We start from the raw sequence: 56,152 nt of genomic DNA, 5'->3' as shown, positions 1-56,152 counted from the left end.
GTGATAACAACCCAACAACTCGCCATCTTTGCAGTGAATTAATCTGCCGCTCATGGCATGCGATCGGTTGATACCCAATAGATTTATTGTAAGACACCCTATTCAAGCTTTATGAATCGGGGCAAAAAAGATCCCACAGAAAAGCAGCGGGCTACCCTTGTTCAGTGCTTCAGACGAGCGTTAGCCGGCCCGAGAATCCTGAGTAGCGCCCATATGCGTATAACATCGGGTAGATGGTGTGGAGACAAGACGGGAAATAACAGAAGAATAGGCGCCAGAACGGCACTGCTGTTGAGAGCCAACAACCGGTAGACAACGGATCATTAATCCAACCACCTCCACGCACGTCGCTCGTAATGAACGACTAAGCCTCTATAGTGTAAGAACGTGAACGTTCAGTGAAGCGGCGGCACCACCTATCGGGTGCCTACGGTGGTTATGATGCTGCGAGCCGGAATTTAACCAAAATCACATTGTGCATCAAATGAACCGCGCGCGCAGTTTATACCGAACACACGGGGAAAATGCAAAATGAAAATTCGCCAGAAACTGTTTCAAACGATGAAAATGGTGTTAGCAACCCAATGTAAAAGAGCTAGGGTAAAAAATTACTGGCAATCTGGCCAAGGGCTGACCTAAAATAGACGTCCAGATGTTAATACATCTATACTGGTTAACTGCTTAACGGCTTTGCCTGAGGGGCGTTGCAGGATGCATCTCGCCATCAGCGGAAGACCCTTCGCTTTGATGCTCGGATCTCCAGCGCTGTGCAGTAATTTCTAACCCGTCTTATGCAAGGTAAAGAACACAATGGCTAAACACCTCTTCACGTCCGAATCTGTCTCTGAAGGACATCCGGATAAGATTGCCGACCAGATCTCTGATGCCGTTCTCGACGCCATTTTAGAGCAAGATCCTAAAGCACGCGTAGCCTGTGAAACCTACGTGAAAACCGGCATGGTCTTGGTTGGCGGTGAGATCACCACCAGCGCCTGGGTTGATATCGAAGAGATCACCCGCAAAACCGTGCGTGAAATTGGTTACGTCCATTCCGATATGGGGTTTGACGCCAACTCTTGTGCGGTGTTGAGCGCTATCGGTAAGCAATCCCCAGATATCAATCAGGGCGTTGACCGTTCCGATCCGCTGGAACAGGGTGCTGGCGATCAGGGCCTGATGTTTGGCTATGCCACCAACGAAACCGACGTGTTGATGCCTGCACCGATCACTTATGCCCACCGGTTGGTTCAGCGCCAGGCTGAAGTGCGTAAGAATGGCACGCTGCCTTGGCTGCGCCCGGATGCCAAAAGCCAGGTCACCTTCCAATATGACGAAGGTAAAATCGTGGGTATCGATGCGGTGGTGCTTTCCACCCAGCATTGCGAAGATATCGCCCAGAAAGATCTGCAAGAAGCGGTGATGGAAGAGATCATCAAGCCGGTTCTGCCCGCAGAATGGCTCAGTGCCAGCACTAAATACCACATCAACCCAACCGGCCGTTTTGTTATTGGTGGCCCAATGGGCGACTGTGGGCTGACCGGGCGTAAAATCATCGTGGATACCTACGGTGGCATGGCGCGTCACGGCGGCGGCGCGTTCTCCGGTAAAGATCCATCCAAAGTTGACCGCTCAGCCGCTTACGCGGCGCGTTATGTAGCCAAAAACATCGTTGCTGCTGGCTTGGCCGATCGCTGTGAGATCCAGGTTTCCTACGCTATCGGCGTGGCAGAACCGACCTCCATCATGGTGGAAACCTTCGGTACTGAGAAAGTCGCTACCGAGCAGTTGACCCTGCTGGTGCGTGAGTTCTTCGACTTGCGCCCATATGGCCTGATCCAGATGATGGATCTGCTGCAACCGATCTACCGCGAAACCGCGGCTTACGGTCACTTTGGCCGCGAACATTTCCCATGGGAAGCGACCGACAAAGCAGCGCAGTTGCGTGAAGCGGCTGGCCTGAAGTAAGTTTGTTTTTCAGTCGTAACAACGGCGGGCCAGTGGCTCGCCGTTGTTGTTTTCGTGGATGTGGTCATATTGTAAGTATCCCACCCAAGCGGACCCTGCGCTTTTAGATATCTGATCTAACGTGCCGTAACGTTCGCGATGTCTCACTTAGCCGACCATCAGAGATGATCTGGCTACCCTTTGTTAAAAATCACATCCAGATTGAGTGTAGTCCCCCCTGAGTTTAGTCTTACCGCTCAATAGTGTTTTCTGGTTAAAATACAATCAGTGGAGGCTCGTCATGAAGAAAGCGCGTTTCAGTGCAACCCAGATCTTGCGGGTACTGAAAGAAGTTGAAGGGGGCGGCATGTAAAGGATGTGTGCCGCGAAAACGGTGTGTCGGAAGCCAGCTATTACAACTGGAAATCCAAATATGGCGGTATGGAATCCTCTGATATCAAACGTATGAAAGAGCGGGAAGAGGAAAATCGCTGGCTAAAGCAGATGTATGTATCTCTGAGCTTAAACCATGAAATCCTTAAGGATGTTGTAGCAAAAAACGTTAGCGGTGCCTGAAAAGCGTGAGCTGGTGCGTTACATCATGAAGGAACATCAGACCAGTGAACGACGCGGGTGCCGAATTATGGGGGATGAGTCGAAGCCTGTTGCATTACTGCCCGAACACGGCACGGGATATGCCTGTGATCGAGGCATTACAAAAATTGGCACATCAGTATCCGGCTTATGGCTTCGGCCTGATGTTCAATAAGTTACGCCAAGCAGGACGGCCATGGAATGCAAAACTGATTTACCGGGTCTATCGCCTGTTAAAACTCAACCTCCGGCGCAAAGGGAAAAAACGCTTACCTAACCGGTATCCACAGCCTTTGGCTATTCCACTTAAAATGAATCACTGCTGGTCGGTTGATTTTATGAGTGATGCGTTGCTGGACGGGCGGCAGTTTAGATTATTTAACGTCGCCGATGATTTTAATCGAGAAGCGCTGGCCATAGAAGCTGACTTGAATATACCGGCTCACCGTGTTGTTCGCATACTGGAACGACTCAGTGCAGAAAGAGGTTATCCCGCTTTTATACGAAGTGATAACGGACCAGAACTCACGGCAGCAGCCTTAGGCGAATGGGCAGAACGCCACGGCGTGATACTTGATTTTATTCAGCCTGGCAAACCGATGCAGAATGGATTTATCGAGCGATTTAACAAAATTTTGCGAACAGAGATACGTGATATGTATCTGTTTCGAACGTTTTCAGAAGTGCGAGAGTTAACAGAAAGCTGGCGAACAGAATATAACGAGGAACGCCCGCATAGAATGTGCCGCCAGTTATCTATGCGAGGCAAAAACTGAACGGAGATCCTCATTGGCGATGGTACTAAAAACTAGGGGGGGCTACAATATCACTGGTGTACAAAGGAAGGAAGAAAGCGCAAAATAGTGAAAGTATTTCAGGTGGGTTAGCCGTCAACACGTTATTACTAGATAGGGTAATCTAACGAATTTAACATGGAGCATTGAGAGGCTTAGCGGAGGAAACATGTTAGAGATATTCGATATCAACTACACGTCATTATCAGATAAAAAATCAGAAGAACTGTTTACACTCAGAAAAGAGACTTTCAAAGATCGTCTTAACTGGGCAGTGAACTGTATTGATGGGATGGAGTTTGATGAGTATGATAATCATAACACTAATTATTTGTTTGGTGTAAAAGATAATATTGTCATTTGCAGTCTGCGATTCATTGAAATGCAATACCCCAACATGATCACAGGAACATTCTCACCTTATTTCGGGAGGTTTACCCTTCCAGAAGGAAACTATATTGAGTCCAGCCGATTCTTTATCGATAAAATCCGGGCAAGAAAGGTGGGATGTAGCCAATATCCCATCAGCACGCTTTTCTTTTTAGCCATGGTCAATTATGCAAGAAAATTCAACTACGATGGGATATTGACGATCGTCAGTCACCCAATGTTGACCATCCTGGAACGCTCCGGCTGGGGAGTGTCGGTGATTGAGCAAGGCATTTCAGAAAAAAATGAAAAAGTGTATCTACTGCATTTACCCGTTGATACCAAAAACCAAAATGCGTTAATCGAACGAGTTCAACACGCTGTAAATATTGAAAAAAGTAGATTGGCGTCATGGCCACTGGTTTGTTCACTTATGACGGAGAAACTGGCTTGATAAGTTGTAATTCTATGCCAAGGCGTATCGCATGTTTGGCGTTCAATACCCCCAATTTTTTTACGGCATTCCCAATATGAAATTTTATCGTTGGTACTTTGATGTCCAGAATAAGCGCGATTTCCGAATAGGTTTTCCCCATACTGGCCCAATACAGAATTTCATTTTCCCGGTCTGACAGAATATCTTTGTCATTCGATAAATTATGATGTGTTTTTTTAATCATCTCCCTGTACAGGGAGATGATTTTCTCATGCACGGTAATCAACAATGCTTGTAAACTGTCTTTTTTCTCTTCTATTTTTTCCTCTATCTCCATGATTTTTATTTCATCCATCATGATAGATAACATGGCAAGATTATTGTTATGATCATGCAAAACAAAGGTATATCCATTAATAATATTGTACTTTTTTGATAAGTTGAAAATATTTGAAAAGTTATGGAGGGAGTTGATCGAGAGGTTTTCATCCCATGAGAATGAAGAAACTCTATTGAGCGCGTTGAGCACAACAGGGTCTATATGTTGATAGTTGTTTGCTTTATACATCTCGACCCATTCACTAGGGTAATTGGAGATAATTAACATCTCGGTGGGATTTTTCTTGTTTAGTATCATGTACGAATATTTAAAATCACCAAAGGGGGCTAACTTTCGATTCAAATAGGTTTTTATAGCACCGTTGATGTTCTCATTATCAGAAAACAAGATTGACATACCATTACCTCTAAATGAAATAGTCACTTCCCTGTAATAATTAAAGTATAGTACAAAACTAGACCTAAGTCTAACTATCATAATGACATAAAAAACCTATACTTGAATCACTAACTTACTGATAACGAAATAGCAAAAAAAAACCTGACCGTTTGTGAGTCAGGCTGCCGAATAGGCCAACACCAGGGAATCTTTAAAAAAGATCATATAACTATACTATCAGCAGGGGCAAGGTTTCTCTGCTGAGTTTTTTTGCGAATGCCTCTCTTTCTCTTCAATACAGCAGTCATAGATGAGCAAAAAAACCACCACTTCGTTACACGGAAAATGACCTGCTCCCCGTTGATTAGTACACCCCGATATTAGTAATGTCTTCATAAACCACATGAGGACATCCCCATGAAGAAGCGTTTTTCCGACCAACAGATCATCAGTATTCTCCGCGCAGCGGAAGCTGGGGTACCGCCGCATCTGGCAGCTGCTGCGCCGCGAAGGGCTTCATGTTAATCACAAGCGAGTATACCGGCTCTACCATCTCAGTGGACTGGGCGTAAAACGCAGACGACGTCGTAAAGGGCTGGCAACAGAACGTCTGCCGCTGCTCCGCCCGGCGGCGCCTAATCTGACCTGGTCGATGGATTTTGTCATGGACGCGCTGGCCACCGGTCGCAGGATCAAGTGCCTGATATGTGTGGATGACTTCACGAAGGAGTGCCTGACGGTCACTGTTGCCTTCGGGATTTCAGGTGTGCAGGTCACGCGTATTCTGGACAGCATTGCGCTGTTTCGCGGCTATCCGGCTACGATAAGAACTGATCAGGGCCCGGAATTTACCTGCCGCGCGCTCGATCAATGGGCCTTTGAGCATGGCGTGGAGCAGCGGCTTATTCAGCCCGGAAAGCTGACACAGAACGGATTTATTGAGAGTTTTAACGGGCGCTTTCGCGATGAATGCCTGAATGAACACTGGTTCAGAGACGTCAGCCATGCCAGGAAAACCATCAGTGAATGGCGTCAGGATTATAACGAGTGCCGCCCGCACTCCACGCTGAATTATCAGACGCCGTCTGAATTTGCGGCGGGCTGGAGAAAGGGTAATTCTGAGAATGAAGGATCCGACATTACTAAGTGAGCGTTGTATCTAATCCTGGGTGCAGGTCACTCAAGTTGATTTAAAATCAAGTGAATATGTAGCTAACCGGCTTAAAGACAATATTTCACGTGCGCTGAAAAAAAGGAGAATCGTGAAGAATTACAAAAAAATGTTACAGAGGTATTCGATAAATTAACATATTTGATTGGTACTGTATTCGAAGAAAATAAATTATCCATTCTGCTAAAGAGTGAAGCGAAAACAACTGAATATAGCTTTGAAACAGATGCCTACGGTGTAAATAAAGAAAATATAGCCTGTAAAGTAAATGTGTTTGAGGTGAAAGCCAAAAAAACAGAGATAATGTTTGCGCCAGTGAAGAAAGATTTTAATAGAATGCCGAACACATTTATCAGCTTTAAACTGTACCCTAACTTTCCCGAACAGGATGAATTGAATTCAGTTGCCCGATTTATCCCACCAACCGAATTAACCCCGACGCCAAAAACCAATATAGCTGAAACTTATTTCCTGAGCTACATCGTGGATGATTGCTGGACACTGACCGTGTATCATACCCCTAAACCCAACCAGCCCCAGGAAAAGCTTTTAGAAGAGAAGCTGAAAGTAAACGGTATCCTGAGAATATTCTACAACATTTTTTATGCTGATTTGGGTACCTGACCACAGGGTTACACGTTAGGAAAATCCTTCGGGGTTGCCCTTTTAACAAGGATATTTAATAATGAAATGGCATAAAAAAATTGCATTAAAATTAAATAAAAGCACTATTCATCATGAAAAGCAAAATAACACCATTGTTGATGAAATAGAGATAATAAAACAATGTAATATTGATGAGGGATATGTTTTTTAACTGCATGCTACGTGATATAAAAACAGGATACTTGTATCTAACAAGATATGATGGAGAAAGTATTAAATTAGCAGATATTTTTGTTTTTGACAATTACAGAAACATAGGTGTTGGAAGTAAATTATTGGAGGAAGCAATAAAGTCTGCATCTTTATTAGAAATAAAGTTTATTTATGGCGTTATATGTGGTGAAGAAAAAACTACAAGGTTTTTATCAGTCATTTGGTTTTGAAGTGTCAGGAAAAAATATAAAAATTGAACTAAAAAATAATTTATAAAAGCTAATTTTATATTAAATGTGGCTTTTTTAATAGATTAAACGTGAAAAGCAATGCGTTTTCCAGAAGGTAATTCAACATCAAGGCTTAGTTTCCCGCTCATTGCCTCAACGTAGCGTTTGAGTGTAGCAACTTTAATCTCGTTTCCACGCTGCTACTTGGTGTGTCTATGAATCTAACCTGACGCTTTGTTCAAAAAGTGTACTTAGCGTACATTCCCATACGGTTGGGCTTTAGACCCCATGTATTGCATCCCGTTGCAGATCGAGGTTCTGGTCATCGGTTGAGATACGGGCATACCCGATTGGCACATTTTTCTCCAAGAATTGTTAATATACTTAATAAAAAATTCTCATTCATATCGCTATCATCAGCAGCAGGAGCTAAGTAAAGAAAACGAACGTTTTGTTTACTTAGCTCACCGATGGTTAGGCAACTGGCTGTGTTTATCCGGGGTCGGTTTGGATATCGAAAATTATTGTACGTTAAGGTTTTTTTTTGAGCGCTAAAGCGCGAAAGAAGCGCAACCTGAGCGGATTCAGGTCGGCCCTCAAACCCCTTGGTAGAGATGCTGGATTCTTTAGTTCTTTAAATTACATAAAAATAACTAATGATTTACGATTTGTTAACATTATGGTTATTTGATGTTTCTGGTATACATAATATGTAGTGTAATGGGCTGAGGAAACTAAAATGGCTGCAAAAAACTGGTTATCCGATCGTATCAATTTAAGCAGACCCCATCAGGAAGAAATATGGGCTCAGGGAATAAATGATTTAACGATTGCATCTCGGACTGATGGAAGAGGAATTGTTTGCAGCGCTGGGCGGGAATATATCGATTTTATGTCTTGCTCTTATCTCGGGCTTGAACAGCATCCGGCACTAGGTCAGGCCATTAAAGCGTCGGTTGATAAATTTGGTGTTCAGTATGCAGCCGCAAGAACACGGGCAAAATGCGATATTTTTGATGAGCTCGAAGAAAAGCTGAACACGATTTTTCTGGACTCCTATACAGTGATTTTCAATTCTGTGGGGGCCGCGCATCTGGCAGTCCTCCCGATCCTAGGCTCAGGAGAGTTGCCGGGTTACAGCATCAGCCCAAAAGGCGTACAGTGGATCGTGGATAAAACGACACACGCCTCGGTGCAAATATTACAGGGGATCCTGGAACAGTTTGGCCGTTACGACAGGGTAAGCTTCATTGACCCGGATAAATTGTATACAGCATTAGACCTTTGCTGGCAGAACGGCAAAACGCCCGTACTAATCTCAGACTCCCTGGGTTCAATGGGGGGCAGTAATGACGTACGTTCTCTCACGCAATTAGCGGCAGAGTATCAAGGGTATTACTATGTCGATGATGCGCATGGTACCTCGATCATCGGGAAAAATGGGTGCGGGTACACGCTGCACCAGACAGGGGAATTCAGTGACAATCTTATCCTGCTCTCCTCGCTCTCAAAAGCGTTCGGCTCTCATGGTGGTTCTGCCTCTTTCAGTCACCCACAGGCCGCCTCATTCATCAAAAAATATGCGCTGAATTATATTTTTAGCGGCCCTCCCTCCTTACCCGGTATTGCTGCATGCGCGGCCTCTGCGGATATTCATCTTTCAGGCGAAATCACTGCACTGCAAGCGAAGCTTAAGGACAATATTCACTTCTTTGACAACGCAGTACATAATGTTGAAGTCAAAGATAAAGCTAGCCCCATCCGTACGATCCACATCGGCAGCGAAACCGAAGCTGTTAAAACCTCAGGGCGACTCCGCAGCCATGGTTTTCTGGCCACCGCGGCCATGTATCCAACAGTCCCTAAATCGGCAAGCATTATCCGGGTAGCCCTTTCTGCCGCGCATTCCATCGACGATCTTGAGCGATTCGCCGCATCAGCAAATGTCATTACAGGGGAGACGGCATGCTGACAGAGCTGATCACCGCCTACCGCTATTCGGCGGCCTTGCATGCGTTCGTGAAGCTCGGGGTACCCATCTGGCTGGGGCGCATGGGACCAATGAGCTTGAATGACCTGTCTGCAGCCAGCCAGGTGGAGGCCCATCGTCTGTCACGCCTGCTGGATGTGATGGCAGAGCGCCGTGTTGTGCGTATTGAGGATGCGCGCTATGTCCTGGCAGATGAGGCCGGTGCCTTGGCGGACGCAAACAGCCTTGAAACTCTGTGGATCTTGTGCGAACTGGGCGAGGAATACTGGAGTATGTGGTCGGAATACCCCTCATCCCTGCGTTCTGACGCCCCGGTATCCGCTTTTGAAACCCGTCATCGAGAGCCCTTCTTTTCATACCTCCGCACCCGGCCAGAACTGAAAGGCACCTTCGACGGACTGATGGCAAAAATTACCGAGGAACTTTCCACTGAGCTCGTCAACCACATTGTGTGTGATGCGCAGGCAGAAGCCGTGGATGTGGGCGGAGGGCAGGGTGTGCTGATGAAAAAACTTCATCAGCGCTACCGTCTTAAATCCGCCACTGTGCTCGATGTTTACCCTGAGAACAGCTGGAAAGAGGCCGGCATCGACTTTGTGGATGGTGATTTCTTTACCGAGATCGTCGGGGGCAAGAACATCTATATCCTGAAAAATATTCTTCACGACTGGGATGATGCCAGCGCCTTAAAAATTCTGCAAAACTGCCATCGTGCCATGACGCCAGAATCAAAGCTATTTGTCATCGAAATCATCAAGCAGCCTGAGAGCAGCAAAGGCAAGACGCTGGACTTGCTCATGGATGCACTCTTTCTGGGGAAGGAGCGGTTTTATGATGAATATCAGGTGCTGGCGCAGGCGGCGGGCTTCGTCATTGACAGAACATTCTCCACCTCGCTGTCACAGTCCGTCATGGTATGGCGAAAGGATAACGCATGAATTTATACTGGATCGTCGCAAAGGAAGAATACAGCAATGTGACCGGGATTGAGCAGGCTTATGCAGAGTACACCCGTGAACTCGGGAAACGGGGTATCGCCTTCAGCTTTATCGCGCTGGAAAACTGCATCGTCTCCTCTCACCCGGACAGGGGACTAGTGCTACTTTACAAAGACCAGCCGCTGAATGAATCTGTTGCGGCATTTATAATCTCCCCCGCCAACCTGAATGCCCAGGCCCACGCCATCTCCTCGACGCTGCGCCATTTCCTTCGTATCAAAGGTGCATGCCTGCTGAACGACGGGATTGCAGGTATTGAAACGCTGGAGTGGGACAAAATCGGCCAGATGACTCTAGCAGCGAAAGCCGGCGCGCCAGTGCTCCCCTTTAGCATGCTCGGGTATCACCGGCAGGTAACTCCTACCATCGAGCACTTTGTTGCCCGCTACCCCGGCGAGTATATTTTTAAACCCTCCTGCACCGGTATGGGTTTTGGCGTGATCAAGTCAGAGAGCTGTCAGCATGCGGTCAGCATCGGAAATTTGATTTCGACATCGCCTGTCGAATATTTCATGATGCCCTTTCTGGCTGACGCGTGTGATGTCCGGTTTTTCTTTATCGCGCAGAAACTGGCATTCATTAAATTCCGCAAACCTCGCGGGAAAGGCTATATCGGAAATGTCGCCCTGGGCGGAGAGCAGACCATCCTGCCGGAACAGACGTTCCTGGCGGACTATGGCCGTGCACCATTTTTCCAGGAAATGCTGCAATTGTCCCGGGACATAATGGCGCAGGCAGGCTGTGCGGTATTGTCAGTTGACTGGCTAATGAATAACGACGGTTTTTATTTTAACGAAATGGCAACGGCCGAAACAGGCCTGACGAAGCTCCCCGAAGGCATCAGGGCATTTGTGTTCGATCAGTTGGCAAGGATAATTCACGATAATCATGCATGCGAATAAAACGACCTGTTTCATTTATCTGACGGTATTTCTCGCGGAGTTTTCATTCTTCTTTGCCCTCCCACTGCTGGGGAAATCACCAGATCTCAGTGCCTCCAGTGTGGCGGCCTGTCTCGCCGGGGCGGTCCTGCTGGAAAGTCTGCTTATGCTGACCTCTACTGGCTATCTTGAGCGCTTTTCCAGAAGGAGGTTAATTTCTGTTTCCCTGCTGCTGAGAAGCTCTGCCTTTTTGACGATTTATCTGACATTGTCATTACCCGGCTGGCTGCTATTCTTTTTGCTTATTGCGGTATCAAAGTCGGTATCCAAACCCTTTTTGCGGGAGGTGCTAGTCGCAACCCTGAGCGGGCCGCAGCTAAAAAAAGCACTCAATACGTTCTCGCTGTGCCAGAACTCAGCGGTATTCGTGGCACCGATGCTGGCGGTGGCGGCGATGAAATTTGCATTTATCGGGACCGTTTTGCTGGTACTGCTTCTCTCCGGTGTCGTGATGGCCCTGATTGCGCTGCGAGTCATTTATACTCTTCCTGCCAGCCATAAATCGTCCACCGGTTGGCCACTAGCGGATATGCGGGTAGGGTTTCAGGGTGTCATGGCCAGTGCAGACATACAGCGCATCCTGCTTTCATCGTTCTTCTGTTTTCTCATTATGGGGGTTTTCATAACCGCTACGACGCTGCTGGATAAGATCAATCCCGACTTTGGTGCATACTCCGGGGTATTTTTCTCTATCGTCGGTGTGACCATCTGCCTGTGGCAGGGGGGCGTGGCGAAACTGACCTCCTTCAGCGACAGGTACAGTTCGCAAGTTATTATGGTGGGCGGGGTACTGTCATCAGCCTATTTGCTGGGTTCAGTGTACATCGCTGTTGCGGCGTTGATTGCCTACAGCATTTATGAGTCCGTGATCATTCCGGAGCTTTACTTTCAGGCCACACATATTGCGTCTGGTGTCTCTGCCAGCGTGCTGTTCAGTTACATTCTGATTGTGTCGAATGCAGGTGAAGCACTCGGCTCCTGGCTCACCGGATTTGCGATCACGCATCTGGCTGACCATGTCCCGCTGTTTATCTTTATCACGGTTCTGAGCTCCGCGATGATTTCGTTCATTTGCCTAAAAACAACCAACAGAAAGGAGGCTCCGTGTCAGCCATAGTCTTCGCCACCGGTGGAACCACCGCTGATGCTAGAACCGTTGAGCATCCATGGGAAAATTATCAGTTTGTAACGTCGGCGGCGGCGCAGGCGCTGCGCCCCCTGTTTAGGGATTTACATGTCCAGGCGGTCGCGAACTGCCTGACGGCGGGCAATCTGTGGGGCGGTTTTCTGTTTGCCCATGAAATTTGCCGTCATCTCGAGGTGAAATATTATCCTTTCGCCTCGGTTGTTGAGCATGACGCACTTTGTGACGCCGTATATGTAGGTACCATTGACACGATAATATGCCTGCCAAGCTTTGCTGAACGTTTATTGATCCCGGAGCGTAAAGCGCACCTGGCCTCCGTTAGGAACATTTTTTATCTCGGGGAAATGTTCCCCGACTCACTTGTCGAAAAGGCGCAGAAGCTGCTTCCGGACGTGTGCATCAAACCCCTGGCGTACACGTCGCAGGAAACCGGTCCGATCGGTTTTCAGTGCGCGCACCTGAGTGGTACCCGCTACCATATTTATGAGCATGTCGACCTGGTTTGTTCCCCGCTTAGCGGTGAGTTCAGTGTAACGGTCAGATATCCCGGACAGAGCCATCTGCTGGATCATACAATGGGAGACGTGGGCGTCCTCGAGCGCAATGTCCTTTGTCCGTGTGGCCATACAGGCGATGTCCTGCATCTTCAGGGGCGGATCCCCACATCAAGAAACATCCTTGGCACTTCGGTTTCAATCCACGAGTTCGCCCGTGTGTTGTCTGAGGGCTCTGACTCCATTTCCGATACTGATCTGCAACTGGTTGAGGTCGATTACGAAGAGCGAGGCCTAGGGCTTGTTCTGATGGTGTGCCAAAGAAGCCGGCTCTCAGCAGACACAATTGGCGATCGGCTTAAATCATCACCACTGATCAGAGAATTGATCAGCGACGCCCTGTATTTTCATGTTTTCATTGCAGAAAAGCGAACGTTTCTGAAATCCGAGTCAACCCATAAAATCAAACCCTTCATGAGGACGAAGTGCCGGCCTGCTGAAGAAAACACATCCTGCCTGAAGATAAAATAACTAATTTATGTGTTTGATGCTCAGTTGTCATTTCCCGCACTCGCATCGAACGATCTGGGCTTTTCTCACCAAATTATCGTCGTCACAGCACAGTCCGTTATGACGGTAATTTGGCATAATCAATTTCTGTAGCAAAAAACCTTTACAACGAGGTCATTTTTTATGCAAAGATTTTTCCTGTCATTATGCTAGTTAGCTCACTTTTCTTTTTCCTCTTCTCGCTTTTCTTGGGATCTACTTGGAAAAGGGAAAGCCAACCACGCTAAGACTATTTTTTCGCCATTTTTAATGTCCGCTATTTGATCACTTTTGTTGCCCGCTTTCCGCCATTTCATCTTCATTGATTGGAGTTGCGTTTTTGGCCAGCCTCCCCGCTTTGCGCTTTTCTTTCAACTGGTAGCTTTATCCCTTTGATATTCAGTGTCGTTGAGTGGTGCAACAGTCTATCCAGGAGCGCCGTTGCCAGGACGTTATCGCCGAACATCTCTCCCCAGTCCGCGAACCCTTTATTGGACGTCAGAATGATGCTCGCTTTTTCATATCGGCGGTTCAGCAACCGGAAGAACAGACTGGCTTCCTCTCTGGTCATTGGTAGATAACTGCCCGTTATCATCGGTCAGTCCATAACCCTCATCGTATTTCTGTACATAACGTGCTTTGATGAGTTCCGGCTGCTGTAGGATTCTTGTCATCCATACTGAAGCGATCACCTCTGTGTCGTCCTGCGTTACGGTTCGCTCTGCTCGGGCATTCTGGATGATCGCGTTGATTTCAGCCAGAGCGGCAGGGGCTTTGAGTTTGGCTTGCTCAAGATCTTTCGTCTCAAGGGAACGTTTTATCTCGCCTTTGCCGATAGCTGGACGTAGCTCCTGAGGAACCGCTTTGCGGATGTTGTAGGTGCCATTTCGGTCTTTGGTAGGCTTTATCATAATGCCCATTTTGTACCACCTTTTTGTACCACCGGGAAGCGGGGCCGGAGGAGAGATAAGGGCGGTAACTACTGGTAAACCAACAAGTTGTTGACTCAGAAAGCAAAAACCCCCCGCCTAAGCGAGGGTTCGAAATGATGGTGCCCGGACTCGGAATCGAACCAAGGACACGGGGATTTTCAATCCCTGTGCTTGTTGCAAAATTGTTAAAGGATATATAATTTAACCGTTTACACGCGAATTGATAAATTCGAGTGTAAAACATGCATACATTAGCTAAATCCACATCTATAGGTGTTAGCCACCCGGCACCTCGTGTTATCCCTATGGTCTCAACCAAAGGGGGCGAAGGTAAATCCACTCAAAGCGCCAACCTTGCAGGCTTCCTTGCCGATGCAGGTAAAAAAACTCTCCTCATCGATGGTGACCACTCCCAACCCACCGCAAGCAGCATTTTCTCCCTGGAATATGAAGCCCCCAACGGTTTGTATGAACTGTTGATGAAGACAGTCGATCTCAATCACCCCGAAGAAATCATCTCCCGTTCTGTTATCCCAAATTTAGACATCATCGTTTCCAACGATCCCCACGACCGTTTATCCTCTGCCATGTTGCATGCCCCTGATGGTCGTATGCGGCTGAAGAATGTTCTGCAGCACCCTTTGTTCAACGAGTACGACGTCATCATCATTGACTCCAAAGGTGCGGCGTCTGTGATGCTCGAACTGATTCTGGTTGCCAGTACAGAGTTCGCTGTCGGTGTTATCAAGCCTATACTGCCGGATACGCGTGAGTTTCTGCGTGGCACATTGGGGTTGATGGAAGGATTATTGCCGCTGACCAGCTACGGTATTGCGTTACCGCGTATCCGCATTCTGACGAACTGCATGGAGTACACTAATCTGGATTGGCAGACTCTGGACAGTCTGCGCGGCATTATCGCAAACGGGCAGTATCTGCGTGCAGATACCTTCGACGTCTCCCTTCTCGACACCATCATCCCCAAGCTTGAAATTTACAAAATGGGGCATGCTTCCGGCCAACCTGTTCATCGTCTCGAAAGAACCACAACCCGTACATCAACGCTCGCTGCTGCTGACACTATGTATGAGCTGGCCTGCGAGTTGTTCCCTCACTGGGTTGCCGACTTCGACGTTCTGCGTCAGGAGGCAAATCTATGAAGGCTGATATGCATATTCCTTATTCTTCGGATGCCGAGCAGGCCGTCCTCGGCGGCTTGATGCTGGATAACGAGCGGTGGGATGACATTTTGCCATTAGTTGAAGATCGTGATTTTTATCTGGCGGTACATCGTCGTATTTTCCAGGCCATGGCTCGCCTAATGGCTGTTCAGCAGCCGATTGATCTGATTACGCTCCATGAGTCATTGGAACAAAATGGTGAGCTCGAGCAGGTCGGCGGTTTTGCCTATCTGGCGGAGTTGTCGAAAAACACACCGAGCGCAGCAAATATTGTCGCCTATGCCGGGATTGTCGCTGAACGCAGTCGACTGCGTAGCCTGTTGCAGATCGGGCGTGAATTGAGCGCTGATGCTGCCAATCCCCGCGCAGATTCTGCCGCCCTGACCGAAAGGGCAGAACAGCAATTGTTCCAGCTCTCTGAGCAAACACAGTCACAGCAGAATGTCAGCCTGACCGATGGACTGAATGCTGTCGTGACTTATCTGGAGACGGTGAATGGCGGTAATGGTATCACCGGCACCCCGACTGGCTTCTCAGAGCTGGATGTGATGACGTGTGGTTTGCAACCGGGGGATTTGTTTTTGGTTGCGGCACGGCCATCGATGGGTAAAACCGCCTTTGCGTTGAGTGCTTACACCGGCGCGCTTCGTGGCACGGAGAAACCTGCATTCTTCTTTAGTCTGGAAATGCCGCGCGAGCAGTTGCTCCAACGCCTTATTGCTGTTGACGGGCGGGTTGAACTTTCAAGGCTGCGCAGCGGCCAGTTGGATGATGAAGACTGGGCGCGTATTTCCAAAGCGATGGAGCGGTTGTTGCCATTGGAAAACCGCCTAATTATTGACGATGAATCGTATTTGACCCCCGCATTACTGCGTTCCAGGGCACGGCGCTATACCCGGTTGTATGGTTGTCCGGGTTTAATTATGGTCGATTACCTGCAGCTGATGCGTTGCCCTGGCCAGGAAAACCGCACCCAGGAAATTTCAGAAATTTCCCGCAGTCTGAAAGCGCTGGCCAAAGAACTTGATTGTCCCGTTGTGGCGCTATCTCAGCTGAACCGACAGTTGGAAAGCCGTGCTGACAAACGTCCCTTTAATGGTGACCTGCGAGACTCTGGTGCGCTGGAGCAGGATGCCGATGTGATCGCCTTCATCTACCGGGATGAGGTCTATTACGCTGACTCTGATGATGCCGGCACGGCAGAAATTATCATTGGTAAGCAGCGTCAGGGGGCAACGGGCACCGTTCGCGTCAAGTTTGAAGGGCAATTCACCGCGTTCAGTGACTTCCACGATGGTCAGTATGACCAATACTCGGGGAGGGCGTAACCATGGCGCGTACTAAACCCAAGATCCTCGATCTGAACAGTGCTTTGCTCCAGCAGGGCAAGACTGCAGCAGGCACGCAACCTTTAGCCCCTGTGCTGGCGGAAACCCCCGTCAGTGAAATGCCGTTGGTATTGACCCTGGATGAAGTGAACCCGAATCCGGATAACCCGCGCACCACCCGCAACCCCAAATATGATGATATTAAAGCGTCAATTCGGGCACGCGGTTTGGACACAGTGCCAAAAGTAACTCGTGATCCAGAGCGTCCTGAGCTGGGATATTTCTTCAGTGATGGGGGGAATACGCGTTATGCGATCCTTTCCGAGCTCTGGCAAGAAACAGGCGAAGAGCGATTCTACCGCTTTTCTTGTGTGTTCAAACCCTGGCCAGGTCGGCTGTCCTGTGTCATTGGCCATTTGGCTGAAAATGAAGTGCGTGGAGATCTGACGTTTATCGAGAAAGCGTTTGGGATCAAGCAGGCACGTACGCTTTTTGAAGAGCAGTTGGGAAAAACAGTCTCTTTACGTGAACTTTCAACGCTGTTGGGTGAGTCCGGCTATCCGGTTCATAACTCCAATATCAGTCGGATGGAAGATACGATCCAATATTTATACCCTTATATTCCACGTTTACTCGAGTCAGGTTTAGGACGTCCACAGATTCAACTCTTGTTAGCCTTACGTGGGAATGCTGACAAAACATGGCAGCGTTTTATCATTGATGTTGAAGTAACTTGTACCTTTGATGCAGTCTTCGGAGCAGTCTGCAGTCACTTTGATGACCCTGAAGTCTATTCACTGGATATGTTTCGTGATGAGTTGATCGGTGCGCTCATTAACGCGTTGCCACACCCGTTGCTCAATTATGACCGCTGGCTACTGGAGCTCGATCCCAAAGAGCAAAACCGGCGGAAGCACCTCGGTGAGCCTGAGTCGGCATTAACGCCTGAGCTGTCAGGCAAGGGCAATACTGTCGAGTTGGCGCCAGCACTGCAGCAGGAAAATACCGACGGACCGACGGCACCTGAAGTGCAGGGGGAGGGCTCTTCTTTGGTACTGGACAGCGCGTTGCCTGGGTCAACGGGTGATGCCGATGATGAATCACAGAACGCTCAGGAAGAGGAAACGCCTGCAACTCAAACTGAACGCCGTGTTGAAACTCAGCCAGATTTATACGGTGCGCCTTCTGTGTTGTCGGGTGACGTTGAAACGGTTTTAGACGGTGAGAATACCACCGTCCCCCTGCCTGACACTCATGAGTCGACAGCCCTTCACAGCAATACAGGGACACAGCCAAATCAGGGTGTAACCCCTGTTGCAGAGGTGCCTTTTGCCGAGGTAGGACTTGAGCCAGTCTCCTCCATTTGGGCTATTTCTGCCCTGCAGGATGATATCGAGCACCTGCAGGTGATCACCTTCCGATTGGCATTCGAACTGGCCGAAGTGGCGGGCTGCGCGGCTGAAATCAAAGCTGATAAAGCCGACTTGCAGGCTGCCGGCTACGCATTGACTGCCGAACGTCCCTCTCGCTTCACCGCGTTACTCCTGACCCTTGCCGGCAACAACCCGGACGGCGCCTCATCCAGCTCGCTCAATGAAGCCCTCATCGGGTCGGAAAATGCTGCTGACTGGCCGTTGCTTGACGATATTCATGCCGTGAAATTGATGCGCCTTATTCGCGTCTTACGCCGTCTGCGTGAACTGCAGCGTGACTTATCTGCAACAGAGGAGACAGCCTGATGAGCCATTCACAACGACAGGTGCGCCTGGTGAAACTGGTGCGCAAACTGCTTGAGCTGGCCCGTAGCAACAGTAATGCGCATGAGGCTGGACTGGCGTTAGCCCGGGCGCAAAAACTGATGGAGAAATACGGTATCAGCGAGCTGGAAGCCAGCCTGTCATCTATTCAGACGGCACCGAGCCGGGGAGCGCCTTCCGAAGCGAAACAAAAACTGCCTGAATGGATGTCCGGGCTGGCGTGGGCGATTGCCCGCGCCTTTGGATGCCGTTTGTATTTTTCCTGGCGGGATAGCGCGTCGGGCCCGCGCCGCAACGTGACGTTCTACGGTTTTAGTGAGCGGCCGGCCGTTGCGGCTTATGCGTTCGATGTGCTGAGCCGGCAGTTGAAAGATGCGACTGCAGACTACCTAAAAACCCAGAATAAGCGCCTGAAAATGAGCACGCGCCGCGCCCGAGCAGAGCAGTTTCGTGCCGGCTGGGTTGCCGGCGTTCGCAGAGTCATCACGACGTTTACCGTGACAGAACAGGAATGCGAGCTGATGGGAGCCTGGCTGGAAAGCCAAAAGATGGGTGAGCTGCAAACGCGCGCCCCGAAAACCTGCCGCGGTGATGATATTGCCCGTTTACGTGGATACGAAGCAGGCCAGAACGCCCGTTTACACCAGGGGGTTCCGGGGGCTGTGAACACTGGCATTGGTTATCAGGGAGGACGCAACTCATGAACCCTTATTTGTACCTTCTCACAATGCAGACCTTCGCTTTTTGGTTCCTGCTTCTCGGTATGGGCAACGTTCCTGATCCCAGAACGTGGTTTAAGGACAAGGGCAAAAACTTCATTTCAGCGTTGCCATTCCTGTTCGTTTCCATGGTGTTGCTGGCATGCTTGTTTGCTGTTTTTTCGAGATATTTTTCAGAAATCGGGGGGGCTTCACTATGAGTAATAGCTTGTCTCAGGCGACGAACAGCCTGCTCACTCAGCTCGTGATGGAACTTAAATCAGGCTATATCCGCCGCTGTGAATCTCTGGGGCTGACCACGGAGGAGATGCAACTGCTGCACGGTTTGACCATTGAAGATCTGCATTACCTGATGAACAGCTCGGTATCGGTGCTGACCTTCCAAATCCATCACGAGAATTTTTCTCTGATGCTGCAACATGCGCGCCGTGAGCAGCAACGTATGCAGCGGATTGATCGTGCACTGGCGTTGGGAGGCTCTATCGAAATGATGCAGCACTATTTTGGCCTCTCGACCGTTGAAGTTGCAGCCCGCCGACGCATGACCGGTATCAACATTCGCCAAGGGCGCTGTGCTGCGCTCAGCGACGACGAGAACGCGGCATTGTGGCGCCAGTGGCAAAAAGCCGACATCGATGACGCCTCCAGTGCCGATGGACTGGACGTCATGATGCTGGCCGCCGAACAGATGGATGTTTCTCTGACGGCTGTCTGGAATGCCGTTCGCAGCTTTGATGCCCCTCAGACGGCGGCCGCCAAAAAAGCCATTCAGGCCGTGCGTACGCCACGCGCTACGCCGGGAGGAAATACAAGGAGGCTGGCATGAAGCCTGTGATGTTAATGCCGGGGTTGCAGGTCCCCCGTTCGGCGCCACCATCCTGCCAGAGAAAGGCGAAGGAGCAGGTCTGGCGTTTCCGCCGCGGGGAACGTAACTATAAGCACCTTCATGTTAAAGGCAAGCACGCCCCCGGGCGTGCCTGGATGAAGATTGATATCGGTACCAGCTGGCGACTGCTCAGCCGAAACAGTGGTGATGACTGGGAGCTGTTGACCCATGAACGCTACAACAACGAACTGTGGAAATGATGACACTGACCCTGTACCTGATGTCGGGTACAGGCCTGAGTGCCGTTAGGCCAACAACCGCTTGATGCTTTCGCCCTGTGGGCGGGGGCAGCGTTAAAGGATGCGCAAAATCGATGAGCATAAACAACACACCTGATGACAGCCTGATCACCTTTACGCTCGAACAAATGAATGCCCGCCTGGCGGAACGAATAGGCGCGGAAAAGCACGCGGGGAGTCCCGATGTCACGAATCTGCGCAGCGGCCTGCTGTACATGGGCAATGTGCATGACTCCATCCCCCGCCGGTTGCTTCTGGACACCCGCCTGTCACCGCTTGATAAAACCGCGTGGATTATGATCCGCCTGTACGCGCAACAGAACCAGGGCGCCGTGTTCCCGACCTATGACGAACTGCAGCTGCAGCTCGCCTCGCCGTTTAACGGTAAGGCGTCCCGCGAGACCGTCAGCCGCGTGCTGCTGATGTTACGCCTGACCGGCTGGCTCAGTTTGTGCCGGCGTGTACGTGACGACAAAGGGCGGGTGAGGGGGAATATCTATGCCCAACACGATGAACCACTCTCGGCCCGTGATGCGGAGACATTGGATCCGACCTGGCTGGATACGGTCGCCATGGGCTGTGCGCATAAAAACCGCACCGTCAGCCAGACGGCCTGGTCGGTACTGACCGATATTCAACATGACCCGACAATGCGTCATCAGCATTCCCAGATGGCGGCGATTGCTGAACGGCTGGGGTCGCCACAAACCCCGCAACAGATGGCTGCCAGAGTGTCTCAACGACAGGAAAATATCCCCAGTTCGGACGCCGAACTCAGTAACAAATCTCCGGGTTCGGATACCGAACTAAGTCAAATTAAGCCCGGTTCGGATACCGAACCCAGTGTAAAACAGGAAGGCAAGACACCGGGTTCGCTTTCCGAACTCATGGTGAAATCAGTAACTTACGGTGCATCAACGAAACCGAACTGTAACGTACGTTCTTTCACACAGAGTGTGAATAAAACAACGTACGTACCTGAGTTGCCGGCCGAACTGCATAACATCATCGCGACGGATGATCAGCGGCAGATTGGCGTCCAGCTTAAGGCATTGCCTGCAGAGGTTGCCCGTCAGGTGCTGGAGAGTCTTGAGCAGGCGATGGCCAAAGGCACTCTGAATAACCCCACTGGATGGCTGCTGGCGGTCATCAAGCGCGCCCGAAACGGTGAGCTGTATGCGAGTGCAAAATCCCCAGAACCTGCCGGGCCTGTACCGCGACGCCAAATACCTTGCTCTGCAGCGCCAGCAAAAGCAACAGGTCCGGTCCGTCAACACCTGGCGTCGCGGGAACATGTAAGCGATGTTGTGGCCAAATTACGCCAGCAAATGATGCGGGCAAAAAATTAATAGTGATTGCAAAACTAGGTTTGTTCAAAAAATGCACACTGCTGACAGTGTCAGCAGTGTATGAAAATTGCACAGATTTGTTTGTGCCTCTGCTGAGGAATTTGGTGCTGGTTAAATAACGCTCAGTGCTGACAGTGTCAGCATTGAGCAAAATATAGGCAATTGTTGGCTTGGGAACTTTTCCTTTAGAAACCAAAAAGAGTTTTGGATTGCTGCTGATGGTGTCTGCCGAGACTATTTCAAGCCACACACGTTCCCGGAAGGATGCTTCTAATGGTTGAATCAGCAAAGAATAATGAACAAAAACCAGCGGCTGCACGCGCTGGTGCATTAAAATCCACTCTTACCGTAGAGCTTCATACCCTCTATGCCATTCGATTATGGGAAGGGCGACGTAGCCAAAACGCTGATCCTGAAACGTCGGGGAAGCGACGCCCTGATATTTATAGTATGCCCCGTTTTATTCTACGAGCAGGGCAGATCAATGAGGCTTCTGGTGAAGATAACCCTTATGCCGATGCTGCAATGGTCGCCCTGGAAGACACCTTAAATAAAGGTACGCAGTTACTTCAACAGGCTGTTGCCGAGCTGGACAAAACACTGGCAAACATCCCTGCACAAATTTCTCTTTCAGATGTTGCTTCCGTGTCTCCTTTAAATATTGGTGTATTTAGTCGCACTCCTGTGGGATATCGCTGCGTTTTCCTTCTGGTCGGCTATGACCAGCTTGCGATGAAAGCCTTTCAAGCCTGGCACTATGGGCTTATATCACGTTCGGAACGCGACACTTTATTGGACCGAGGGGGGCATTGGATCCGTAGCGTATACGGTGTCGTCCAACACTATCGTCCCGCGAAGGTGACTCGAGATGATATTCGTCTCGAAACGCCCGCAGGTAAGGATGCGATCGCCCGTTTGGGTATGCCTGACGAAGGTATTATGTCGGGCGCAATACGCTCCTCTTTCTCTCCACCACTCAAGACCTCTGCATTAATTTCCTCTAAAAAAGGAGCTAAATCATGAGTATGAATCGACAGGTAAAGTCTTTTTTGATGCCAGGTGTACTCTGCACCGCGTTATTGTTAACGGGGTGCGCAGGCACCGAATTGGGTGAATGGAACAAAAAAATCAGTGACGCTGCCCATTCCCTGGCAACCGGTGGCAGCGGCGGCTCCAGCGAGGGCGGCATGCCCTGGATGACCCGGGCCGGTATTTCCGGGCCCCGGCAGGATGTGCATCATACTTATAGCCTCCCGGTGGACGTTGATACCGCGGCGGCGCGCCTGAAAAGTCATTATCAGTTCATCTCCTCCGAGGAACTTGAGAGTCTGCGGCAGCGTGATCAGCACGGCGACTGGAGCGCGAGCTCCATTGATGAAGCACGCCCGGTCTGGTCAGCAAATCGGGGAAGTTATTACAAGATGGGGCAGGAATGGAAAGGCAATGATCGCCTTGAGCTCGAAGTGGTCAAGTCCGGTGCCGGCAGCCGTCTGAAAGTGACATACAGCTCACCGGATGCGTCGCACCTGACCGACGCTTACCTTGGGAGACTGATGACGCAGCTACAGCAGGTTGCCAAAGGTCAGGGCTGAGGGAGGTTATCTGATGCAGCTCTACCTGTGTGAGAAACCCAGCCAGGGTAAAGATATCGGCGCCATTCTCGGGGCGACCCAGCGCAAGCAGGGCTATCTGGCGGGCGCCGGCGTCATCGTTACCTGGGCTATCGGGCACCTGCTGGAGCAGGCTCAGCCGGAGACCTACGGTGAACAGTTCGGTAACCCCTGGCGGGAGTCTGTGCTGCCTATCGTGCCTGCTCAGTGGAAAATGACGGTAAAAAAAGACACTGCCGATCAGTTTGCGGTCATCCGTGGGTTGCTCAAACAGGTTGATTCTGTAGTGATTGCGACCGATGCGGATCGTGAGGGGGAAGTGATCGCACGCGAATTACTGGAGCATTGCCACTTTACCGGCCCGGTCCAACGGCTCTGGTTGTCTGCGCTGGACGAGGCCAGTATCCGGCATGCGCTGGCAAACAAACTCCCTGGCGAGAAGACTGCACCCCTGTATGAGGCCGGCCTGGCACGCGCCCGGGCTGACTGGATGACGGGGATGAACCTGACCCGACTTTATACTCTAAAGGCGCGGGAACAGGGATACGGCGAGGTGTTGTCGATCGGGCGGGTACAGACCCCCACGCTGGCGCTGGTCGTGAACCGTGACCGCGAAATCGCCAACTTTATTTCCAAGCCGTACTGGCAAGTCAGGGCGAACCTGCAAAAGGATGGCATTACTTTTCCTGCGAACTGGGTGCCGGCTGCCAACTACTGCGATGAAGAGAAGCGCTGTATTCAGCAGAATGTGGCGCAGGCCGTGGTGCAGCTGTGTCAGCAAACAGGTCATGCCGTTGTGCTTGAGGTAGGGACCGAGCGTAAGAAAGAGTCCGCGCCGCTGGCCTTTGAGCTGGGGACGCTGCAGCAGGCTTGCTCACGCAAGTGGGGGATGAGCGCAAACCAGGTGCTGAGTATCGCGCAGTCGCTGTATGAAACGCACAAGGCGACCACATATCCCCGGACAGATTGCGGCTATCTGCCGACATCGATGCGGGAAGAGGTTGCCGATGTGCTGAGTGCGGTTACCCGCACGGATCCAACGCAGAGCGAAATTGTGGCCAGGCTCGACAGGGCCTTTGTTTCCCGCATCTGGAACGACAAAAAAATCACGGCGCACCATGGGATTATCCCGACTAAGCAGCCGTTCGATTTGAGCAAGCTGTCTGCCGATGAGCTGAAGGTCTATCAGCTGATCCGTCAGCATTACCTGGCACAGTTCCTGCCGTTACATGAAGTGGATGTGACTGAGGCTACCTTTAATATCGGCGGGCAACTGTTCCGCACCCGTGGCAAGGTCGAGGCGGTGGTAGGTTGGAAAGCTCTGTTCCAGCATGACGTGAGCGAGGTGAAAGAGGAGTCGGCCGACACGGATGATGTCCGGCTGCCGGCGCTGGTAAAAGGTGAATCCGTCGCGGTTGCCGGCGCGGAGCTTAAAACGCAGCAGACGAAGCCCCCGGGGCATTTTACTGACGGGACACTGATCGCCGCCATGAAAAATGCTGCGGCGTTCGTCAGTGACCCGCAATTGAAGAAGGTGCTGAAAGAGAACGCAGGGCTGGGTACTGAAGCGACACGTGCCGGTATCCTGGAAACGCTGTTTAAACGCGGCTACCTGGAGAAGAAGGGAAAAATCCTGCTCTCCACGCCGATTGCCGGCGAACTGATAGATGCGTTACCGACGGCGCTGACCAACCCCGGGATGACGGCGCTGTGGGAGCAGTCGCTGGACGAGATTGCCCAGGGCCAGATGACACTCGAGACGTTCATGAGTCGCCAGGCACAGTGGACGGGCCATCTGGTGGAGAAAGGTAAGACGCAAGCGGTGAAGTTCACTGCGCCTCCTTCACCGCCGTGCCCGACATGCGGTGGGACGATGCGCCGGCGTGCAGGCAAGAAAGGTGGCGGTGCCTTCTGGGGCTGCAGTAGTTATCCCACTTGCCAGGGCATCATCAACATTGATGCCAAAGGAAGCCGTAAGGCCAAGCGCTATAAAGCAAAATCACCGGCTAAAAATAAAACAACCGGAGCGGAGTAAGAGATTGTCTGATGTTTATCGCTGAAAGTTTTGCTAATGTGGGCAAGCTTTGATGCAGAGCACCCCGTGGCTGCGGATGGCAGGAAAGTTTAATGCATGGACAATTCTGCTTCAGCCCGTATCGATGGCCTCCACACTCAGGTTGATTGATTAAGCGCATGCGACTTCGTGAAAAGCGCGCCAGGAGTTTACTACCCCTCCTCGAAGTCAGATGAGATTTACTACCAGTTATGGTGCAAACTCCGCGGCGCAGTCTTTGACTGTGCCGTTTTTGTTTTCTCAATTCACAAAAATGATATTCCTGGTTGACAGCAGCAGCACCTGAACTAAAAATGAACAGGCTTACTTGTTGTCTTCGGACAACCACCAATGCTCAGTGGGTCTGTGATGAGCGCCTTCGGGTGACCCTGCTGTTAATTGACAGCCACTAATGATCCCGTTACCTGAGAGGATCGCCTTCGGGTGGTAACAAAAGAACGCTTCCTTAGCCTGAGAGGGAGTACGTAGCTTAGCTGCGTGGTACATCTGCCCGCCTTTGAGAGTAGATATCGTTGATAGTGAGCGCGACTTTGCGTAACGATTAAGGCTTATTCAATCTGATCAGACTGTCAGGATATGGCGTATACCCATACCTGGCTCCCGACGGGAAATACTTTTCCCGTCAGGGAAGGTGTATTTCTCCGTCACCGAATCTTTACTCCTGGAGAAAACATCATGTCTACCCAATCTCAGCAAGCATCTACCAAAACTGAATACTTCAACCTGACTATCAAGGGCATGGGGTACCTCAGCAACATTCGTCAAGTCAATGGGCCGAATGGCACCTTTATCAGCTGTGTCGTCAATGGACTCTCCGGTCCTACCGATAACGCCAGTTACACGCGTTTCGATGTAACGGTCGCCGGTAAAGAAGCCAGCAGCCTGATCAACCGCTGTCAAAAATCGGTTGATGAAGACAAGAAAGTCCTGATTGGTTTTGTGCTCAGCAATCCAAAAACGGACATCTTCACGCTCAACAGCGGCGAACATGCCGGTGAACAGCGCGTCAGTCTCAAAGCCCGCCTTATCAAGGTCGATTGGATCAAAATCGGTCAGGAAAAGGTATATCAGGCTGAGAAGTCCGACTCTACGCCGCCTCAGCAGGGTTCCGCACAGCAACAATACGCGGAAAACTCTTTCTGATAACGCCCTCTACGCCTCGATTTTTCGGGGCGTTTTTCCCTTTCTAATTCTATTCCCCTATGAGGATTCGATTATGGCGTCTCGCGGCGTAAACAAAGTCATACTTGTCGGTCATCTCGGCCAGGATCCTGAAGTCCGTTACATGCCAAATGGCGGTGCGGTGGCTAACATTACCCTGGCGACCTCTGAAAGCTGGCGCGATAAGGCAACCGGTGAGCAGAAAGAAAAAACCGAATGGCACCGTATCGTGCTGTTCGGCAAGCTCGCTGAAATTGCCGGCGAATACTTGTGTAAAGGCTCGCAGATTTACATAGAAGGCTCCCTGCAGACCCGCAAATGGACCGATCAGGCCGGTGTTGAAAAATACACCACTGAAGTCGTCGTCAACATTGGCGGCACTCTGCAGATGTTGGGGGGGCGTTCGCAACCTGCCAACGCCGGACAATCAGGCCAGGGCAGTTGGGGGAAACCTCAGCAACCGCAACCTTCGCATAGCGGTACGCCGGCTCAGCAACCCCAGCCAGCTCAACCGGGTGGAAATGCAGCGCCGATGGATTTTGACGATGACATACCGTTCCTTGGGTTTGGTTATGGTATCGCAAAATCAGCCATTTACGCTTTGTGATCGTCGGGAGACATTATGCCGACAATACTTAGAGTAGGTGGTTTTCGCTTTTACTTTTACAGCCATGAACCTAACGAACCGGCGCATGTCCATATTGATAAGGGCAATGCAACCGCTAAAATATGGTTACATGATGTCAGTATTGCGCGTAGTGTGGGATTTGCATCACATGAACTGCGTATACTGCAGCGTCTGGTGACTGAACATCGGACACTTTTACAGGAGGCCTGGGATGCTTACTTTACGCAATGAAAATGATCTGCGTGTAATGAATGTCCGCATCGATGATGACCGTTTGTCGGTTGATTTGATGGATGGCCGAACTATTTCGGCACCGTTAGCCTGGTATCCCCGGCTTGCGGCCGGTACGCAGGCGCAACGGGAAAACTGGGAACTCTGCGGGGCTGGAATGGGTATACACTGGCCAGATCTGGATGAGGACTTGAGTACGGAAGGGTTGTTGATGGGAGCGAAAGGCGTTACTCGTACCCCTTCATTATCCTGATGTTGTTCTTCGTCATCTGACACTAAACGCTGACCTTCGGGTTGGCGTTTTTTTTTGAATAGCAATAAAGAGTTGTTAATTGAGCCTCCCGGACGGTAACCGCACAGTGACACCTGCCAATTGTCACTGAACAGGAAATCTTCCGGATGAAAAAAACAATTCTCTTCTCTTCCCTGGCTGCACTCATGCTGACCGGGTGCGTTACTCAGCAGCCACTGCAGCAACGCGATATTTCCCCTGTCACGCCTTCGGTTACCGTCACCCGCAACGTTCAACCGGTCAGCCCGGATGCTTATGGGCAGGTGCCTGAGGTCGTGCGCTACGACCGTTATTTACTGGTCAGCACCGACCCGGCGGCCGTTCAGCGTGATCCGCTCTCGCAAATCATCGATATCCGTATTCCGGCATCAGTAAAACCGACGGTGGCTGACGCGTTGTGTTATGCGCTGCGCCAGTCGGGCTATTCACTGTGCGCGACTGGACCGGCAAACGGCGTGCTGTACCGGCAGGCGTTGCCGGCGGTGCAGTACCAACTGGGACCGATGCGTTTGCGTACCGCGCTGCAGGTACTGGCAGGCCCCGCGTGGCAGCTTGAGGTAGACGACGTGCAACGTGTTGTCTGCCACAGCCTGCGTGACGGGTATCAGTTGCCGGCGACACAGCTGCCGCCAGTGACGGTGGTGCCGGCCAGGGCGGTTTCAGCACCGGTTTCAGCGCATCCTGCTGCGACGGTCATTGCACCTCAGCCCGTTAACGCCGTACCGACAACCGGCGGGTGGCTGAAAAAATGACTGAGCATAATGACGAAATGATGCCGATGACACCGGCAAAAAAAGGGTTGCTACGCAGCAAGACCTTCTGGGGGGCAACGGCCGGCGTCGTTGTTGTCCTGGTGGCTGGACTCGTCGGCTCAGGGGCTATCAGGCATGTCGACCAGCGTATTGCCCTGCTTGAGCAGGCACAGAAAGCACTGGCGCCGCAGGATGGCATGAACTCTATGGCCGATGAGCTTCAGGCGCAGACTAAACAGCTTAAGAGCCTGGCTGAGCGTCAGGACTCGCTCATGCGGCAGGTTGGGGCGCTGACGTTAACCAATGGGCTACCGGAGAAACTTGAGCAGCAACTGCAGGCTCAACAGGTTGAGTTAAATGCGCTGAAAGACAGCATTGAGTCCGTGAAAAAGTCAGCGACTGAAAAGCTTGTACCGACTGTAGCCCCCTCAACGGACGTCCCCGCTGCACCTTCAGCGACCGCCAAAATCACCCCAAAGCACAAGCCCACGCCAATTAAACCCTCCCCGCGTAATGCGGTACCTCGTGTGGCGCGCAAAGCGCCATTCGTGCTGACCGGGGTGGAGCAGCGCGGTACGTCGGCCTTTGCGGCTGTGGCGCCGCTGGGGTTCAGCGATTTGTCGCAGGTGCGGTTAATCGGGGAAGGGGAGTCGGTCGCCGGCTGGATCCTGGTCAGTGCCGGTTACGGGCAGGCGACGTTTCGTGTGAACGGCCGGCTGCAGACCGTCAGCGCCCAATAAGGAGAGCGTGATGAAACTGAAATACAGCGTAATTTCCCTGATGCTGCTGAGCCCATTATCACAGGCGGCGCAGCAAACGGCCATCGAGAACAGCCAGTCTACCCTGAGTGAGATTCAGCAGAGCCAGGCGAACAAGACGGCGCAGCAGGGCAGGCAGTGGGGCCTCAGTGGGGAAGAGTACCAGCGTTATCAGCAGTTGATGGATGGCCCTCGCGGGACGCAGTCTCCGGGGCTTGATCCGCTAACTGCCCTTGGCATCGAAGCACAGAGCGATGCCGAGCGTAAAAAGTACGCGCAGCTGTGGGTAAGGCAGGAGTTCGCCCGCACCGAGAAAGAACTCAGGTTCCAGCGTGAGGTGGATGCGGCCTGGCAGCGCCTTGGTGTGTTGCCGGTGAACATGGGGAATGCGGCCGGTATCGCACATGACACCGGCGGGCGACTGGCACTGTTCGTGAAAGCGAAGGACTGCGGTCAGTGCGATGCACGCCTGGCGGCGGTGCTGGCAGATAACCGACCGGTCGACATTTACCTCGTCGACAGTAAAGGGGATGACAGCCTGCTGCGTAACTGGGCGAAGGCGCATCACATTCCCGTCGACAAGGTGCGCGCACGTCAAATCACGCTGAATCATGACGGTGGCCGCTGGATGAAATTCGGCAACGGCCTGATGCCGGTGGTGCTGCAACAAGGGGAAAACGGATGGACACTCGCCGCGTTCTGACCCGGGGGCTGTTGCCCCTGCTTGCCTTCCTCACCGTTGTGAGCGGTGGCGTCGTACATGCTGCCACCCAGCAGGTGCCTTCCGGTTACCGGGAGGTGGCGCTGCGTCACGGGGTGCCGCCGGAGTCCCTGTATTCGGTGGCGCTGGCTGAGACCTCGATGGCGCCGAAAAGCATCATCTCGGTGACTCGCGGGGCCGGCCCGGCCCCGGATGTGGAGCGTCCCTGGCCCTGGACCATTAACGTGGCCGGCAAAGGGTATCGGTACGCCAGCCGCCTGCAGGCCTGGGAAGCACTGCAGCGCTTTTTGAAAACACATCCTCGCAAGCGCATCGATGTCGGGATTGCCCAGGTCAATCTGGGCTGGAACGGCCATCACTTCACGTCGACCTGGGAGGCGTTTGACCCTTACACCAACCTCAACGCGGCAGCGGCCATCCTGCGGGAATGCTATGACCGCAATCCCGGAAGCTGGCTAGTTGCCGCCGGGTGTTATCACCATCCCGCCGGCGGCGCCCCGGCAGCCCGGTATAAATCCATCGTGAGTGGCAAGCTGGCACGCCTGAACGGCAGGGGGTCTGCTCCGGTTCGGGTGACCAGTACAACCCCCACGGCTACGGTGTTACCGGCACAAACGGCGGCGCTGACCTGGATTGAACCACGGAACCCATAATTATGAAAAAAGTGAATTTTCTGCTGTTCGGCCTGAGTCTGGTGACCACCACGGCATTGGCCAACCTGAATGTCATCGCTGATATCGGTGGCGATGACGTATCACCTTATTTTGAGGGGATTAATCGGCAGGGTGACGCGGCAGCGCCGCCGGTCATGCCGCAAGCCCCTGTATCTGCTGATGAAGTTGAAGTGGCCGTATTGCCGGTGACGACACCGGAACTGACCCCGGGTGTGGTAGCGGCGCGCCCGCTGCAACTGCCCGGGATTGGTGCGCTGTTTATTGTGGGTGATGACGATGCCAGCCGACTCTGGCTGCAGGCGAATGCGGAACAACTCAAATCCCGGCATGCTGCGGGCCTCGTCGTTAACGTCAGCAACCTGCCTGCCCTGCAGGCGCTGCGTGAGCTGGCACCGGGGGTGCCGATGGCGCCGGCCTCCGGCAGTGAGTTGGCGCGCCGGCTGCAGCTGTCGAATTACCCGGTACTCATCACTGATATCGGTTTGTTCCAGCAGGTCACACCATGATATCGGCGCAACACATCACCGCAGCATTGATGGTGAACCCTGTGCTGACGGTTGTGCTGATCGTGCTGTTTGTTGCTGTCATGATTGGGCTGAACAGCCGTGGTCGGGAGACAGCCAGCCGTCGGCGCCATCGCCGACATCAGGCGACGGCCACGCGGGTGCTGGCGCGCTTACCGTTACTGGGCGGTGATGGCCAGCGTCTGGCCTACCTACGCAAAATCAACCCCTATGTATTCGAAGAGCTGTTGCTCCTGGCCTTTGAGCGCCAGGGGTATGCAGTTATCCGCAATACCTCCTACAGCGGCGACGGTGGCCTGGACGGTCAGGTCATTATCGAAGGCAAGACCTACCTCATCCAGGCCAAGCGTTACGGCCGGACGATCACACCGTCCCATATCACGAGTTTTGGTGCGTTGCTGCGAGATCACCATTGTGACGGTTTTTTCATTCATACCGGCCGTACCGGTCAACTGAGCCGGGTGTTGTTGCAGAACCATCCCCACGTCCACCTGGTCAGTGGCCGAAAGCTGCTTGCGTTGCTTGCCGGCAATACAGAGTGGCTGCTTTTTTTAACCGTGAATTCGGTCACCAACCCGAATGATAAGGAAGGTCGTCATGAGTAATCGTCATGTGATGGAAGCGCTGCTGCGCCCGGCGGTAGAATTGAATACCGCGATCGTTGCCGGTGCTGCGGCTGCGATTTGTTTTGTTGCTCCCTGGTCGGTCGCCCTGGCGCCGTCAGTGAGTTATGTCACCGCCGGCGGGTTTGCAGTGCTGTCCGCAGTACGAGCACGGCAGGGCCTGCGGGTGGTCCGTTATCGCCGTAATCTGCGTCGGTTACCGCGCTATGTCATGGAAAGCCGACAGATCCCGGTGAGCCGGCAGCGGCTGTTCCTGGGGAAGGGATTTCGTTGGCAGCAAAAGCACACCCAGCGCCTGATGGATACCCGCCGTCCGGAGGTGGAGAAATACGTCCAGCCGCCGCAGTTGTACCAGATGGCGCGCCGTCTGGAGCTCAAAACCGAATACACCCTGCCATGGTTGTCCCAGCTGTTGCGCAAGGACTCCCCGCTGAACCCGGTGCGGCCGTTGCCACCGGTTGGAGGAAACCCGGCCATTCACGGCATTGAACCCGATGAGCTTGATGTCTCGATGGCGCTGGGCGAACGTGTGGGCCACAGCCTGGTGCTGGGCACTACCCGCGTAGGCAAGACCCGCCTGGCAGAGCTGCTTATCACCCAGGATATACGCCGCGGTGACATCACCATCGTGTTTGATCCAAAAGGGGATGCGGACCTGCTGCGGCGTGTCTGGGCTGAAGCCCACCGTGCCGGTCGCGGGGATGAGCTGTTCATCTTCCATCTGGGCTGGCCGGATATCTCGGCACGCTATAACGCCGTCGGGCGCTTTGAACGAGTCTCCGAGGTCGCTGGTCGTATCTCCGGGCAGTTGAGCGGGGAGGGCAACAGTGCGGCGTTCCGTGAGTTTGCCTGGCGATTCGTCAATATTGTGGCGCGTGCCCTGGTCGCACTGGGTCAGCGTCCGGACTATCAGTTGATCACCCGTTACGTGAACAACATCAGCGAGCTGTATGAGACCTACGCAAAGAAAGTGATTGAAGCGCGTATGCCGGCGCTGCAGCAACAAATCGACAACAGCCTGCAGGTGCTGACGGAGGACGATGTGCCGCGCAATATGCAGGGCCAGCCGAACGCGATAAAAATCATGGCGGTGGAAATGGCGCTGAGTTCCGAGGCCGGCAAGCAGCTGTATGACCCCATTCTCGATGGCCTGCGGTCAGCCGTCCGTTATGACCGTACTTACTTCGATAAAATTGTGGCGTCACTGCTGCCGTTGCTGGAAAAACTCACCACCGGCAAGACCGCCGAGCTCCTGGCACCGAACTATATGGATATGAGCGACCCGAGGCCCATTTTTGACTGGGAACAAGTTATCCGCAAGCGCGGTATTGTCTACGTGGGGTTAGATGCCTTGTCGGACGGGGTGGTCGCCTCTGCCGTTGGCAACAGCATGTTTGCCGATCTGGTGTCGGTGGCCGGCCATATCTACAAACACGGTATGCACGGCGGGCTGCCAACCCGCGCTGACGGCAAGCTGCCGATCAACCTGCATTGTGACGAGTTCAACGAGTTAATGGGCGATGAATTCATTCCGCTTATCAACAAAGGCGGCGGCGCCGGTATGCAGGTGACGGCCTATACGCAAACCGAGTCGGATATCGAGGCGCGCATCGGCAGTACCGCGAAGGCGGCTCAGGTGACGGGGAACTTCAATACCCTGATTATGCTGCGCGTGCGTGAGAACCGGACCGCACAGTTGCTGACAACACAGCTCCCGGAGGTCGATATTTACACCAAAACCCTGGTATCAGGGCATGCCGATACGGCCGATGTGGAGAAGGGACAGGATTTTACTTCCAATACCCAGGACCGCGTCGGTACTGTGAAAGCCCCTCTGCTTGCCCCGGCGGACGTGATTAACCTCCCGAAAGGGCAGGCGTTCGCGCTACTGGAAGGTGGTCAACTGTGGAAAATTCGGATGCCACTGCCCTGCGGTGACAGGGATGATGCTTTGATGCCGGCCAACCTGCAGAAGATTGCCGAGGAGATGCAGCGCAACTACCGTACCAGCGAGTCCTGGTGGTCTGCCAGCACGGTAATGCCTGATGCGGTTATGAAAGGGGGGCTGAATGTCGCAAGCGGTGAATAATCAACCTCAGCAGCCCGTACAACCCCGTAAGCATGGGCTGTTTTACAACGTGCTGTGGGGCTGGCCCTGGATGCTGATCGGGATGTTCCTGGCTTCGCTTTTGGTGAGCCTGGTGATCGAATATGTCGGGATGGCATTTTTCTGGCCAGAGCTTGGCGCATCGCACAGTGAAGCGGTGATGAACACCGAGTTGGGGTACCTGTCCTCTGAATTTACACGCAGCCTGCTGCTGTCTGAACCGTCAGTGACCGTCACTCGTTGGATCATGATGGCGTATCAATGGACCTTCGTGGACAGTGGCTTTTTGGACTGGATTAAGCAGGCGTATGACACCCAGGTACACAGTCAGAATGCGGTTGCCAGGGAACTGAACAGCTGGAGTGGTTGGCTGGCTACCACGCTTAAAGAGTACCTGATGGCGACGGTGTACGTCACCGTCATCACCCTGGTACGTGTGACCATTTTGGTGCTGTCCATCCCGCTGTTTATCCTGGTGATGCTGGTCGCGCTGACCGAGGGGCTGGGGCGACGTGATATTCGGCGCTACGGTGCCGGCTATGAGTCGAGTTTTGTGTACCACCATGCCAAGCGGATGGTGAAGCCGGCGGTGTATATCCCCTGCATGCTGTACCTGTCATGGCCAACGGCGGTATACCCCAATCTGCTGTTGTTGCCGGCTGCTATTCTGCTCGGCATTGCGGTAACGGTAACGACAGCCTCCTTTAAAAAGTATCTCTAGAGCGAAAACTCGAGCTGGACGGCGGCGTACAAAACTGGCTTTTGTGCGCTGCCGTCAGCAGACAAGCCGCTGTGCGGCGCGGCAGTATTTCCAGGCTTAAAAACCATCAAAACTTCATAACGAGTTACCTGCTGTCCTTCTTGTTCGAACCATTTATTGTCCTCTGAATGTCCCCTAAATATTTTTGTGGCTCTGCAATTTAATCGAAAACGAGGTGTTGAATGAATCTGTATATTTGCGCTGTTATTGCTCTTGAGGCTGTTATTCTAGCCACACTGCTTAAACCTATTTTAGAGAAAGCCCCTCCGGAAAACCGTGTTCAACGTTGGTTACGTGTCCTGCAAGTACTTGCGATCTTGTGTATTGGGGGATCTATGTTCCTTTTCAGTGTCGTGATGCATTTATGAGGTCGGGCTGATTCTGATACTGGTATTACTGCCGTTGGTGTTACCAACGGTGCAAACTGATACCCCCTTCTCTTATTGCTGCTGATGTACAAAATAGGCCTTTGTACAACAATAGTGTCTGCAGACCGCTTATTTAGCTTCATGCGCTTCCCCTGGCTAAAAATTATCAAAATTCTATAAAGAGTTATCCGCTGACCTCCCGCCCCATCTGTCGCACCCTGAGAGCACCCTAAATCATCAAGGAGTGCTTGTGTATGCCTATCCCCGTTGTTCGTGGTCTCGGTGCCGGCTGTTTGCTGGGGCTGACTTTGCTGACCGCACTGCCTGCCTTTGCCGCTGAAAAAGATGAGCTGGCCTCTGCCCAGCGCATGCTGATTCAGGTGCAGGCAGCACTTGAACGTGCGCGTGTTGCCGCCGTTCAGGCTGACCCGTCGGAGCGCGGTCGTTTCTTCTTCGACTATGCCCGCGCTACCGCCGATCTCAAAACCATCAATGCCGGCATTGACCGCTATCTGGAACCCTCGCGTGCCCAACCACGTGATGGCAGTGCGGTGGCCGGCAACTACCGTCGGGAGCGCCCCTGATGGCCATGACCGGTGCGCAGGAGCAGGCCTTCAAGGCGGCCAGCGGCGGTGTTGAAGTCAATATTCTGTCGCTGATTTGCATCGGTGGGTTACTGGCGGTGCTGTTTGTCTGGGCGGCCTGGGCGCTGACCGATATCTGGAAAGGGTGGAGCAACGAAAAGCTTCGCAACGCAGCGATGGTGCAGTTTGCCGTCAGGCTCGTGTTGTTGCTGCTCGTTGTTACCTGGATGTTTGCCAGCTGACCCCGGTGAGGCGCTGGACCGTTTTTCACGTTATTAATTTCACTCTGCAAAAAGGAATGCTTTATGAATGCTGTAGCTCGTTTTTTCCGTCACTTTTCTGCGCGTGTCGCGGTAGCGACTTCTCTGGCTTATGCCGCTAGTCAACCTGCGCAGGCTGCACTGCCGAGCGTTGAGCCGCCGTCTTCCGGCGGTGGCGGTGGACTGATGGATACCCTCAAAGGTTACATTCAGGACGGCATCGTCATCCTGGGGCTGGTCGCTGCCGCCGTGGCGTTTCTTGTGGTAGCAAACTCTGCAATCTCCACCTTCCATGAGGTGCGCGAAGGTAAATCCAACTGGGGTAAGTTCGGCGCCATTATCGTGGTCGGTATTGTGCTGCTGGTTGCGGTTATCTGGCTGGTCGGCAAGTCCGCCGAAATCCTGTTCTAAGGTGACCCGTCATGCAGACTATCCGATTTTTACCTGACCGCCTCAATGCCGAGCCTGTCGTCTTCCGGGGGTTCACCACCCCGGAGATGGGACTGGCGGCGTTGGCGGGTGTAGGGCTGGGTCTGCTCGTGTCGTTGCCGTTTTTTCCCCTTGCCGGCTGGGTCGTGATACCCACCGGCATGCTGGTGACGCCGCTTCTCGTCATCTGGTTTGGGGGCAGCCGGTTGACGCGTCTTAAGCGCGGTAAACCGGAGAATTATATCTGGCAGCGCCTCGAGGCGCGTAAACGTCGCATGGGGTGGGGGGATCCCACCCTGATTATCGACAAACAGGGCTGGTCGTTGCGTCGCAGCCGCGTTGTTAAGAGGTCCACATGAGCCGTTTCAGACATGCGGTTAAAAATCGCGATCAGCATATTCTCACGTTGCGTGTTGCCTGTGGCGTGCTGGTCGTTTTCCTTCTGGTAGCCAGCATCGGCTGGATGCGGGCACCGGCTAACCTGACTATTCATAATCCCCCCGACCTGCGTAGCGGCTCTACCCGTGCCTGGTGGGAGGTGCCACCGTCCACGGTCTACAGCTTCGGCTTTTATATCTTCCAGCAACTCAATGCCTGGCCAAAGAACGGTGATGTCGATTACCCGGCCAAAATTGCCGCGCTGTCTCCTTATCTGACGGATTCCTGCGCACGTTTCCTGAAGGCAGATGCCAAAAAGCGTAGCGAAAGTGGCGAGCTCGCCGGCAGAACGCGTGTGGTATTCGAAATCCCAGAGCACGGTTACAACGGCCGTTATAACCAGAGCCCAGTGACGGTCAAAGGCCGTGATAACTGGGTGGTGCGCCTGGATTTGGTGGCGGACGAGTCTTTCGCCGGTGAACCGGTGAAACGCGCACTGACACGTTACCCGTTGAAAGTGGTGCGCGCAGAAGGGGATCCGGAGCGTAATGAGTTTGGTTTGGCGCTGGATTGTTACGACAGCATGCCACAGCGTCTGGCTGCGGCGCCGGCGGAACCCGCGCCTGACAAGAAAGGAGTATTCCAATGATGAAAGCACGTGTTCTGGCGCTTTCCCTGAGTGTACTTCCCCTGGCGGCGACGTTCACCGTGCCGGTTACGCAGGCGGAAGAGCTGATGAAATGGGAGCGTATCCCGTTGCAAATCCCGCTGGCCGTCGGCAAGGAGCGGGTGTTGTTTGCCGATAAAAATGTCCGCGTCGGTTTCCCGCCGGCGCTGAACGGCAAGCTGCGGGTGCAAAGCAGTGGCGGCGCGGTCTACCTGAAAGCGGATGCGGCTTTCCCGCCAACGCGTCTGCAGCTGCAGGACGTCGAAAATGGGGAGGTTATTCTCCTTGATGTGACGGCATCGGACAAAGGCTCGGCCGAACCGGTGCGCATTGTCTACAGCGGTGACGTGACATCGGTCAGCAGCAGTAATGACGCGTCTGCTGCTTCAGGGGGAAACAACGCGGCGCCTGGGGCGGATAACGGCACCCAGGCGAAGCGTAAAAAAGTCAAATACAACGCGCCGCTGCCGGTTGTCCTGACGCGTTACGCAGCACAAAGCCTGTACGGCCCGGTGCGTACGGTTGAAGCGGTGCCCGGTATTCATCCGGTCAACCCGCACCTGCCGAAACGTATCACCACACTGTACCCGTCAGAGCCGGTGACCATCACGCCGCTGGGCGGCTGGGGTATTGGCAGCCGCAACGTGGTAGCGCTGAAGGTGCAAAACACTGCCAGCCGCAAAATCACGCTCGATCCCCGGGTACTGCAGGGGCAGTTTGTGACGGCGACGTTCCAGCACCGCTATCTTGGCCCGGTAGGGACTCCGGAAGACACCACCACGCTGTACCTGGTTACTGCCGGTCGCCTGGACGGGGCGTTTGTCGCGGAGCCATCAGCGGTTCGCAAAGCTGTAAAAGCGGCGAAGAAGGGAGCAAACCATGGCTGATGTGAAATCCAACATGTTGCCGAAAGTGATTGTGTTCGGCGTGCTGGCCACCGCGATCCTCGTCGGACTTAAGGCCTGCAGCGGCGGTAAAACACAGGAGGAGACTCTGCAGGCGCATAACGTTCTGGCCAGCATGTCGCCGGAAGAGCTGCGTGCGCTGGGCGTGGAGGGGGATACCCCGGAGGACACGTTGCGTACCCTGGTGGGCACCCTACGGACTACCCGAACCCAGCAGGCCGAGCTGCAGAAAAACATTGATAAAGTGCTGAAAGAAAACGAAGAACTTCGCAAGCGCAATACCAATGTGTCCGGCCAGGTCAATGAGGCTGTGGCCGGCTTCCAGAAGCAGGCCGAGCAGCGCCAGCAGCAGCTCCAGCAGGAGCAGCAGACGCTAATGGGGAAAATTCAGACGCTGACCGAGCAGTTGGCCGGAAATAAAGACAAGGCGAAGAACGACAGTGATATCCCGCTCGGTCTGGGGCTGGATGGCATGGGCGCGGGCGAAGGTGGTGCCGCCCCAGGCCAGGATGGCTTGATGTGGGTCGGGCCGAAGGACATGAAAGAACCCGACCCGCGTAATCCGAACAGCGCCAAAGATGGCCCGCAGTTCCCGACGTCGTTCCTGTCGGACAATGCCATCACGCGCCAAAAAGCTGCCTATGAGCAGCAGGTGAAAGGGCATACCAATGAAAAAGGGGCGGAGGAGAGCGCCGAGCCGGTGTTTACCCTGCCCGAGAACTCCACCCTGGTGGGCAGCCGCGCCATGACGGCGCTGTTGGGCCGGGTGCCGATCAACGGTACGGTGACCGACCCCTACCCATTCAAGCTGATGATTGGCAAAGACAACCTGACGGCGAACGGCATCGAGCTGCCGGACGTCGAGGGTGCGATTGTCTCGGGGACCGCCAGCGGGGACTGGACGTTGTCGTGCGTGCGCGGCCAGGTCAACAGCATCACCTTCGTGTTTGCGGACGGGACGGTCCGCACCCTGCCAAAACCCAACACCAATATGAATGCCAACGGCAGTAACAATAATGGCGGCAGTAATGCGAAGGATGTCAGCACCACCGCCGGCATCGGCTGGATCTCCGATGACAACGGTATCCCGTGCATCGGTGGAGAGCGTAAGTCCAATGCCTCGACCTATCTGCCGACGATCGCCGCCTTGTCGGCCGCCAGCGCCGCCGGGGAAGGGATCAGCCAGGGGCAATACACCACGCAAAACAATGTGAATGGCATCACCTCGACCATGACCGGTAATGCCGGCCAGGCCGTGCTGGGCAAGGCGCTGTCCGGCGGGATGAAAGAGACAGCCGATTGGGTGCGTGAGCGCTACGGCATGATGTTCGACGCCGTGTATGTTCCCCCGGGTCAGAAACTGGCCGTGCACATTACCCGCCAGCTGGCGATCGACTTTGAGACCAAAGGGCGCAAGGTGCGTTATGACGACTTCAGCCTGCCAGGTGAAGACGGCAGCACCGGCGGGCTGGATTAACACGTCATTCAGAGGAGGAGAAACATGCTGTGGCGTCAATGCGCAAGGATGAGTCGCCCGCAGAGCTGGGCGCTGGTCTTGCTGTCCTGCAGCGCGTTTTGGCTGGGTGTGCTGCTCCTGCTGTGTTTGCTTATAAGAGAATGATAATCATGCGGAAAAATCTATTTAATCGAGTCCTGGCCACTGCTGTCATCGTCAGCGTCATGGCGCTGGCCGGCTGTTCAACGTCGAAAGAGGAAATGCTGCCACCGGGCGACAGCTCGATGCTGGAATTGTGGCAGGGTGAGGATGGCGGCGGAACGGCGCGCAATGCGGTGGCGGCGCGCGACAGCCTGCGCCGGCCGCTCACCGAGCGCGAAAGCCAGGCAACAGCCGCGAGCGATCGCAGCTACAGCCGCACGCAGGAAAGCGAAATCAGCCAGCAGTTCCCGCGCCTGCCGAATCCCGATCTTGTGATGTACGTGTTCCCGCACCTGGCGGATGGCAACGCGCCGGTGCCGGGGTACAGCACCGTGTTTCCTTTCTACAGCCAGGTGCAGTATGCGATGCCGGGTGAACGGACGGAGGCTTACTGATGCGGTTTTCCCTGTTTGATAAAAAGCGCCTGGCGCGAAAAAAGCCGGCAGCTGTTGCCCAGGACGCACTGAACGTGACCGAGGACGGTGTGCCGCTGTCTGTCGACGGCCGTGAGCCATTACGGCGCCAGGGCAAGATGACGGTAAAGGATGAGCAGCAGGTGTATCACGCCAATCCGTCCATCGTTGATTACCTGCCCTGGGCGGAGTTTCTCGACCGTGAGCAGTGTATCCTGCTCGATGACGGCGTATCTGTCGGCGCTGTGTTTGACATCACGCCGGTGGCGACCGAAGGGCGGACGGACGATCGCCTGGAGCAGATGCGTGACACGGTTGAGGATGCCCTGCAGGACTCGTTTGACGAACATGATGAAAACCCCTGGATCGTGCAGTTCTTCTGCCAGGACGAGAACAATGTCGAGGCGTATATCGACAGGCTGCGACAGTATGTCAAACCCCACGCGCAGGGCAGTGCGTTTACTGAAGACTGGTTGAAAGAGACTGAGCGCCATCTGCGCGGGATTGCCCGTCCGGAAGGCCTGTTCAAAGATACGCTGATAACAGACCAACCGTGGCGTGGGCAGCAGCGACGGACCCGCATGGTGGTCTATCGCTGGATTGGTAAGAGCAATCATGATCCGATGCCACCGATTGCCATGCTGAATCAGACCTGTGAGCGCGTGACCGGGGCCCTGGCCGGTGCCGGCGTTGCCTGCGTGCGCCAGAACGGGGCGCAGGTCCATGACTGGTTGCTACGTCATTTTAACCCCAGCCCGGAGTGGGTGGATAAAGAGACGCTGTACCGCGATGCCGCCTATTTTGACAGCCGTGACACGCCGGAAGGCGCGATGCCGGTGCAGAATGATTTTGCCGAAACCCTGCTGTTCACCCCGCCCGTATCCGATCCTGATCACGGCGTATGGTGGTTCGATAACCAGGCGCATTGCGCCATTCCGGTCGAGAAACTGCGCCGTCCGCCGGAGCCGGGCACAATCACCGGTGAAATGAAACGCGGCGAGAAGAAAATCAATGCGCTGATGGATCTGTTCCCGGAGGGGACGATGGTGTGCATGACGATTGTGGTGCAGCCTCAAGACACGCTGGAAAACGATTTTAACCGGCTTGCCAAAAATGCCGTCGGTGAAAATACTGAATCTGGCCGCGTGCGCCAGGACGTGGCGCAGGTGAAAGAGTACCTGGGCAATCGCCACAAACTGTACCGTGCCGGTATCACCTTCCTGCTGCGCGCCGGCGATCTGACCACGCTCAATCACAAACGTGTCGAGCTCACCAACGTGTTGCTTGGCGCCGGCCTGCAGCCGGTTCGCCCGGAGTTTGATGTGGCGCCGCTCAATACCTATCTGCGGGCGTTGCCGATGTGTTTTAACCCGGAGACGGACAAGAAACACTGGTACACCCGCCTGACCTGGGTACAGCATCTGGCCGGCCTGTTACCGGTGACTGGCCGCGAAACCGGGACCGGTCACCCCGGCATGAGCTTCTTCAACCGCGGTGGGGATACGCTGACGTTTGACCCGCTCAACAAGCACGACCGGAGTCAGAATGCGCACATGCTGTATTTTGGTCCGACCGGCGCGGGGAAATCGGCGACGTTGTGCGCGACCCTGTCGCAGCTGATGGCAATACACCTGCCGCGGCTGTTTATTGCCGAAGCGGGGAACTCGTTCGGACTGCTCGCCGATTACTTCGAGAGCCAGGGGCTCAGCGTCAACAAGGTGAGCATCAAGCCGGGCAGTGGCGTCTCGTTGCCGCCGTTTTCCTACGCGCACAAGCTGGTCGAAGACGAATTAACGACGCTGGCCCTGGATGAAAATGACCTGCCGGACATCGATGCCGATGACGACGAGGATGAGGACAAGCGCGATTACCTGGGGGAAATGGAGATCTCGGCGCGCATGATGATCACCGGCGGCGATGCGAAGGAAGAACATGAACTGAAACGCGCCGACCGCGCGATGATCCGCGAGGCGTTGCTGATGGCTGCGCGGCAGACCTATGACGAAGGGCGGCAGATGTTGCCGGCAGACCTGCAGAAGGCGCTGTATGCCATATCCAAAGACGAAGGGAGTGATATCCGTAATGAGCAGCGCCGGGCCAAAGCGGCGGAAATGGCGGAGTCGCTCGGGATGTTTACCCAGGCCGGCAGTTTTGAAGCGGAGCTGTTTAACCGCGAAGGCAGCCTGTGGCCAGAGGCGGATGTGACCCTGATTGACCTTGGGCATCTGGCACGTGAAGGCTATGAGGCGCAGATGGCGCTGACGATGGTGAGCCTGACCAACACCATCAACAACATTGCCGAACGGGACCAGTACTCGGAGCGGGATATCGTGTTCGCGGTGGATGAGGCGCATATCGTGACGGTGAACCCGCTGTTGGCGCCGTACATGACCAAAATCGTCAAAATGTGGCGTAAGCTCGGCGCCTGGCTGTGGCTGGCCACGCAGAACCTGAAAGACTTCCCGGATATTGCCGAGAAAATGTTGAATATGGCGGAGTGGTGGGTTTGTCTGACGATGCCGCCGGAGGAGGTCAACGACATTGCCCGCTTCAAGGCGCTGACCGAGGAGCAAAAGGCGGTGCTGCTGTCGGCCAGCAAACTCTCCGGCTGTTATACGGAAGGTGTGGTGCTGTCGAAAAAACTCGAGGCGCTGTTCCGTGCAGTACCGCCGAGCCTGTACCTGGCGCTGGGGATGACCGAAAAAGAAGAGAAGGCCGAACGCCGCGCGCTGATGCAGGAATTTGGCTGCAGCGAGCTCGAGGCGGCGCGAAGGGTAGCGCAAAAGCTTGACCGCCTGCGCGGCCTGGCGGCGAACGGGGAGGCACGGGCTGCATGATGACCCTGAAATATCCTGAACCGGTTGTGCGTTCTCAAGACCTGGTCATTCGAGAACCGGCGTTGTTTACCCTTCCCCCGCAGGGGGTGGCTACCCTGAGCGCAACAGATGCGCAGGGACTCGACACGTTCTGTACGGCTATTCGGGCTCGGTTGTCAGGGCCAGTTCGGCTTACCGCCCACCCGCATCGCATCGGGAGTCGTACCAGTGTGGCTCTGCATCTTGAGGGGCGACTGGGGCGTTGCATCGATGTGCTGATCACGGTGACCGGCAGTACGTTGTGGCCTCAGCCGGAAGAGTATGATCACCCGCGCTGGTATATCACCGTGCCAGACGCGGCGGATGTGGTGTACCTGCTTCTCCACCTGAGCGAGCTGTGTGAGCGATTTAGGGTTAACTGATAACACTGCAGAAGTTAACGAACACTTCATACTATCTGGTATCTGAGCCAATTTTTGAGAGTATGTTTTCATTTGATCATCGGCCCTCTGGCCGGTTTTTTTTTATCCGGATAGCGGTATACTATTCGCTATTACAGGAGGAGATGACGTGGCGATAACTGAAGAAGCATTATCGAAGTCAGGTTTTACGACGAAAGATATACAGAAGCTCCGAAATAATAGTGCCAATTATGGTTCAACTGTAGATGTCATTGTTTCAGACCTGGCGAAGCGGTTCTTGATCAATGTCTGGGTGACGTTTGGGGTTGTTTTGGTGTGTTTGATAGCGCTGATTCTGGGGTCTGTTGACAGCGCATTATCTGGTGTGTTTGCCGGTTTATTCGTTTTAGCCATCGGTTGGTTAACTGTTCCGGCTGGCCTGGCATATAAATCCTGGCGTTTCAGAAAACGGGCTCAATGAGCTGAGTCTGTTGTCGTTGTCATTAAATCGAATACAACTTTTGCCTTAAGTCCATAGCCTACTATTTTCATTGTCAACATAGGTCTGTTCATGGTTTCGACCTTGCGATAAAAATCAGTCGGTAGATAGTGGAACAGCCGCCATGTTCCAGGTCTTCTGAGTAATCCGAATATGCTGTAAGCGTTAGCTGTGAGGGTTACTGCTTTAAAAGCACCGAGACCACTATCTCGGCTGAATCCCATAAACTCAGCGGTTGCCATGACACCATTAGCGAGGATCCCTTCAGAATCAGGTTTGCTTTGTACTTGCTGATCGAATTCTCGTGAAAGCGTATTGAAGCCATCAGCGATAAGTATTACTCCCGCCATGACGCCGATAGGGGTTCCTGTCGCTGCTATTGCAAATCCACCTACAACTTCCAGACCGGCCAGGACGACGTTAACTGCCGTGATGGCATAACCCACGACTTTGTTGTTTTCCTTGATAAATTCTACCTTTGCATACAGTTTGGCGGCCTTTGTTCTGAGTAAGCGATCTTGCTCGAGAAGATTTTCATTTTCTGCTCTTAAGTTCTTTAAATAGGAAATTCCTTCCTCTTCAGATTTTGCCTGGCGAGCAAGATAAAATTGCTGTGATATGAAGGATTTAATATCTTCCATGAACTTGATTTTTGTGAGCCCATCCTGAAGATGGTGAGACGCAACGGTATTCGCGGTATTAATGAGTTTTCGAGCTTCCAGATTAATCATGGTTGCTGACCAGGCGTTAGTCCGTTGTCCTGTAAGCAGTGAAATATCCATTTATACCCTCATAAGCGATTTGTCATACCGTCGACCAAAATCATATAACAAGGTCTACTCAATTGCATAAATTCTTGCAGCATAGATTCAGCGTTAGCGTAGTAAAATTATCGCAATCCAATAAAGACTTCTTTGCTGTCTTTCTGAGCGCTCCATAGCACCCTGTGTGGATTCTATCCACGCAGGAGTGCACGCCATGAAAATCAGCACGTTGCTGACGTTGTTTCCTCTGCTGATGCCGGCATCGGTGCTTGCCGGCACGGTACTGTATACCGATTCCCACCATCCTCCGACGAATAATGATGCTTCCGTGACCGTGATTTATCTTGACGGTCCGGAGCAGTTGCAGACGCAGCTCTTCGGCGCACTGTCGTCGAACCCGGATGAAGCGCAGCGGCAGGCGCAAGCCGTACTGCAGTCACCACAATGGCAGGCGCATGAACAGGAGCTGGCGACGGTTTACCGTGCGGTGGTGCGCGCCTGGGAACTGGGCGTCAAAAAAGTCCCCGCGGTCGTGTTTGACGATCGGGATGTGGTGTATGGCACCGCTGATATCGCCCGGGCCACCGCGTTGCGCGCGAAGTCACTGGAGGGCCAGTGACATGCAACGATTTCCCTTGCAGTTGGCGTCTTCCGGACAACCCCGGCTGACCCTTAAATCCCTCGGTGTAGCCATGATGCTGTCTGCGGCCGGCGTGCCGGCGGCGAATGCCGCGCTCAACAGCGCACAGATTGTTGCCAGTGCGGTGTCGCAGTCCTGCATCAGCTGGCGCGTCAGCGGTATTTGCTACTGGTTGTTCTGCAGTTGGGGCGGCTGCACTGTCCGAACTTCGGTCAAAGTTAGCCATTTCATCCCGGAGGCGGTGGTGTCGGCGTATAACACCCCGGGAGGCAATCCGTGGCGTGAGATGTCGATGGTCAGTCAGTCCGCCGGCGGACTCGAGAGCAGTATCACCAGCGCACTGGGCGGTGTTGCTGCCGGCGGCGGCAACAATGAGCTGAAAACGCCTGGGCAGCGCAAAACCAACCTTCACTTCAAGTATGCCGATGCCATTGGCCATCCGGCGACGACCCTGATTGGCGGCAGCATTGCCGGCTATTCGTGCCGCAGTGCGGCGACCCCCTTCGTGCCGTATTTCCTCAGCACGCTGGACAGCCTGGCATGGCGTACTGGCATGCCGGAATCATTGTATCCGGAGGCGTTGATCCCCGGTCAGCGCGAGGTTGGTAGTCAGGCAGCCGCGAATATGTGGGGCAACGTCTATCCCCGTTCGGGATTTGTGACTCAGGTTGATGACGACAAGGCGGGTGCTCTGGTGGCACAGCGTGTGGCGGACATCATTACTCGAACTGGTCAGCCGCACGTCTACCAGCCCCTGATGGGCCAACGCTCGGAAGGGTACTGGCCACCAGGTGCGGTTCAGGAAAATACCGGAACCAGCAACCACAAATGGCAACGCCTGGCACCTCAACTGAGCCAGTCCTGCGCTGTGTTCCCGGACGGTGAACATCCGCCGGCCGCGGATGGGAACGCTGCCTTTGCCCTGTGGCAACCCTATAGCTGCTGCCAGCGCCGCGGGCAGCGTTTCCTCTACAGCACAGATTTCTGAGGCATAAATGATGAATAACACGATGAATAAATCTCTCCGGGGACGGCGCAGCCTGCTGTCTCTGTTGGTTGTCAGCAGTATGGCATTGGCCAGCGTGAATGCGCACGCTGACGACAATGACGATAACGGCACCCTGTTTGGCATTTCACTGCCCCAGGTGAATGACAGCAATATCGGTTACGGGAAGAACGCCAGCGGCGCGGTCTCGGACAAACTGTTCTATTCCCTGGGCGGAGGCTCGGTGATATCGCAGCCGGCTACGCGTGGCAATATGCAACGCCTGGGGATGAACCTGGGCTGGAGCTCGGATTTGATGTGCGGAAATTTCGACCTGAAGAGCACCATCGGTAACCAGCTCAATGGCGTGACGGACGGGTTCAAGAGCCTGATGGGTAACGTTATTCAAGGTGCTACCGGTGCGGTAGCCAGTCTGCCGGCGATGGCTATCCAGCGTGCTAATCCAGGCTTGTATGAAATGCTGACCAACGGGGTATTGCAAGCCAATGTGGCATTCGACAAAGCCCAGCTCAATTGCCAGAACCTCTCCAAACGGATGATGGATATGGCGGATTCCGGCGGCTGGAGCCAGGCGGCGGCGATGGAGGAGGCCAAAAGCCTGATCAATAACGGGGATGCCGATGCAGTGCGGTCGATGAATGCCACCGAGAAAGTAACCGGGCAATCCGGCCAGACCTGGATCGGTGGGCAGAAGCGCGGCGGCGCCGGTCAGCCGGCCATCAAACCGACGCACGATCTGGCTGCAGCCGGCTACAACATGATGAATGCGTTGCCGGTCACCAGCACCTCCAGCGTATCCGGCAGCAGCTGTACCGGCGGTGCCTGTACCAAATATGCCAGCAGTGAAGAAGCGGCAGCCGCTGTGGTGAAGGTGTTGGGCGACACCTCTCTGCGCACCTGCAAGGACGCCGCGCAATGCACCAGTGGCGAAGGGACCGAACAGCCAGGCAGCACCGTAGCCGGTACGGGTTTTGCGCCGATGCTGGAAGAGGCGACGAAAACGAATAATGAGCAGTTGGCCAAGCTGGTCAATGGGGCAGAAAAACCCACCGCGGGCAACCTGGCCAAACTCAAGACAGGTAGCCTGGCGGTGACCGCCGGCGTTATCAAGGCACTGCAGCGCGATCCGGATAATGCCGCCCTGGTTGGGCGCCTGGCCAGTGAACTGGCGATGGCGGATACCATCGAAACGGCCTTTATCATGCGGCGCATGATCACCACCGGGATGTCTGAGCCGAATGCCTCTGCGCAGAAAGTCGCGATGGAAGAGGGTGATCGGCGTATCGAGGCGCTGGATCGTGAGATCACGGCGCTCAAGAACGAGATGGAGATGAAGCGTGAAATTGCGCGTAACGCGGTACTGACAATCATCGACAGGGAGAACAATCGGGCGGAAACCAACCCGCAGCGTCAGTCGGTTGACAGCCCGGATACTAAATTCAACCAGCTGGCCGTGCCGGAAAGCGACCAGTAATTGTGAGGATGAATCAATGACCGGAACAGAGAAAAAAGCGGTGACGCCTACCAGGAGGCGCCGGTTTGGTCTGCGGGCAAAGCGTGTTCTGCAGATGTTGGGCATGCTGGTGATAGCGATGATAGTCGCGCTGGGCATGGCTCACTGGGGTGTCAATCACCCGGGAGAGAGTGCCGCGCTGCGTGACTGGGTGCACAGCACCCGTTATGGCTGGCTGAGCTGGCGCCTGGCGCTTTACGCGGCGCTGGCCTGGGGGTTCTGGAAAGTCTGGCATGCGCCGGGCTGCAAACCAGAATACCGGCAACCCCTCAAACGCATGGCCATCGCCTGCGCGGTATTTTCCCTGGCCTGTGAATACAGCCTCTTTGGTGGAGGGCTGTCGTTATGATGACCAATAGCTATCTGGAGTATTTCCTGACGTTGCTTGGCTGGCTGATTAACAATGGCCTGTGGGAGCTGCTGGTCAGTACGGGGCTGTTTGTGCTGCCGTTGCTATTCAAGGTAGTGGCCATCTGGCTGAGGGTGCGTGAGGAAGGGGAGGATGAGGGCAACAAAGGGATGCTGTCTCTGCCACGCATCGAAAACCTGCTCTACGGGGCATTTTTTGTGATGCTAGCCTGCTGCCTGCCGCTGATGAATGTCAGCCTCGACACCATCAAGTACGACAGCAGCCGGGCGGCGACCTGTGGCACCTGGACGCCGAAGAAGCCGGATGAAACGGGCTACGCCAACATCATGTCGAGCCTGAATGGCCAGACGGCGAAGGTGCCGGTGTGGTGGTTATTGATGCATAAGCTGTCGAAGGGGATCACGTCGGCGGCCGTAGCCACCATTCCGTGCAGGCCAGATCTGCGGCAGGTCCGTTTTGAAGTCCAACACAGTCGGGTCAACAACCCGGCGCTGGCGAAGGAACTGCAGGACTTCACCAACGACTGCTACGCGCTGGCATTATATACCTGGCAGAACCGCGACCAGGGCCAGACGACGGACAAAGCCACCCTGCGTGACATCGAGTGGCTGGGGTCGAAAACCTTCCTGAACGGCGGGTACTACAACAACCTGCAGTCCAAAACTCCGCGTACCAGTTTCCCCTGGAATGAGGGGCGGGACAGTGGCCGGCCAAACACCGGACGAGGGGGATATCCAACCTGCAGCGAGTGGTGGTCATCTGGCGAAACGGGGCTGGAAGCCCGCGTGGTGAAACAGGTCGATCCGGGCGTCATGCTGCGGATGTCTGCCGCGCTGAAGATGATGGGGCAACCTGATGCGGACTATAAAGAGGCGGTGGTGCGCCGCCTGGTCAGTCCGGATAACCTGACGGTCTCCCAGGGCGGACGCGCTTATGCCGGTTACGGAGGCAATGCAGACTTTACCCTGGACAACTCGGTTAACCGGCTCGCGTCGCTGGGCGGAACCGCGCTGGGGAGCCTGGCGGCGTACCCGGCATTTGATGCGATGCGTCAGGCACTGCCGATGGTGCAGGCGGTGCTGCTGATGGCCGTCTACATCATGGTGCCGCTTATCCTGGCGTTCGCTGCCTACGAGTACAAGACGGTGATTACGGTGACGTTCGTGGTGTTTGCGCTGAATTTCCTGACATTCTGGTGGGAACTGGCGCGCTGGCTGGACAGCTGGTTACTGGAGGCATTGTACAGTTCGGACTCGCACAGCCGCTGGAATGTGGCCGGGTTCCAGAATAGTGCCGATGACCTGATTATGAACCTAGTGATGGGCTGTATGTTTATTGTGTTGCCCATCGTTTGGATGGGAGCGTTGTCATGGGCTGGTGTAAATGTTGGCCATGCTATTGCTTCCGCAGTGAATAGCGGTACAGAAACAGCCAAAAACACTGGGGGGAAAGTTGGTGATGCTGTAACAAATAAAATTACCCGATAGCCGAGACTAACTGACCGAGAAAAACAGCACCTCGGTCAGTTATCGCTAGGAGATTTATACGGAGCCCCGTCATATTCGTTGTTCATTACAGCACTTTCGTATGCATAGTCCGATGAATTTTTGGGGGTTTCCAGGCTATTGTTTTCATGGGTAACTTCACCCGAAAGGTTTTGCCCAGCGTTTTGAAGAATGAATGCGAACGCCCAAATAAAAAGCATACTTCCAGCAACGAGAAGTCCCCCGAACAGCATAGCTGTGACCGAACCGATGAGAGCGATTACAATCGGAACATGGCCTATCCAAGCAGGAAGCCTGTACTCCCGTACCTTAGATACGCAAAGCCGATCCCATTTCATAATCACATTTTTCAGACGACGCCACTTACGGGCAGCCCGTATACCTTGCTGGTAGGCCTGTTGATCTCTGGCTTGGGTCATAATGCCTCCATACGCCTGCTTAGCCATTTGGCCACTATAGCTTAAATAACAATCAATGGCTATTTGCCTGACTCCGTAGGTGGCTGATGCACACCATTGCCTTTCTGACTCCGCCCAGACAAAACATAGCCGATAAGCATCAGTACGGCGACTGCCGCACTAATTATTGAAAAGGCTAGTACAGGCATGGATGTCCATGCCTCATTTTGCGTCACTTGCCCGACAAACATGAGAAAAAAAACGATGGCCAAGAATGCAAATATCACTGTAAACGCGATTAATTGTATTTTGTTCATAATCACACTTCCATGTTGGATTAGATTTCCACTCGTGCGCCCATCTAAGTGCGGTATGCCAACATGAACTATAAACTATACTGTACATATTGATCACAGCAGGAACGACTAATGTGTGGCCGCTTTGCGCAATTTCATAGCCGTGACGAGTTTCTGGCTGCATTGCAGTTGGAAACTCAGGTGATCGCTACAGACGGGTGGATTCTCCGATATAACATAGCCCCTGGTACTCAAGTTCAGGTCATTCATCACAATAATGAGCATGTACAGCTGGCGCCGGTTAATTGGGGCTATGCACCGGCATGGTGGCACGAACAGGGAAAACCGCCGCTCATCAATGCCCGAGTTGAAACTGCGGAGCACAGTCGAATGTTTGCTCCGCTCTGGAAGTATGGCCGCGCGGTGGTGCCGGCATCGGGCTGGTACGAATGGAAAAAGTCGCCGGACAATCCGCGGTTGAAGCAGCCCTATTTTATCCGTGGCGCTGATCGCCAGCCGTTGTTCTTTGCGGCGCTGTACGCAGCAGATAGCGACGGCAGCGGCAGCTTTGTCATTATCACGGCCGCCAGTCATGCCGGCCTGGCGGATATTCATGATCGACGTCCTCTGGCGCTGCCGCCGGCCGCCGCGCGTGACTGGCTCAATACCAGCTTAGTTCCGCCCTCTGGCCTTATGCAGGCTGACGTGTACAGCCTGCAAGCGGAGGATTTTTCCTGGCTGCCGGTCTCGCCGGCTGTGGGCGCCGTTCGTAATGACAATCCCTCACTTATCCTAGCCATCGATACACCAATGGTCTGAGCTGCGCGTTATCCACCGTTTTGGTGGATATCATGTGTGCAAGCACACATGAAGAACGTCAAAAGCTGCAGAAAAAATCACTCAGAAAATTATTATATTACGTCGGATCGCGTGACGAGACCCGGTTTCTGGCTTGCGTGTGCGCACGTTTCGTTTATGATTCACTGTATATATATGTACAGTTTACGCCGGGAGACCGGTAGAGATCAAGGGGTGAAAGTCCCCGACCATTGAAAGACCAGCTATACGTTCGGGCCACGGACGGATGTATCCGGCGACGATAAGAGCTGACCAGGGGCCGGAGTTCACCTGCCGCGCACTGGAGCAATGTGCTTTTGATCATGGTGTTGAGCTGCATAAAAAAGTTATCGGAGCCTTCGTTGAAAAATACATGTTCTACTAATTGGGAGCATGCCGTTTTTTCGGTAAGCGAATTGTGCCACTACTGAATTGACATTAAATGGTGCTCCAGGTAAGGAATTAATTGTTCCAGCAGGTTACTATTAGTTTGGGTTAAAATAAGTTCTTCCCAGCCATCTGTAGAAAGAATAAAAACCGTTGAGAGAATTATGGTCATTTTATCAGTGCTAACTGATGATCTATATCCATTCACTTTGAATATACCTAACTCAGTATGTATTCTGTTTATTTTGAATGGTAAAAATGATGTAGGTAACTTCATCATAACTCATCCGTTAAGGGCATAAAATAGAAAGATATAGTAAGAAATAGTGTAAATGCTAACGTCATATAGAAGAGTGAATCGTAACCGATTATCTGATATATAGCTCCACCCATAAGACCTCCCACACATAAAGCTCCCCAAGAAAAAAGTCTGTAAACAGCATTAGTCCTCGAGAATATACCTTGAGGTATTACTTTCTGTCTATAGGTTACAGCAATGCAGCCCCAGCACCCCATACCACATCCGAGAAAAAAAACTGATATAAGCATTATATGAATAGTATGATCCAATACTAGAATAATGCTAGAGAGAAATGTAAAACACAATGAAATAAATAGCAATTTTCTTGTTGAAATAATTTTTGAAACTATAGGGGTCAGAGATGAAGCTAAAACGAACCCGAGAGAGTTTAGTGCATAGAACAATCCAGTGAACAACTGCGGATCATTCACCTGTGACGAGATTATCATCGGGAAAACTGAGAATAAACAAGATATAACTAAACAAAAAGCAGCAGCATAGATACATAAAATCCTCAGTGATACATGACTTAACAGGAATTTCAATCCGTGCATAATTTCATTAAAAGCATTTTCTTTATTTTCCCTATTATTTATTGGAATGTCATTCATAAATGAAAAGAGCAATAAAGATAAAGAGTATGTAGTGATCGCGAAGTAAAGCAGCGTATTGTTATAAGGTTTAAAAATAAATGCACCAACGATTGGCCCAATAAAGAAAACAAAAAAATATTCCATTGACTGAAGTTTGTTATTTATGTTAACTAATTCATTTTTTTGATAGAGACTTAAACTAATAGTTTGAGTTGAGTTATCAACAAATACCTCTGTGGCTCCAAAAATTAGCGCACAAAAAAGTATCATGATAATATTCATTGGCAGGGATATGATTAAAATAAGAGAAATTAGTCTGGCGGCTTTAGCTAATTTAGTTACTTTTAATATAGGATGAAAATCCAGTATGTATCCAGAAAGAAAAGACGATAGAACAGACGACAAAGTTTTTATTACATAACTTAGTGAGAAAATAATAGGGTCAGAAGTCATTGATAACATAATAAGCGGGAAAAAGATGGTCATAAGACCATCCCCAAAATTATCTAAACCTGCACTTGCGATAAATTTACCTTTTTGAATCTTTGGCATAAAATCTCACATTTTCTTTTGCAAAAGATGCAGTATTTGGAACCAATGCGCTAAAGTACCCATGAAATATTTCAACCCATAAGATTGCTGATTTCTGACAGTTTACGTAATAAATCAAAGAACAAAATTCTTTATATCTATTGTAGTATTCTTTAAAATCCAAATCAACATTGGAGAATATAGCATCTACTTTTTCAGCTATAGACAGCATTCTACTCGATAGTACATTTTCTCCTGAATCTTTTTGAGTTATTTTATTCATGCCGAGAATACCTTGCTGCAGGTCGAAAGTAAATTTTTCATGTTCAAGTAGTGATTTCAAATCCAAATTGGTATCTTCATCTCTAGAGTATACACTGCAAATATAAGTTCTTGTACTATCGGAGCTTATATTAGACGTCATAATATCATCTAGCCAGATAGCGAAATTTTTGCTCGTGGACATTTTCTGCCCATCGATGCAATAAAAGTGACTGACCCAATGTTGTCTATAAGGTGCAAAAACCTTAGAGCCAAGTAGTATACTAGGTAAGTCAATCAAGAGTAATCCTACATTATCCTTCCCATAAGCAAGAATTGTTGTCACTTCACTATCTATCGAAAATGGATTCTCACCATGATGTTCATAAAAAATATCAGAAATCATCATTTGTTCTATCAAGGTAAAGTTTCTGTTAAAAAATACTTCATCTTTTACCTCTGAATTTAGAGACATACCCCACTGGTCAATAGCGGTCCATTGGTAACAATTATTTTTCTGTTGATTTAACACATAACAAAGAGATTTTATATCATCTGATATAGGTTGACTTTCAATGTAACTCTCAAGATCCGAAAAAGGGACTGAGAGGAAAGATATCATCTTGTCTTTCCAAGTTATTCCTTGTGTTACGTATAATTTTTCAAAATTAAAGTCATAAATATCATTGGGGGTAATCGATATTCCGCAGCGATCGCAGGAATAGCCTTTTGTGTCATGGTGACATTTTTTACACTTGCCTGTCAGCCAATTCCCACTTAGTGGAGTGTTATCCGCCGAATAAGGATATGAAACATTCTTGGTAAAAAGATTAGGGCTGAGGTTTTTGTTTAGAGATGCAAGAATGTTTTTCGATTTCCTTATCAATTCCGGTTCTAAGTAATTGATTAATCTGTCAATATCTATATTGAAATAACTAAGTTGATCCTTAATAATGTTTTGATAGTGAATAGCCATTTCATATGTACTAACATTGTTTTTTTTTGCAGCAACACTAATTGCGTTATCATAGACATCAAAGCCACTATAAAACTCAACTATTTTTCCTCTAGGCTTGTGGTATCTTTTGAAAATATCTTGAGGTAGAAATTGTGCAGCTAAATGCCCAAGGTGAAGCCCTCCGTTTGGAGTAGGCATAGCGGAAACAAGAAGATATTTTTGCATTATCGTAACTCCTCAAATTTTTTATTTTTTATTTTTTCTATGATAGCATCAAGATTGGCTTGGTCAAAGTTTTCCATATTGACATCACTTTCTTCACCCTGAGCGATAGGGTCGAAATAGAAATAGAATTTATTTTTATCTATTACAGGTGAGCGAAAAATAGATATACCTGATTCGATATCATAGTGTCGATATGACCAAACATTGCGTTTCCCTCCACCGCCAGGGAGATCAACGACAAAGTTTGGGATATTATATCCAGATGTCGAGCCTCGTAAGAGTTCCTCCAACTCTAGAGCGCTTTTCAAGGTGGTGCGAAAGAACTCGCTTCCTGGGACTAGGTCATGCATATATATATAATAGGGTTCGATGTTTATATTAACTAATGAGTCCATAAGATCTTTAAGACTCTGGAAACTATCATTAATATTTTTCATCAGTACTGTTTGATTTCTAACTTTTATACCATGGTCAAACAGAAGGTCAGCTGCTTTTTTGGTTATCCATGTTATTTCATTCGCATGGTTGAAGTGGGTTTGAATAGAAAACTGTTTTCTCTTTTTTAGAGCGAGTGTATTCGCATCAATTATTGCACTAGCCCAACCATCTGATGATAGGAATTTAGTGGGTAGTACGGCAAGTGACTTGGTTGCTATTCTTACTCTCTTTACCGACTGTATATTTAATAGTTCAGTGAGTAATGTTTTTAGATGTTTTGCTGGGAGAGTATATACATCACCCCCGCTGACAACGACATCCTCAATATTTTCATTGTTAATAATGTAATTAATTGCATCATGCCAATTATTGGGCATTGCTACATTATGACTCTTGCTCACGGATGCCGTACTTTCGCCAACCATATAGCTTCGTGTACAGAAACGACAATATACTGGGCAGCTATGATTTGAGAGAAAAAGCACTTTATTTGGGTAGCGATGTATTATCCCCTGGACAGGGGAGTCGTCACTCTCGTTAAGTGAGTCAAGTCTCAATGCCGGATGATCCTTTTTATATTCACTAAACAAAGGGATAAACTGTTTTCTAATAGGGTCCTCATGAAAATTATCCCAGTCAATTAGTGACAAAATATATGGGCTTAATTTTATCTGCATAGGGTTTTTAGATAGAGAGAGAGTAAAATCATCAATAATTTCTTGAGGTAGTTCTTGTCGAAGAAATTCGAGTAAATTATCTCTATTTTTTATCGTGTTTTTTAACTGCCACTTTTCAGATAGGAATGTATTGCAATCAATGCCACTATAGCATTTCAAACGTTTCCAAAATTCAACTTCATTGCTCATAAATATCTTCCTGAAGTTTATTGCACGATATAAAAATATCGTGCATGGTATTTTAGAAGTTTTATTTTTTTGAGAACTCTAAGAATTCGTCCGCTCTCTTGTTTATCATGGCAATTAGGCTTGAGAGTTCATCCTTAAATTGCCTTTCAAATCCTAAAGAACTGCATTCAACCTGTGCCATACCTTCAAAGATAACTTGTGAAAATGTATCTACAAGGTTAGGTTTAAAATTCATCTCTGATAATAATTTTCTGTGAGTGCAAATATGGTCTTGCAGATGCCATCCAAGACGGTCAAGTCTAAACTTAAGCGTAACTGCTTCGGGCTCCCACCATTTTGACTTAATATCTAGCTCGCTATCCTTAATATACTTGAACTGGTTCATC

Annotated in this window: 61 protein-coding genes and 5 pseudogenes (1 of these 66 running past the window's edge); 53 read left to right on the top strand and 13 right to left on the bottom strand. The window is 52.0% G+C overall.

All coding sequences use genetic code 11. The features are described 5' to 3' along the window. Positions 1–180: 180 nt before the first annotated feature. Positions 181–324 (bottom strand): hypothetical protein, encoded by a 144-nt coding sequence (locus tag WG891_RS27015; RefSeq protein WP_422066799.1) that lies wholly within the window; start codon positions 322–324, stop codon positions 181–183. Positions 325–810: 486 nt separating this feature from the next. Here WG891_RS27015 and metK point away from each other — a divergent pair, with 486 nt between their 5' ends. From metK to WG891_RS07465, 3 genes and pseudogenes are all read left to right on the top strand, one after another. Then, positions 811–1,965, top strand: a complete 1,155-nt coding sequence (gene metK / locus WG891_RS07475) for a methionine adenosyltransferase (RefSeq protein ID WP_337262243.1) — start codon at positions 811–813, stop codon at positions 1,963–1,965. Between the two features lie 280 nt (positions 1,966–2,245). After that, positions 2,246–3,343: pseudogene (locus WG891_RS07470) on the top strand (IS3 family transposase). Between the two features lie 158 nt (positions 3,344–3,501). Then, entirely contained in the window at positions 3,502–4,155 is a 654-nt protein-coding gene (locus WG891_RS07465) for an acyl-homoserine-lactone synthase (RefSeq protein ID WP_337262242.1), read from the top strand. Here WG891_RS07465 and WG891_RS07460 read toward each other — a convergent pair. Beyond that, a complete protein-coding gene (locus WG891_RS07460; RefSeq protein WP_337262241.1) occupies positions 4,133–4,873 on the bottom strand; it encodes a helix-turn-helix transcriptional regulator in 741 nt (246 codons plus the stop codon). The two genes, WG891_RS07465 and WG891_RS07460, sit on opposite strands and share 23 nt — an antisense overlap. A 445-nt stretch (positions 4,874–5,318) precedes the next feature. Here WG891_RS07460 and WG891_RS07455 point away from each other — a divergent pair. The 4 genes and pseudogenes from WG891_RS07455 to WG891_RS07440 form a co-directional block, all read left to right on the top strand. Then, positions 5,319–6,005: pseudogene (locus WG891_RS07455) on the top strand (IS3 family transposase); the annotation flags it as partial. 162 nt (positions 6,006–6,167) lie between these two features. Beyond that, on the top strand, positions 6,168–6,650 hold the full coding sequence (locus WG891_RS07450; RefSeq protein WP_337262240.1) for a hypothetical protein: 483 nt from the start codon (positions 6,168–6,170) through the stop codon (positions 6,648–6,650). Between the two features lie 61 nt (positions 6,651–6,711). Beyond that, entirely contained in the window at positions 6,712–6,843 is a 132-nt protein-coding gene (locus WG891_RS07445) for a hypothetical protein (protein WP_337262239.1), read from the top strand. Then, positions 6,824–7,075: a GNAT family N-acetyltransferase gene (locus WG891_RS07440; RefSeq protein WP_337265201.1), complete on the top strand. Its 252-nt coding sequence runs from the start codon at positions 6,824–6,826 to the stop codon at positions 7,073–7,075. Before WG891_RS07445 ends, WG891_RS07440 begins: the two co-directional genes overlap by 20 nt. A gap of 83 nt (positions 7,076–7,158) precedes the next feature. Here the strand turns inward: WG891_RS07440 and WG891_RS07435 are convergent. After that, a pseudogene (locus tag WG891_RS07435) lies at positions 7,159–7,275 on the bottom strand (transcriptional regulator); the annotation flags it as partial. Positions 7,276–7,814: 539 nt separating this feature from the next. Between WG891_RS07435 and WG891_RS07430 the strand changes: the two are divergent. From WG891_RS07430 to WG891_RS07410, 5 genes are read left to right on the top strand one after another with little or no spacing between them, the layout of a single operon-like run. Further along, positions 7,815–9,047: an aminotransferase class I/II-fold pyridoxal phosphate-dependent enzyme gene (locus WG891_RS07430; RefSeq protein ID WP_337262237.1), complete on the top strand. Its 1,233-nt coding sequence runs from the start codon at positions 7,815–7,817 to the stop codon at positions 9,045–9,047. After that, positions 9,041–10,003 (top strand): methyltransferase, encoded by a 963-nt coding sequence (locus tag WG891_RS07425; protein ID WP_337262236.1) that lies wholly within the window; start codon positions 9,041–9,043, stop codon positions 10,001–10,003. The genes WG891_RS07430 and WG891_RS07425 overlap by 7 nt, the downstream gene beginning before the upstream one ends. Further along, positions 10,000–10,965, top strand: coding sequence for an ATP-grasp domain-containing protein (locus tag WG891_RS07420; RefSeq protein WP_337262235.1), 966 nt, complete (start codon positions 10,000–10,002; stop codon positions 10,963–10,965). The genes WG891_RS07425 and WG891_RS07420 overlap by 4 nt, the downstream gene beginning before the upstream one ends. Further along, complete coding sequence (locus WG891_RS07415; RefSeq protein WP_337262234.1) at positions 10,952–12,121, top strand: MFS transporter; 1,170 nt, start codon at positions 10,952–10,954, stop codon at positions 12,119–12,121. The genes WG891_RS07420 and WG891_RS07415 overlap by 14 nt, the downstream gene beginning before the upstream one ends. Then, positions 12,109–13,176 carry a hypothetical protein gene (locus tag WG891_RS07410; RefSeq protein ID WP_337262233.1) on the top strand — a complete coding sequence of 356 codons (1,068 nt, stop codon included), beginning with the start codon at positions 12,109–12,111 and terminating at the stop codon, positions 13,174–13,176. The genes WG891_RS07415 and WG891_RS07410 overlap by 13 nt, the downstream gene beginning before the upstream one ends. 303 nt (positions 13,177–13,479) lie before the next feature. Here WG891_RS07410 and WG891_RS07405 read toward each other — a convergent pair. Both WG891_RS07405 and WG891_RS07400 read right to left on the bottom strand, forming a co-directional pair. Beyond that, positions 13,480–13,774 (bottom strand): annotated as a pseudogene (locus WG891_RS07405) (ATP-binding protein); the annotation flags it as partial. Then, complete coding sequence (locus WG891_RS07400; RefSeq protein ID WP_337262285.1) at positions 13,713–14,105, bottom strand: DUF6538 domain-containing protein; 393 nt, start codon at positions 14,103–14,105, stop codon at positions 13,713–13,715. The pseudogene WG891_RS07405 and the gene WG891_RS07400, both read right to left, overlap by 62 nt. Positions 14,106–14,368: 263 nt before the next feature. Between WG891_RS07400 and WG891_RS07395 the strand changes: the two genes are divergently transcribed. The 34 genes from WG891_RS07395 to WG891_RS07230 all read left to right on the top strand — a co-directional run bounded on the left by WG891_RS07395 (position 14,369) and on the right by WG891_RS07230 (position 43,859). Then, a complete protein-coding gene (locus tag WG891_RS07395) occupies positions 14,369–15,286 on the top strand; it encodes a ParA family protein (protein ID WP_171887606.1) in 918 nt (305 codons plus the stop codon). Further along, on the top strand, positions 15,283–16,635 hold the full coding sequence (dnaB-PI, locus tag WG891_RS07390) for an SPI-7-type island replicative DNA helicase (protein WP_171887604.1): 1,353 nt from the start codon (positions 15,283–15,285) through the stop codon (positions 16,633–16,635). The genes WG891_RS07395 and dnaB-PI overlap by 4 nt, the downstream gene beginning before the upstream one ends. 2 nt (positions 16,636–16,637) lie before the next feature. Further along, positions 16,638–18,374 carry a ParB family protein gene (locus WG891_RS07385; protein WP_337262232.1) on the top strand — a complete coding sequence of 579 codons (1,737 nt, stop codon included), beginning with the start codon at positions 16,638–16,640 and terminating at the stop codon, positions 18,372–18,374. Beyond that, positions 18,374–19,096, top strand: coding sequence for a DUF2786 domain-containing protein (locus WG891_RS07380; RefSeq protein ID WP_171887600.1), 723 nt, complete (start codon positions 18,374–18,376; stop codon positions 19,094–19,096). The genes WG891_RS07385 and WG891_RS07380 overlap by 1 nt, the downstream gene beginning before the upstream one ends. Beyond that, positions 19,093–19,311, top strand: a complete 219-nt coding sequence (locus WG891_RS07375; RefSeq protein WP_171887599.1) for a hypothetical protein — start codon at positions 19,093–19,095, stop codon at positions 19,309–19,311. The genes WG891_RS07380 and WG891_RS07375 overlap by 4 nt, the downstream gene beginning before the upstream one ends. Further along, positions 19,308–19,937 (top strand): DUF2857 domain-containing protein, encoded by a 630-nt coding sequence (locus WG891_RS07370; RefSeq protein ID WP_089181340.1) that lies wholly within the window; start codon positions 19,308–19,310, stop codon positions 19,935–19,937. Before WG891_RS07375 ends, WG891_RS07370 begins: the two co-directional genes overlap by 4 nt. Beyond that, on the top strand, positions 19,934–20,197 hold the full coding sequence (locus WG891_RS07365) for a ParE family toxin-like protein (RefSeq protein WP_171887597.1): 264 nt from the start codon (positions 19,934–19,936) through the stop codon (positions 20,195–20,197). Before WG891_RS07370 ends, WG891_RS07365 begins: the two co-directional genes overlap by 4 nt. 113 nt (positions 20,198–20,310) lie before the next feature. Continuing rightward, a complete protein-coding gene (locus WG891_RS07360; RefSeq protein WP_337262231.1) occupies positions 20,311–21,585 on the top strand; it encodes an STY4528 family pathogenicity island replication protein in 1,275 nt (424 codons plus the stop codon). A gap of 273 nt (positions 21,586–21,858) precedes the next feature. Then, a complete protein-coding gene (locus WG891_RS07355) occupies positions 21,859–22,608 on the top strand; it encodes a PFL_4669 family integrating conjugative element protein (RefSeq protein WP_171887594.1) in 750 nt (249 codons plus the stop codon). Next, positions 22,605–23,177: a hypothetical protein gene (locus tag WG891_RS07350; protein WP_197806364.1), complete on the top strand. Its 573-nt coding sequence runs from the start codon at positions 22,605–22,607 to the stop codon at positions 23,175–23,177. Before WG891_RS07355 ends, WG891_RS07350 begins: the two co-directional genes overlap by 4 nt. Positions 23,178–23,190: 13 nt before the next feature. Beyond that, the gene (locus WG891_RS07345) at positions 23,191–25,230 is read left to right on the top strand and encodes a DNA topoisomerase III (protein ID WP_337262230.1); all 2,040 of its coding nucleotides are present in this window, start codon (positions 23,191–23,193) and stop codon (positions 25,228–25,230) included. 714 nt (positions 25,231–25,944) lie between these two features. After that, positions 25,945–26,412, top strand: coding sequence for an STY4534 family ICE replication protein (locus WG891_RS07340; protein WP_060558277.1), 468 nt, complete (start codon positions 25,945–25,947; stop codon positions 26,410–26,412). Between the two features lie 73 nt (positions 26,413–26,485). Continuing rightward, positions 26,486–27,037, top strand: coding sequence for a single-stranded DNA-binding protein (locus WG891_RS07335; protein WP_337262229.1), 552 nt, complete (start codon positions 26,486–26,488; stop codon positions 27,035–27,037). Between the two features lie 15 nt (positions 27,038–27,052). Continuing rightward, positions 27,053–27,289, top strand: a complete 237-nt coding sequence (locus WG891_RS07330) for a DUF4160 domain-containing protein (RefSeq protein ID WP_012146806.1) — start codon at positions 27,053–27,055, stop codon at positions 27,287–27,289. Beyond that, positions 27,270–27,542 carry a DUF2442 domain-containing protein gene (locus tag WG891_RS07325; RefSeq protein ID WP_089181327.1) on the top strand — a complete coding sequence of 91 codons (273 nt, stop codon included), beginning with the start codon at positions 27,270–27,272 and terminating at the stop codon, positions 27,540–27,542. The genes WG891_RS07330 and WG891_RS07325 overlap by 20 nt, the downstream gene beginning before the upstream one ends. Positions 27,543–27,688: 146 nt before the next feature. Continuing rightward, positions 27,689–28,333, top strand: coding sequence for a PFGI-1 class ICE element type IV pilus protein PilL2 (gene pilL2 / locus WG891_RS07320; protein ID WP_337262228.1), 645 nt, complete (start codon positions 27,689–27,691; stop codon positions 28,331–28,333). Next, entirely contained in the window at positions 28,330–29,073 is a 744-nt protein-coding gene (locus tag WG891_RS07315) for a hypothetical protein (protein WP_171887588.1), read from the top strand. Before pilL2 ends, WG891_RS07315 begins: the two co-directional genes overlap by 4 nt. Before the next feature lie 10 nt (positions 29,074–29,083). Next, the gene (locus WG891_RS07310) at positions 29,084–29,794 is read left to right on the top strand and encodes a TIGR03759 family integrating conjugative element protein (RefSeq protein WP_337262227.1); all 711 of its coding nucleotides are present in this window, start codon (positions 29,084–29,086) and stop codon (positions 29,792–29,794) included. Then, entirely contained in the window at positions 29,773–30,465 is a 693-nt protein-coding gene (locus WG891_RS07305; protein ID WP_100395925.1) for a transglycosylase SLT domain-containing protein, read from the top strand. The genes WG891_RS07310 and WG891_RS07305 overlap by 22 nt, the downstream gene beginning before the upstream one ends. Before the next feature lie 2 nt (positions 30,466–30,467). Further along, on the top strand, positions 30,468–30,992 hold the full coding sequence (locus tag WG891_RS07300; RefSeq protein ID WP_100395926.1) for an integrating conjugative element protein: 525 nt from the start codon (positions 30,468–30,470) through the stop codon (positions 30,990–30,992). Next, positions 30,989–31,615, top strand: a complete 627-nt coding sequence (locus WG891_RS07295; protein ID WP_099784047.1) for a restriction endonuclease — start codon at positions 30,989–30,991, stop codon at positions 31,613–31,615. Before WG891_RS07300 ends, WG891_RS07295 begins: the two co-directional genes overlap by 4 nt. Continuing rightward, positions 31,608–33,722, top strand: coding sequence for a type IV conjugative transfer system coupling protein TraD (traD, locus tag WG891_RS07290; RefSeq protein WP_100395927.1), 2,115 nt, complete (start codon positions 31,608–31,610; stop codon positions 33,720–33,722). Before WG891_RS07295 ends, traD begins: the two co-directional genes overlap by 8 nt. Further along, positions 33,703–34,461 carry a TIGR03747 family integrating conjugative element membrane protein gene (locus WG891_RS07285; protein ID WP_086580538.1) on the top strand — a complete coding sequence of 253 codons (759 nt, stop codon included), beginning with the start codon at positions 33,703–33,705 and terminating at the stop codon, positions 34,459–34,461. Before traD ends, WG891_RS07285 begins: the two co-directional genes overlap by 20 nt. Before the next feature lie 661 nt (positions 34,462–35,122). Next, entirely contained in the window at positions 35,123–35,452 is a 330-nt protein-coding gene (locus WG891_RS07280; protein WP_084827548.1) for an integrative conjugative element protein, RAQPRD family, read from the top strand. After that, positions 35,452–35,694: a TIGR03758 family integrating conjugative element protein gene (locus tag WG891_RS07275; protein ID WP_099784055.1), complete on the top strand. Its 243-nt coding sequence runs from the start codon at positions 35,452–35,454 to the stop codon at positions 35,692–35,694. Before WG891_RS07280 ends, WG891_RS07275 begins: the two co-directional genes overlap by 1 nt. A 63-nt stretch (positions 35,695–35,757) precedes the next feature. Continuing rightward, complete coding sequence (locus tag WG891_RS07270) at positions 35,758–36,123, top strand: TIGR03745 family integrating conjugative element membrane protein (RefSeq protein WP_060558312.1); 366 nt, start codon at positions 35,758–35,760, stop codon at positions 36,121–36,123. A gap of 11 nt (positions 36,124–36,134) precedes the next feature. Continuing rightward, a complete protein-coding gene (locus tag WG891_RS07265; RefSeq protein ID WP_012146873.1) occupies positions 36,135–36,500 on the top strand; it encodes a TIGR03750 family conjugal transfer protein in 366 nt (121 codons plus the stop codon). Beyond that, complete coding sequence (locus WG891_RS07260; RefSeq protein WP_139569320.1) at positions 36,497–37,168, top strand: PFL_4703 family integrating conjugative element protein; 672 nt, start codon at positions 36,497–36,499, stop codon at positions 37,166–37,168. Before WG891_RS07265 ends, WG891_RS07260 begins: the two co-directional genes overlap by 4 nt. After that, on the top strand, positions 37,165–38,073 hold the full coding sequence (locus tag WG891_RS07255) for a TIGR03749 family integrating conjugative element protein (protein ID WP_337262226.1): 909 nt from the start codon (positions 37,165–37,167) through the stop codon (positions 38,071–38,073). The genes WG891_RS07260 and WG891_RS07255 overlap by 4 nt, the downstream gene beginning before the upstream one ends. Continuing rightward, a complete protein-coding gene (locus WG891_RS07250; RefSeq protein WP_337262225.1) occupies positions 38,066–39,568 on the top strand; it encodes a TIGR03752 family integrating conjugative element protein in 1,503 nt (500 codons plus the stop codon). Before WG891_RS07255 ends, WG891_RS07250 begins: the two co-directional genes overlap by 8 nt. 149 nt (positions 39,569–39,717) lie before the next feature. Next, positions 39,718–40,143 (top strand): TIGR03751 family conjugal transfer lipoprotein, encoded by a 426-nt coding sequence (locus tag WG891_RS07245; protein WP_182074750.1) that lies wholly within the window; start codon positions 39,718–39,720, stop codon positions 40,141–40,143. Next, positions 40,143–42,998 carry a conjugative transfer ATPase gene (locus tag WG891_RS07240; protein ID WP_337262224.1) on the top strand — a complete coding sequence of 952 codons (2,856 nt, stop codon included), beginning with the start codon at positions 40,143–40,145 and terminating at the stop codon, positions 42,996–42,998. Before WG891_RS07245 ends, WG891_RS07240 begins: the two co-directional genes overlap by 1 nt. Further along, a complete protein-coding gene (locus tag WG891_RS07235; protein WP_089181310.1) occupies positions 42,995–43,399 on the top strand; it encodes an acetyltransferase in 405 nt (134 codons plus the stop codon). The genes WG891_RS07240 and WG891_RS07235 overlap by 4 nt, the downstream gene beginning before the upstream one ends. A gap of 148 nt (positions 43,400–43,547) precedes the next feature. After that, positions 43,548–43,859 (top strand): hypothetical protein, encoded by a 312-nt coding sequence (locus tag WG891_RS07230; protein WP_157800472.1) that lies wholly within the window; start codon positions 43,548–43,550, stop codon positions 43,857–43,859. Here the strand turns inward: WG891_RS07230 and WG891_RS07225 are convergent. Further along, positions 43,853–44,659 (bottom strand): DUF4225 domain-containing protein, encoded by an 807-nt coding sequence (locus WG891_RS07225; protein ID WP_089181309.1) that lies wholly within the window; start codon positions 44,657–44,659, stop codon positions 43,853–43,855. The genes WG891_RS07230 and WG891_RS07225 overlap by 7 nt on opposite strands. 196 nt (positions 44,660–44,855) lie before the next feature. Here WG891_RS07225 and WG891_RS07220 point away from each other — a divergent pair, with 196 nt between their 5' ends. From WG891_RS07220 to WG891_RS07200, 5 genes are all read left to right on the top strand, one after another. Continuing rightward, entirely contained in the window at positions 44,856–45,260 is a 405-nt protein-coding gene (locus WG891_RS07220) for a TIGR03757 family integrating conjugative element protein (RefSeq protein WP_060558333.1), read from the top strand. 73 nt (positions 45,261–45,333) lie between these two features. Next, on the top strand, positions 45,334–46,269 hold the full coding sequence (locus WG891_RS07215) for a TIGR03756 family integrating conjugative element protein (RefSeq protein ID WP_337262284.1): 936 nt from the start codon (positions 45,334–45,336) through the stop codon (positions 46,267–46,269). 10 nt (positions 46,270–46,279) lie between these two features. Further along, positions 46,280–47,761 (top strand): integrating conjugative element protein, encoded by a 1,482-nt coding sequence (locus WG891_RS07210; protein WP_171887616.1) that lies wholly within the window; start codon positions 46,280–46,282, stop codon positions 47,759–47,761. Between the two features lie 16 nt (positions 47,762–47,777). After that, entirely contained in the window at positions 47,778–48,149 is a 372-nt protein-coding gene (locus WG891_RS07205; protein WP_089181306.1) for a hypothetical protein, read from the top strand. Next, complete coding sequence (locus tag WG891_RS07200) at positions 48,146–49,657, top strand: conjugal transfer protein TraG N-terminal domain-containing protein (protein WP_100395935.1); 1,512 nt, start codon at positions 48,146–48,148, stop codon at positions 49,655–49,657. The genes WG891_RS07205 and WG891_RS07200 overlap by 4 nt, the downstream gene beginning before the upstream one ends. Positions 49,658–49,692: 35 nt before the next feature. On the opposite strand, the gene WG891_RS07195 is transcribed toward WG891_RS07200, so the two are convergent. Together WG891_RS07195 and WG891_RS07190 are read right to left on the bottom strand one after the other, a co-directional pair. Continuing rightward, positions 49,693–50,094, bottom strand: coding sequence for a hypothetical protein (locus tag WG891_RS07195; RefSeq protein ID WP_089181304.1), 402 nt, complete (start codon positions 50,092–50,094; stop codon positions 49,693–49,695). A gap of 59 nt (positions 50,095–50,153) precedes the next feature. Then, positions 50,154–50,390, bottom strand: coding sequence for a hypothetical protein (locus tag WG891_RS07190; RefSeq protein WP_100395936.1), 237 nt, complete (start codon positions 50,388–50,390; stop codon positions 50,154–50,156). A gap of 111 nt (positions 50,391–50,501) precedes the next feature. On the opposite strand from WG891_RS07190, the gene WG891_RS07185 reads away from it, so the two are divergent. Then, positions 50,502–51,188, top strand: coding sequence for an SOS response-associated peptidase family protein (locus tag WG891_RS07185; protein WP_100395937.1), 687 nt, complete (start codon positions 50,502–50,504; stop codon positions 51,186–51,188). A gap of 262 nt (positions 51,189–51,450) precedes the next feature. Next, positions 51,451–51,579 (top strand): annotated as a pseudogene (locus WG891_RS27010) (IS3 family transposase); the annotation flags it as partial. A 51-nt stretch (positions 51,580–51,630) separates the two neighbouring features. Here WG891_RS27010 and WG891_RS07180 read toward each other — a convergent pair. The 5 genes from WG891_RS07180 to WG891_RS07160 all read right to left on the bottom strand — a co-directional run. Then, positions 51,631–51,873 carry a hypothetical protein gene (locus WG891_RS07180; RefSeq protein ID WP_337262223.1) on the bottom strand — a complete coding sequence of 81 codons (243 nt, stop codon included), beginning with the start codon at positions 51,871–51,873 and terminating at the stop codon, positions 51,631–51,633. Further along, positions 51,870–53,039 (bottom strand): MFS transporter, encoded by a 1,170-nt coding sequence (locus tag WG891_RS07175; RefSeq protein WP_337262222.1) that lies wholly within the window; start codon positions 53,037–53,039, stop codon positions 51,870–51,872. The genes WG891_RS07180 and WG891_RS07175 overlap by 4 nt, the downstream gene beginning before the upstream one ends. Then, positions 53,017–54,462: a class I tRNA ligase family protein gene (locus tag WG891_RS07170; protein WP_337262221.1), complete on the bottom strand. Its 1,446-nt coding sequence runs from the start codon at positions 54,460–54,462 to the stop codon at positions 53,017–53,019. The genes WG891_RS07175 and WG891_RS07170 overlap by 23 nt, the downstream gene beginning before the upstream one ends. Further along, a complete protein-coding gene (locus tag WG891_RS07165; RefSeq protein WP_337262220.1) occupies positions 54,462–55,766 on the bottom strand; it encodes a KamA family radical SAM protein in 1,305 nt (434 codons plus the stop codon). The genes WG891_RS07170 and WG891_RS07165 overlap by 1 nt, the downstream gene beginning before the upstream one ends. 61 nt (positions 55,767–55,827) lie before the next feature. Beyond that, positions 55,828–56,152: the 3' portion of a hypothetical protein gene (locus tag WG891_RS07160; protein ID WP_337262219.1), read on the bottom strand. The gene runs 1,094 nt beyond the window's last position; the window shows 325 of its 1,419 coding nt (coding positions 1,095–1,419); the start codon falls outside the window, past its right edge; it ends in the stop codon at positions 55,828–55,830.

This window comes from Serratia sp. MMO-28, assembly GCF_037199905.1.
Lineage (GTDB): Bacteria > Pseudomonadota > Gammaproteobacteria > Enterobacterales > Enterobacteriaceae > Chania > Chania oryzae.
The sequence above is the reverse complement of the archived record's forward strand: the minus strand, read 5'-3'. Positions and strand labels throughout refer to the sequence as shown.

Coding starts and splice junctions, on each gene's coding strand:
- WG891_RS07350 (WP_197806364.1), top strand. CDS start 22,605: ATGAGTATGAATCGACAGGTAAAGTCTTTTTTGATGCCAGGTGTACTC.
- WG891_RS07190 (WP_100395936.1), bottom strand. CDS start 50,390: ATGAACAAAATACAATTAATCGCGTTTACAGTGATATTTGCATTCTTG.
- WG891_RS07285 (WP_086580538.1), top strand. CDS start 33,703: ATGTCGCAAGCGGTGAATAATCAACCTCAGCAGCCCGTACAACCCCGT.
- WG891_RS07400 (WP_337262285.1), bottom strand. CDS start 14,105: ATGATAAAGCCTACCAAAGACCGAAATGGCACCTACAACATCCGCAAA.
- WG891_RS07275 (WP_099784055.1), top strand. CDS start 35,452: ATGGCCATGACCGGTGCGCAGGAGCAGGCCTTCAAGGCGGCCAGCGGC.
- WG891_RS07335 (WP_337262229.1), top strand. CDS start 26,486: ATGGCGTCTCGCGGCGTAAACAAAGTCATACTTGTCGGTCATCTCGGC.
- WG891_RS07325 (WP_089181327.1), top strand. CDS start 27,270: ATGCTTACTTTACGCAATGAAAATGATCTGCGTGTAATGAATGTCCGC.
- WG891_RS07425 (WP_337262236.1), top strand. CDS start 9,041: ATGCTGACAGAGCTGATCACCGCCTACCGCTATTCGGCGGCCTTGCAT.
- WG891_RS07315 (WP_171887588.1), top strand. CDS start 28,330: ATGACTGAGCATAATGACGAAATGATGCCGATGACACCGGCAAAAAAA.
- WG891_RS07235 (WP_089181310.1), top strand. CDS start 42,995: ATGATGACCCTGAAATATCCTGAACCGGTTGTGCGTTCTCAAGACCTG.
- WG891_RS07215 (WP_337262284.1), top strand. CDS start 45,334: ATGATGCTGTCTGCGGCCGGCGTGCCGGCGGCGAATGCCGCGCTCAAC.
- WG891_RS07165 (WP_337262220.1), bottom strand. CDS start 55,766: ATGAGCAATGAAGTTGAATTTTGGAAACGTTTGAAATGCTATAGTGGC.
- WG891_RS07210 (WP_171887616.1), top strand. CDS start 46,280: ATGAATAACACGATGAATAAATCTCTCCGGGGACGGCGCAGCCTGCTG.
- WG891_RS07225 (WP_089181309.1), bottom strand. CDS start 44,659: ATGGATATTTCACTGCTTACAGGACAACGGACTAACGCCTGGTCAGCA.
- WG891_RS07175 (WP_337262222.1), bottom strand. CDS start 53,039: ATGCCAAAGATTCAAAAAGGTAAATTTATCGCAAGTGCAGGTTTAGAT.
- traD (WP_100395927.1), top strand. CDS start 31,608: ATGAGTAATCGTCATGTGATGGAAGCGCTGCTGCGCCCGGCGGTAGAA.
- WG891_RS07355 (WP_171887594.1), top strand. CDS start 21,859: ATGGTTGAATCAGCAAAGAATAATGAACAAAAACCAGCGGCTGCACGC.
- WG891_RS07360 (WP_337262231.1), top strand. CDS start 20,311: ATGAGCATAAACAACACACCTGATGACAGCCTGATCACCTTTACGCTC.
- WG891_RS07185 (WP_100395937.1), top strand. CDS start 50,502: ATGTGTGGCCGCTTTGCGCAATTTCATAGCCGTGACGAGTTTCTGGCT.
- WG891_RS07330 (WP_012146806.1), top strand. CDS start 27,053: ATGCCGACAATACTTAGAGTAGGTGGTTTTCGCTTTTACTTTTACAGC.
- WG891_RS07340 (WP_060558277.1), top strand. CDS start 25,945: ATGTCTACCCAATCTCAGCAAGCATCTACCAAAACTGAATACTTCAAC.
- WG891_RS07385 (WP_337262232.1), top strand. CDS start 16,638: ATGGCGCGTACTAAACCCAAGATCCTCGATCTGAACAGTGCTTTGCTC.
- pilL2 (WP_337262228.1), top strand. CDS start 27,689: ATGAAAAAAACAATTCTCTTCTCTTCCCTGGCTGCACTCATGCTGACC.
- WG891_RS07295 (WP_099784047.1), top strand. CDS start 30,989: ATGATATCGGCGCAACACATCACCGCAGCATTGATGGTGAACCCTGTG.
- WG891_RS07200 (WP_100395935.1), top strand. CDS start 48,146: ATGATGACCAATAGCTATCTGGAGTATTTCCTGACGTTGCTTGGCTGG.
- WG891_RS07370 (WP_089181340.1), top strand. CDS start 19,308: ATGAGTAATAGCTTGTCTCAGGCGACGAACAGCCTGCTCACTCAGCTC.
- WG891_RS07180 (WP_337262223.1), bottom strand. CDS start 51,873: ATGATGAAGTTACCTACATCATTTTTACCATTCAAAATAAACAGAATA.
- WG891_RS07250 (WP_337262225.1), top strand. CDS start 38,066: ATGGCTGATGTGAAATCCAACATGTTGCCGAAAGTGATTGTGTTCGGC.
- WG891_RS07255 (WP_337262226.1), top strand. CDS start 37,165: ATGATGAAAGCACGTGTTCTGGCGCTTTCCCTGAGTGTACTTCCCCTG.
- WG891_RS07445 (WP_337262239.1), top strand. CDS start 6,712: ATGAAATGGCATAAAAAAATTGCATTAAAATTAAATAAAAGCACTATT.
- WG891_RS07305 (WP_100395925.1), top strand. CDS start 29,773: ATGGACACTCGCCGCGTTCTGACCCGGGGGCTGTTGCCCCTGCTTGCC.
- WG891_RS07205 (WP_089181306.1), top strand. CDS start 47,778: ATGACCGGAACAGAGAAAAAAGCGGTGACGCCTACCAGGAGGCGCCGG.
- WG891_RS07380 (WP_171887600.1), top strand. CDS start 18,374: ATGAGCCATTCACAACGACAGGTGCGCCTGGTGAAACTGGTGCGCAAA.
- WG891_RS07270 (WP_060558312.1), top strand. CDS start 35,758: ATGAATGCTGTAGCTCGTTTTTTCCGTCACTTTTCTGCGCGTGTCGCG.
- WG891_RS07265 (WP_012146873.1), top strand. CDS start 36,135: ATGCAGACTATCCGATTTTTACCTGACCGCCTCAATGCCGAGCCTGTC.
- WG891_RS07345 (WP_337262230.1), top strand. CDS start 23,191: ATGCAGCTCTACCTGTGTGAGAAACCCAGCCAGGGTAAAGATATCGGC.
- WG891_RS07395 (WP_171887606.1), top strand. CDS start 14,369: ATGCATACATTAGCTAAATCCACATCTATAGGTGTTAGCCACCCGGCA.
- metK (WP_337262243.1), top strand. CDS start 811: ATGGCTAAACACCTCTTCACGTCCGAATCTGTCTCTGAAGGACATCCG.
- WG891_RS07240 (WP_337262224.1), top strand. CDS start 40,143: ATGCGGTTTTCCCTGTTTGATAAAAAGCGCCTGGCGCGAAAAAAGCCG.
- WG891_RS07375 (WP_171887599.1), top strand. CDS start 19,093: ATGAACCCTTATTTGTACCTTCTCACAATGCAGACCTTCGCTTTTTGG.
- WG891_RS07310 (WP_337262227.1), top strand. CDS start 29,084: ATGAAACTGAAATACAGCGTAATTTCCCTGATGCTGCTGAGCCCATTA.
- WG891_RS07300 (WP_100395926.1), top strand. CDS start 30,468: ATGAAAAAAGTGAATTTTCTGCTGTTCGGCCTGAGTCTGGTGACCACC.
- WG891_RS07170 (WP_337262221.1), bottom strand. CDS start 54,462: ATGCAAAAATATCTTCTTGTTTCCGCTATGCCTACTCCAAACGGAGGG.
- WG891_RS07420 (WP_337262235.1), top strand. CDS start 10,000: ATGAATTTATACTGGATCGTCGCAAAGGAAGAATACAGCAATGTGACC.
- WG891_RS07220 (WP_060558333.1), top strand. CDS start 44,856: ATGAAAATCAGCACGTTGCTGACGTTGTTTCCTCTGCTGATGCCGGCA.
- WG891_RS07245 (WP_182074750.1), top strand. CDS start 39,718: ATGCGGAAAAATCTATTTAATCGAGTCCTGGCCACTGCTGTCATCGTC.
- WG891_RS07195 (WP_089181304.1), bottom strand. CDS start 50,094: ATGACCCAAGCCAGAGATCAACAGGCCTACCAGCAAGGTATACGGGCT.
- dnaB-PI (WP_171887604.1), top strand. CDS start 15,283: ATGAAGGCTGATATGCATATTCCTTATTCTTCGGATGCCGAGCAGGCC.
- WG891_RS07280 (WP_084827548.1), top strand. CDS start 35,123: ATGCCTATCCCCGTTGTTCGTGGTCTCGGTGCCGGCTGTTTGCTGGGG.
- WG891_RS27015 (WP_422066799.1), bottom strand. CDS start 324: ATGATCCGTTGTCTACCGGTTGTTGGCTCTCAACAGCAGTGCCGTTCT.
- WG891_RS07460 (WP_337262241.1), bottom strand. CDS start 4,873: ATGTCAATCTTGTTTTCTGATAATGAGAACATCAACGGTGCTATAAAA.
- WG891_RS07365 (WP_171887597.1), top strand. CDS start 19,934: ATGAAGCCTGTGATGTTAATGCCGGGGTTGCAGGTCCCCCGTTCGGCG.
- WG891_RS07465 (WP_337262242.1), top strand. CDS start 3,502: ATGTTAGAGATATTCGATATCAACTACACGTCATTATCAGATAAAAAA.
- WG891_RS07415 (WP_337262234.1), top strand. CDS start 10,952: ATGCATGCGAATAAAACGACCTGTTTCATTTATCTGACGGTATTTCTC.
- WG891_RS07260 (WP_139569320.1), top strand. CDS start 36,497: ATGAGCCGTTTCAGACATGCGGTTAAAAATCGCGATCAGCATATTCTC.
- WG891_RS07430 (WP_337262237.1), top strand. CDS start 7,815: ATGGCTGCAAAAAACTGGTTATCCGATCGTATCAATTTAAGCAGACCC.
- WG891_RS07440 (WP_337265201.1), top strand. CDS start 6,824: ATGAGGGATATGTTTTTTAACTGCATGCTACGTGATATAAAAACAGGA.